The organism is Micromonospora sp. ATCC 39149 (genome assembly GCF_000158815.1).
Taxonomy (GTDB): domain Bacteria; phylum Actinomycetota; class Actinomycetes; order Mycobacteriales; family Micromonosporaceae; genus Micromonospora.
On sequence record NZ_GG657738.1, the window covers coordinates 3,124,928 to 3,180,834 of the forward strand.

54 protein-coding genes, 2 pseudogenes and 1 riboswitch (1 of these 57 cut by a window edge) are annotated in these 55,907 nt (G+C 69.1%); of the genes and pseudogenes, 26 read left to right on the plus strand and 30 right to left on the minus strand.

The window, feature by feature from the left end:
• Positions 1-613: SAM-dependent methyltransferase (locus MCAG_RS13175; RefSeq protein ID WP_007073467.1), on the minus strand; the 613-nt coding region annotated here is incomplete at its 3' end.
• A gap of 360 nt (positions 614-973) precedes the next feature.
• A complete protein-coding gene (locus MCAG_RS13180) occupies positions 974-3,004 on the minus strand; it encodes a family 43 glycosylhydrolase (protein ID WP_232290383.1) in 2,031 nt (676 codons plus the stop codon).
• Between the two features lie 669 nt (positions 3,005-3,673).
• Between MCAG_RS13180 and MCAG_RS13185 the strand changes: the two genes are divergently transcribed.
• The 3 genes from MCAG_RS13185 to MCAG_RS13195 all read left to right on the plus strand — a co-directional run bounded on the left by MCAG_RS13185 (position 3,674) and on the right by MCAG_RS13195 (position 6,899).
• Complete coding sequence (locus MCAG_RS13185; RefSeq protein ID WP_007073470.1) at positions 3,674-4,756, plus strand: SMP-30/gluconolactonase/LRE family protein; 1,083 nt, start codon at positions 3,674-3,676, stop codon at positions 4,754-4,756.
• Between the two features lie 161 nt (positions 4,757-4,917).
• Positions 4,918-6,288, plus strand: coding sequence for a PHB depolymerase family esterase (locus MCAG_RS13190; RefSeq protein WP_050777949.1), 1,371 nt, complete (start codon positions 4,918-4,920; stop codon positions 6,286-6,288).
• 161 nt (positions 6,289-6,449) lie between these two features.
• Positions 6,450-6,899, plus strand: a complete 450-nt coding sequence (locus MCAG_RS13195) for a helix-turn-helix transcriptional regulator (RefSeq protein WP_198141550.1) — start codon at positions 6,450-6,452, stop codon at positions 6,897-6,899.
• A 35-nt stretch (positions 6,900-6,934) separates the two neighbouring features.
• On the opposite strand, the gene MCAG_RS13200 is transcribed toward MCAG_RS13195, so the two are convergent.
• On the minus strand, positions 6,935-7,429 hold the full coding sequence (locus tag MCAG_RS13200) for an SRPBCC domain-containing protein (protein ID WP_007073473.1): 495 nt from the start codon (positions 7,427-7,429) through the stop codon (positions 6,935-6,937).
• Between the two features lie 19 nt (positions 7,430-7,448).
• Positions 7,449-7,766 carry a helix-turn-helix domain-containing protein gene (locus MCAG_RS13205; RefSeq protein WP_036377042.1) on the minus strand — a complete coding sequence of 106 codons (318 nt, stop codon included), beginning with the start codon at positions 7,764-7,766 and terminating at the stop codon, positions 7,449-7,451.
• 106 nt (positions 7,767-7,872) lie between these two features.
• Here MCAG_RS13205 and nshR point away from each other — a divergent pair, with 106 nt between their 5' ends.
• Entirely contained in the window at positions 7,873-8,772 is a 900-nt protein-coding gene (gene nshR / locus MCAG_RS13210) for an NshR/TsnR family 23S rRNA methyltransferase (protein ID WP_007073475.1), read from the plus strand.
• 30 nt (positions 8,773-8,802) lie between these two features.
• On the opposite strand, the gene MCAG_RS13215 is transcribed toward nshR, so the two are convergent.
• Together MCAG_RS13215 and MCAG_RS13220 are read right to left on the minus strand one after the other, a co-directional pair.
• The gene (locus MCAG_RS13215; RefSeq protein WP_007073476.1) at positions 8,803-9,417 is read right to left on the minus strand and encodes a dihydrofolate reductase family protein; all 615 of its coding nucleotides are present in this window, start codon (positions 9,415-9,417) and stop codon (positions 8,803-8,805) included.
• Positions 9,418-9,580: 163 nt separating this feature from the next.
• On the minus strand, positions 9,581-11,005 hold the full coding sequence (locus MCAG_RS13220) for a short-chain fatty acyl-CoA regulator family protein (protein ID WP_232290148.1): 1,425 nt from the start codon (positions 11,003-11,005) through the stop codon (positions 9,581-9,583).
• 197 nt (positions 11,006-11,202) lie between these two features.
• On the opposite strand from MCAG_RS13220, the gene aceA reads away from it, so the two are divergent.
• Both aceA and aceB read left to right on the plus strand, forming a co-directional pair.
• The gene (gene aceA, locus MCAG_RS13225; protein WP_036373322.1) at positions 11,203-12,474 is read left to right on the plus strand and encodes an isocitrate lyase; all 1,272 of its coding nucleotides are present in this window, start codon (positions 11,203-11,205) and stop codon (positions 12,472-12,474) included.
• Entirely contained in the window at positions 12,471-14,087 is a 1,617-nt protein-coding gene (gene aceB / locus MCAG_RS13230) for a malate synthase A (protein ID WP_036373324.1), read from the plus strand. Before aceA ends, aceB begins: the two co-directional genes overlap by 4 nt.
• 61 nt (positions 14,088-14,148) lie before the next feature.
• On the opposite strand, the gene MCAG_RS13235 is transcribed toward aceB, so the two are convergent.
• Positions 14,149-15,543 (minus strand): non-reducing end alpha-L-arabinofuranosidase family hydrolase, encoded by a 1,395-nt coding sequence (locus MCAG_RS13235; RefSeq protein ID WP_036373325.1) that lies wholly within the window; start codon positions 15,541-15,543, stop codon positions 14,149-14,151.
• 245 nt (positions 15,544-15,788) lie between these two features.
• Here MCAG_RS13235 and MCAG_RS13240 point away from each other — a divergent pair, with 245 nt between their 5' ends.
• Genes MCAG_RS13240 through MCAG_RS13255 form a run of 4 tightly spaced genes read left to right on the plus strand, consistent with a single transcriptional unit; the run spans position 15,789 to position 18,081 of the window.
• Positions 15,789-16,118 (plus strand): PadR family transcriptional regulator, encoded by a 330-nt coding sequence (locus MCAG_RS13240; RefSeq protein ID WP_007073480.1) that lies wholly within the window; start codon positions 15,789-15,791, stop codon positions 16,116-16,118.
• Between the two features lie 2 nt (positions 16,119-16,120).
• Positions 16,121-16,507 carry a DUF1048 domain-containing protein gene (locus MCAG_RS13245; RefSeq protein ID WP_132399350.1) on the plus strand — a complete coding sequence of 129 codons (387 nt, stop codon included), beginning with the start codon at positions 16,121-16,123 and terminating at the stop codon, positions 16,505-16,507.
• Positions 16,504-17,310: an ABC transporter ATP-binding protein gene (locus MCAG_RS13250; RefSeq protein ID WP_007073482.1), complete on the plus strand. Its 807-nt coding sequence runs from the start codon at positions 16,504-16,506 to the stop codon at positions 17,308-17,310. The genes MCAG_RS13245 and MCAG_RS13250 overlap by 4 nt, the downstream gene beginning before the upstream one ends.
• A gap of 9 nt (positions 17,311-17,319) precedes the next feature.
• On the plus strand, positions 17,320-18,081 hold the full coding sequence (locus MCAG_RS13255) for an ABC transporter permease (protein WP_007073483.1): 762 nt from the start codon (positions 17,320-17,322) through the stop codon (positions 18,079-18,081).
• Positions 18,082-18,209: 128 nt separating this feature from the next.
• On the opposite strand, the gene MCAG_RS13260 is transcribed toward MCAG_RS13255, so the two are convergent.
• The 4 genes from MCAG_RS13260 to MCAG_RS13275 all read right to left on the minus strand — a co-directional run bounded on the left by MCAG_RS13260 (position 18,210) and on the right by MCAG_RS13275 (position 22,772).
• Positions 18,210-19,322, minus strand: a complete 1,113-nt coding sequence (locus MCAG_RS13260) for a ricin-type beta-trefoil lectin domain protein (RefSeq protein ID WP_036373327.1) — start codon at positions 19,320-19,322, stop codon at positions 18,210-18,212.
• Positions 19,323-19,483: 161 nt separating this feature from the next.
• A complete protein-coding gene (locus MCAG_RS13265; protein WP_232290149.1) occupies positions 19,484-20,788 on the minus strand; it encodes a cellulose binding domain-containing protein in 1,305 nt (434 codons plus the stop codon).
• A 290-nt stretch (positions 20,789-21,078) separates the two neighbouring features.
• Positions 21,079-21,870, minus strand: coding sequence for a PrsW family intramembrane metalloprotease (locus MCAG_RS13270; protein ID WP_007073486.1), 792 nt, complete (start codon positions 21,868-21,870; stop codon positions 21,079-21,081).
• A 128-nt stretch (positions 21,871-21,998) separates the two neighbouring features.
• The gene (locus MCAG_RS13275) at positions 21,999-22,772 is read right to left on the minus strand and encodes a hypothetical protein (protein ID WP_157548026.1); all 774 of its coding nucleotides are present in this window, start codon (positions 22,770-22,772) and stop codon (positions 21,999-22,001) included.
• Between the two features lie 398 nt (positions 22,773-23,170).
• A riboswitch (cobalamin riboswitch) is annotated at positions 23,171-23,389 on the plus strand.
• 132 nt (positions 23,390-23,521) lie between these two features.
• On the opposite strand from MCAG_RS13275, the gene MCAG_RS13280 reads away from it, so the two are divergent.
• From MCAG_RS13280 to MCAG_RS13300, 5 genes are all read left to right on the plus strand, one after another.
• A complete protein-coding gene (locus MCAG_RS13280; RefSeq protein ID WP_036373328.1) occupies positions 23,522-25,894 on the plus strand; it encodes a ribonucleoside-diphosphate reductase subunit alpha in 2,373 nt (790 codons plus the stop codon).
• A 53-nt stretch (positions 25,895-25,947) separates the two neighbouring features.
• Positions 25,948-26,925, plus strand: a complete 978-nt coding sequence (locus MCAG_RS13285; RefSeq protein WP_232290384.1) for a ribonucleotide-diphosphate reductase subunit beta — start codon at positions 25,948-25,950, stop codon at positions 26,923-26,925.
• Positions 26,926-27,342: 417 nt separating this feature from the next.
• Complete coding sequence (locus MCAG_RS13290; RefSeq protein WP_007073490.1) at positions 27,343-28,356, plus strand: LacI family DNA-binding transcriptional regulator; 1,014 nt, start codon at positions 27,343-27,345, stop codon at positions 28,354-28,356.
• A gap of 122 nt (positions 28,357-28,478) precedes the next feature.
• Complete coding sequence (locus MCAG_RS29670; RefSeq protein WP_083802260.1) at positions 28,479-29,774, plus strand: cellulose binding domain-containing protein; 1,296 nt, start codon at positions 28,479-28,481, stop codon at positions 29,772-29,774.
• 107 nt (positions 29,775-29,881) lie between these two features.
• Positions 29,882-30,856: a phosphotransferase family protein gene (locus MCAG_RS13300; protein WP_036373329.1), complete on the plus strand. Its 975-nt coding sequence runs from the start codon at positions 29,882-29,884 to the stop codon at positions 30,854-30,856.
• A 39-nt stretch (positions 30,857-30,895) separates the two neighbouring features.
• Here the strand turns inward: MCAG_RS13300 and MCAG_RS30670 are convergent, their stop codons facing one another.
• The 3 genes from MCAG_RS30670 to MCAG_RS13310 form a co-directional block, all read right to left on the minus strand.
• The gene (locus tag MCAG_RS30670) at positions 30,896-31,843 is read right to left on the minus strand and encodes a C1 family peptidase (protein ID WP_007073493.1); all 948 of its coding nucleotides are present in this window, start codon (positions 31,841-31,843) and stop codon (positions 30,896-30,898) included.
• Between the two features lie 30 nt (positions 31,844-31,873).
• Positions 31,874-32,188 carry a protease inhibitor I42 family protein gene (locus MCAG_RS13305; protein WP_007073494.1) on the minus strand — a complete coding sequence of 105 codons (315 nt, stop codon included), beginning with the start codon at positions 32,186-32,188 and terminating at the stop codon, positions 31,874-31,876.
• A 102-nt stretch (positions 32,189-32,290) separates the two neighbouring features.
• Positions 32,291-33,316, minus strand: a complete 1,026-nt coding sequence (locus tag MCAG_RS13310; RefSeq protein WP_007073495.1) for a S41 family peptidase — start codon at positions 33,314-33,316, stop codon at positions 32,291-32,293.
• Between the two features lie 183 nt (positions 33,317-33,499).
• Between MCAG_RS13310 and MCAG_RS13315 the strand changes: the two genes are divergently transcribed.
• Both MCAG_RS13315 and MCAG_RS33670 read left to right on the plus strand, forming a co-directional pair.
• Complete coding sequence (locus tag MCAG_RS13315) at positions 33,500-34,123, plus strand: TetR/AcrR family transcriptional regulator (protein WP_036377054.1); 624 nt, start codon at positions 33,500-33,502, stop codon at positions 34,121-34,123.
• Positions 34,120-35,592, plus strand: coding sequence for a hypothetical protein (locus MCAG_RS33670; RefSeq protein ID WP_198141553.1), 1,473 nt, complete (start codon positions 34,120-34,122; stop codon positions 35,590-35,592). Before MCAG_RS13315 ends, MCAG_RS33670 begins: the two co-directional genes overlap by 4 nt.
• 57 nt (positions 35,593-35,649) lie before the next feature.
• Here MCAG_RS33670 and MCAG_RS13325 read toward each other — a convergent pair whose 3' ends face one another.
• Both MCAG_RS13325 and MCAG_RS13330 read right to left on the minus strand, forming a co-directional pair.
• Entirely contained in the window at positions 35,650-35,961 is a 312-nt protein-coding gene (locus MCAG_RS13325; RefSeq protein WP_007073498.1) for a hypothetical protein, read from the minus strand.
• A gap of 6 nt (positions 35,962-35,967) precedes the next feature.
• Positions 35,968-36,921, minus strand: a complete 954-nt coding sequence (locus tag MCAG_RS13330; protein ID WP_369751320.1) for a cyclase family protein — start codon at positions 36,919-36,921, stop codon at positions 35,968-35,970.
• A gap of 29 nt (positions 36,922-36,950) precedes the next feature.
• On the opposite strand from MCAG_RS13330, the gene MCAG_RS13335 reads away from it, so the two are divergent.
• Together MCAG_RS13335 and MCAG_RS32495 are read left to right on the plus strand one after the other, a co-directional pair.
• Complete coding sequence (locus MCAG_RS13335; RefSeq protein ID WP_007073500.1) at positions 36,951-37,856, plus strand: LysR family transcriptional regulator; 906 nt, start codon at positions 36,951-36,953, stop codon at positions 37,854-37,856.
• On the plus strand, positions 37,853-37,999 hold the full coding sequence (locus MCAG_RS32495) for a hypothetical protein (RefSeq protein ID WP_157548028.1): 147 nt from the start codon (positions 37,853-37,855) through the stop codon (positions 37,997-37,999). Before MCAG_RS13335 ends, MCAG_RS32495 begins: the two co-directional genes overlap by 4 nt.
• Positions 38,000-38,111: 112 nt before the next feature.
• Here MCAG_RS32495 and MCAG_RS13340 read toward each other — a convergent pair whose 3' ends face one another.
• Positions 38,112-40,661 carry an HAD-IC family P-type ATPase gene (locus tag MCAG_RS13340; protein ID WP_036373330.1) on the minus strand — a complete coding sequence of 850 codons (2,550 nt, stop codon included), beginning with the start codon at positions 40,659-40,661 and terminating at the stop codon, positions 38,112-38,114.
• Between the two features lie 552 nt (positions 40,662-41,213).
• Here MCAG_RS13340 and MCAG_RS35670 point away from each other — a divergent pair.
• Complete coding sequence (locus MCAG_RS35670) at positions 41,214-41,339, plus strand: hypothetical protein (RefSeq protein ID WP_255348985.1); 126 nt, start codon at positions 41,214-41,216, stop codon at positions 41,337-41,339.
• 6 nt (positions 41,340-41,345) lie between these two features.
• Here MCAG_RS35670 and MCAG_RS13345 read toward each other — a convergent pair whose 3' ends face one another.
• From MCAG_RS13345 to MCAG_RS32500, 8 genes are all read right to left on the minus strand, one after another.
• Positions 41,346-42,065, minus strand: a complete 720-nt coding sequence (locus MCAG_RS13345; protein WP_007073502.1) for an ABC transporter ATP-binding protein — start codon at positions 42,063-42,065, stop codon at positions 41,346-41,348.
• Positions 42,062-43,072, minus strand: a complete 1,011-nt coding sequence (locus MCAG_RS13350) for an ABC transporter ATP-binding protein (RefSeq protein ID WP_007073503.1) — start codon at positions 43,070-43,072, stop codon at positions 42,062-42,064. Before MCAG_RS13350 ends, MCAG_RS13345 begins: the two co-directional genes overlap by 4 nt.
• Positions 43,069-43,857, minus strand: coding sequence for an ABC transporter permease (locus tag MCAG_RS13355; protein ID WP_232290150.1), 789 nt, complete (start codon positions 43,855-43,857; stop codon positions 43,069-43,071). Before MCAG_RS13355 ends, MCAG_RS13350 begins: the two co-directional genes overlap by 4 nt.
• Before the next feature lie 103 nt (positions 43,858-43,960).
• The gene (locus MCAG_RS13360) at positions 43,961-44,995 is read right to left on the minus strand and encodes an ABC transporter permease (protein WP_232290151.1); all 1,035 of its coding nucleotides are present in this window, start codon (positions 44,993-44,995) and stop codon (positions 43,961-43,963) included.
• A complete protein-coding gene (locus tag MCAG_RS35675) occupies positions 44,992-45,999 on the minus strand; it encodes an ABC transporter substrate-binding protein (RefSeq protein ID WP_007073506.1) in 1,008 nt (335 codons plus the stop codon). The genes MCAG_RS13360 and MCAG_RS35675 overlap by 4 nt, the downstream gene beginning before the upstream one ends.
• The gene (locus MCAG_RS35680) at positions 45,996-46,589 is read right to left on the minus strand and encodes an ABC transporter substrate-binding protein (protein ID WP_083802261.1); all 594 of its coding nucleotides are present in this window, start codon (positions 46,587-46,589) and stop codon (positions 45,996-45,998) included. The genes MCAG_RS35675 and MCAG_RS35680 overlap by 4 nt, the downstream gene beginning before the upstream one ends.
• Positions 46,590-46,716: 127 nt before the next feature.
• A complete protein-coding gene (locus MCAG_RS13370; RefSeq protein WP_083802262.1) occupies positions 46,717-47,016 on the minus strand; it encodes a hypothetical protein in 300 nt (99 codons plus the stop codon).
• Positions 47,017-47,119: 103 nt separating this feature from the next.
• On the minus strand, positions 47,120-47,461 hold the full coding sequence (locus tag MCAG_RS32500) for a hypothetical protein (RefSeq protein ID WP_036373331.1): 342 nt from the start codon (positions 47,459-47,461) through the stop codon (positions 47,120-47,122).
• Between the two features lie 93 nt (positions 47,462-47,554).
• Here MCAG_RS32500 and MCAG_RS13380 point away from each other — a divergent pair, with 93 nt between their 5' ends.
• The 4 genes and pseudogenes from MCAG_RS13380 to MCAG_RS34710 all read left to right on the plus strand — a co-directional run.
• Positions 47,555-48,190 carry a DUF998 domain-containing protein gene (locus tag MCAG_RS13380; protein WP_036373332.1) on the plus strand — a complete coding sequence of 212 codons (636 nt, stop codon included), beginning with the start codon at positions 47,555-47,557 and terminating at the stop codon, positions 48,188-48,190.
• Positions 48,191-48,239: 49 nt separating this feature from the next.
• A complete protein-coding gene (locus MCAG_RS13385) occupies positions 48,240-48,611 on the plus strand; it encodes a YciI family protein (RefSeq protein WP_036373333.1) in 372 nt (123 codons plus the stop codon).
• Positions 48,608-49,849 carry an RNA polymerase sigma factor gene (locus tag MCAG_RS13390; protein ID WP_007073511.1) on the plus strand — a complete coding sequence of 414 codons (1,242 nt, stop codon included), beginning with the start codon at positions 48,608-48,610 and terminating at the stop codon, positions 49,847-49,849. The genes MCAG_RS13385 and MCAG_RS13390 overlap by 4 nt, the downstream gene beginning before the upstream one ends.
• 89 nt (positions 49,850-49,938) lie before the next feature.
• Positions 49,939-50,089, plus strand: a pseudogene (locus tag MCAG_RS34710) (IS5/IS1182 family transposase); the annotation flags it as partial.
• A gap of 219 nt (positions 50,090-50,308) precedes the next feature.
• Here the strand turns inward: MCAG_RS34710 and MCAG_RS13395 are convergent.
• From MCAG_RS13395 to MCAG_RS13405, 3 genes are all read right to left on the minus strand, one after another.
• On the minus strand, positions 50,309-51,253 hold the full coding sequence (locus MCAG_RS13395) for a hypothetical protein (protein ID WP_157548030.1): 945 nt from the start codon (positions 51,251-51,253) through the stop codon (positions 50,309-50,311).
• 109 nt (positions 51,254-51,362) lie between these two features.
• Complete coding sequence (locus MCAG_RS13400; protein ID WP_036377074.1) at positions 51,363-51,908, minus strand: hypothetical protein; 546 nt, start codon at positions 51,906-51,908, stop codon at positions 51,363-51,365.
• A gap of 67 nt (positions 51,909-51,975) precedes the next feature.
• On the minus strand, positions 51,976-52,443 hold the full coding sequence (locus MCAG_RS13405; RefSeq protein WP_157548031.1) for a hypothetical protein: 468 nt from the start codon (positions 52,441-52,443) through the stop codon (positions 51,976-51,978).
• A gap of 411 nt (positions 52,444-52,854) precedes the next feature.
• Between MCAG_RS13405 and MCAG_RS13410 the strand changes: the two genes are divergently transcribed.
• Positions 52,855-54,495, plus strand: a complete 1,641-nt coding sequence (locus MCAG_RS13410; protein ID WP_007073515.1) for a triacylglycerol lipase — start codon at positions 52,855-52,857, stop codon at positions 54,493-54,495.
• Between the two features lie 57 nt (positions 54,496-54,552).
• On the opposite strand, the gene MCAG_RS36220 is transcribed toward MCAG_RS13410, so the two are convergent.
• Positions 54,553-54,768 carry a zinc-binding dehydrogenase gene (locus tag MCAG_RS36220; protein ID WP_083802263.1) on the minus strand — a complete coding sequence of 72 codons (216 nt, stop codon included), beginning with the start codon at positions 54,766-54,768 and terminating at the stop codon, positions 54,553-54,555.
• 82 nt (positions 54,769-54,850) lie between these two features.
• On the opposite strand from MCAG_RS36220, the pseudogene MCAG_RS13415 reads away from it, so the two are divergent.
• A pseudogene (locus MCAG_RS13415) lies at positions 54,851-55,411 on the plus strand (aminopeptidase P family N-terminal domain-containing protein); the annotation flags it as partial.
• Between the two features lie 157 nt (positions 55,412-55,568).
• Here the strand turns inward: MCAG_RS13415 and MCAG_RS13420 are convergent.
• Positions 55,569-55,907: the end of a helix-turn-helix domain-containing protein gene (locus MCAG_RS13420; protein ID WP_007073517.1), read on the minus strand. Its footprint extends 462 nt past the window's final position; only the last 339 of its 801 coding nucleotides appear in the window; its start codon lies beyond the right edge, outside the window; it ends in the stop codon at positions 55,569-55,571.

Genomic DNA, 55,907 nt, shown 5'->3' on the forward strand with positions numbered 1-55,907 from the left:
GTGGAAAGTGCGAGATGGCCAGGTAGCTGCCCGGAGGGCAGGGGCGGCGATGAGCCGCCGGGCGACGCCCCAGCGGGTCGTCGTCGTCGTTCAGGTGGTGCAGTATCGCCAGAAGCAGCAACCCGACCGGCTGGTCGAAGTCGATCAACTTCTGTTCGTTGAGCTGTTCCAGCAGTTCCTCGGGCTGCCGGACGTCGGCCCCGATTACGGTGGTGGTCCGGGCGTCCGCGAGCAGAGCCCGACCGTGCGCGAGGGCCATGGGGTCGTTGTCCACGTAGACCACCCGGGCATCCGGGTCCACCTCGTGGGCGATCTCGTGCACGTTGCCCTGGGTGGGCAACCCGGAGCCGAGGTCGAGGAACTGCCGGATGCCGGCTTCGGCGGCCAGATACCGGACCGAGCGACGGAGAAAGGCACGGCAGGCATGACCCGCCTCCTGGCCGTCCGGCGTCACCTGCAACGCCATTTGGGCGGCCTGCCGGTCGACCGCGAAGTTGTCCTTGCCGCCGAGGTAGTAGTCGTAGACCCGGGCGATGCTGGGCCGGGTGGTGTCGACGCCCGGCGGCGCCACCTTCTCGCTCGTCAACGCTTCGATCCCTTCGAACAAGGCCATGGTTGGTCACACTATGGCGGGGAGACCACGACACTCATGGCTGCCGAACCGACGCCGGCCCACGAATGAGGGCCGGGTGTGCACTGAGGGTAGATGAGCGAGCCCCAAACGTCGATTCCGTGAGCGCCTGGCCGACAGCCGCAGGGGTACGCGACAGTCCATTCCAGCCATTGACGCAATAGGCGGTGGCGCAGAGGAGCAGGTCTTCGTGTCTTCGTGATGTTCAAACGGGTGAAACGGGTTCGACTCCATGGCCAGTTGTGGGGCCCACGAAGCGATCAGGCTGTTTCAGGTGGAACGTCACGCGGCCCGGCGGTGCATCGCCACCGGGCCGCGTGACGGGCGGAGTCGCGGTCGGTGCTAGGGAGTGGCGATGTCGAAGCGTCGGACGGTGACGGCGCCGCCGAGCGCCTGGGTGGCGTAGTTGAAGATCCCGAACCGGTAGCCCATGAAGAACTGCCAGTCGCTGTTCAACGTGAACGCCGGCCCGAGGGCGGTGAAGTTCACCCCGTCGGTGCTGTACGAGAAGCGGGCCTGTCGCCCGGATCCGGGCCGGATGTCGGCGTTGATCCGTAGCCAGATCCGGCCGCCCGAGATGTTGGCACTCGCCTGCTCGACGCCGGTTCCGACGGTGTTCCAGCTCCCGGTGCTCATGGTGAGACCGTTGGTCATCACCACCCTGGTCGTGCCGTTGTCGCGTTTGACGCCGATCCACGCCGACGAGTCGCGCAGCATGGCGAGCCCGGCCCGGTCACCGTTGGCCATGGTCGAGTAGTCGAGTTCGATCGTCCCGGTGGAGCTGGGGCCCTGGATGCGGTGGGTGACGGTGTTCCGGGCCGAGTAGAGGTCGTTCGTCACCGTCGCGGTCTGCAACCGCAGCCCGTTGTTGACGCTGTACTTGCTGGTGTCCGGGTTGTGGTTCCACTCCCACCGGTGCCCGAGGGTGGGCCCGGTGAAGGTTTCCGGGCCAATCATCGGCTGCACCGTCCGGGACGTGGTGATGTTCGGCTTCGGGTAGTTGACCCCCCACCGTCCGTTGACGGTCTGCACGACCGGCCAACCGTCGGCGGTCCAGGTGATGGGTGCCAGGGTCGGCATCCGGCCACCCGGGTAGGCGTCGGTGAACGCCATGTAGTACCAGTCGCCGTTCTGGGTCTGCACCAGGCCGCCCTGGTGCGGGACCCCGCCACCGGAGATCGGCCCGGGCAGGTCCAACAGCACCTGACGCATTTCGTACGGCCCGAACGGCGAGCTGGACTTCAGCACGTACTGGCCGTTGGCCGGGCGGGTCAGCCAGATGTAGTAGCTGCCGTTGCGCTTGTAGAAACGCGCGCCCTCCAGCGTGCCGACGCTGGCCGGCGTGGAGAAGACCTGCTGCGTGCGGACCTGGGACAGCCCGTCCGCCGACAGCTGCGCCACGCTGATGTTCCCGTTGCCGTACGCCACGTACATCGTGTCGTTGTCGTCGATCAGCAGGCCCGCGTCGTAGTAGCAGTTGTTGATCTGTGAGCGCTTCTGCCAGTTGCCGTCCACGGCCGCCGACGTGTACACGTACGTGCGGTTGAACTCGACGCAGCCGACCCAGTAGTAGGTGCTGTTGCTCGGCCGGTAGTTGAACGCCGACGCCCAGATTCCCTTGACGTAGGCCCGCCCGCCGGTCAGGTTGTAGGCGTTGGAGCCGAAGTCCAGGTTCGGCACCGAGTGGCCGGCGTACTCCCAGTTCACCAGGTCGTAGGAGCGCAGGATAGGCGCACCCGGCGAGTAGTGCATCGTCGAGGCCGAGTAGTAGTAGGCGTCGCCCACGCGGATGATGTCGCCATCGGCGAAGTCCTGCCACACCACGGGGTTCGTGAACTGCCCTCCGCTGGGCGGCGGCGTGGTGGGGGTGGTGCCGCCGATGGGCACGAGCTGCCACTGCTGGTTGTTGCCACCCCAGTCGCTGTACTGCACGATGTTTCCACCATCAGCCGTCGACGCGTTCTGCACCTCCACGGCCTTGTTGCTGTTCCGGTTGATCAACCGCACGTAGCCACCGGCCGAATCAGCCAACCGGAACTGCTGATTCGTCCCGTTGCCGTCGCTCCACTGCACAATCGACGCACCATCGGCCGTCGAAAAGTTGTACACGTCCAGCACCTTGCCGGAATGCCTCGACCGCAACCGGTAGTACCCACCACCAGAATCCACGAACTGCCACTGCTGCCACGCCCCGTCGTTACGCGTCCACTGCGTGATTCGCGCCCCGTCGCCCGTAGCCTGGTTGTACACATCCAACGCCTTGCCGCTGTTGCGATTCACCAGCACATACCAGGCGCTGGTATCCACGGTCGCCGCCGACGCCACCGGCGGAGCAACCACGACGGCGACACCACCGGCCAACGCGGTCACCATCGCCACCAATGCCACCAACCACCTCCGGCGGCGGGGACGCGGCTGGGACGCCACCCCGACCGGCCGGGCAGACGCGAGCGAACCCATCGATCATCTCCTATCAGTATGGATTTGTTAGCGCTAACATCCCGACGCGAGAGGCACTGCGGCGCGTGGACTTCGATCACCTCCGATGGAATCCATCGAAGAGAAGCGATGTTACTGGACTGTTTCGCCGGGTTCAAGGGCGGCGAACCCCGCCGCCGGCGGCGATACCCCGAACGACCGGTCGCCGCAGGTGGATCGGGGTGACCGACCCTCGCCCCCGGCTCGAACCCCTGGGGCGGGCGTTGCGCTGCCGGCACGCAGAGCCATGGCCGATCCGGCGTGGCGGTCCACGCCACGCCGCGCGGCGTGAACCGTTCACGCCGGATTCAAAAGGCATGAGGATCGCTTCACATGACGGCAGACCGCCGGTTGGAGTCCACAGCCGGACCACCACCTGATCGTATCGACAAGCGTCTTAACAAGTAGTTTCTGGACCATCGCACAAATCGACGGTGCGGAACCCATGCGGTCCGGCGGTTCCTCACTTATGCTGCCCAATGTCTTCGTCAATCCGACCAGAGCCGTCACCGCACCACCCCGCAACCACCAACGACGGCTGGCCCGCTCGCCGATCGGAGCCCCATGCCCCTACGTGCCACCGCCACCGCACTGGCCAGCCTCTGCCTCGCCCTGCCCGCCGCCGTCCCGGTGGGCGCCGCCGCCTCGCCCCCACGGGTCGTTCCGGCCCACGGTGTTAACGATCACATCGGGGCCGATCGTGCCATCGACGCCCTGGCGGGGCCGCCCGGGGCCCCACCCGGCGTATGCCCGTCCGGCGCTGGCTACGGCCCGCCCCTGCCGGCGACGTCGGTCGCGGCCACGAAGATCCGCAGTGGATTCTCGTTCCTCGAAGGGCCCGTCTGGCTCGCCGACCGGGGCTACCTGCTGATGTCCGACATGGGCGCGGCCACCGGGCCGGAGAACGTCCAGCCGTCGACGATCCGGCGGTTCACGCCGCCGGCGACCTTCGACACGTTCATCGCCGACTCGGGCAGCAACGGGCTCGCGCTCAGCCCCGACGCGCAGCAGCTCGTCGCCGCCACGCACGACCGGCGCAGCGTCTCGTCGTACCGGATCAACGACCTGACCCGTGGTGTCATCGCCTCCGGCTACCAGGGCCGGGCGTTCAACTCGCCGAACGACGTGGCGGTCCGCTCGGACGGCGTCGTCTACTTCACCGACCCCAACTTCCAGCGCGGCGGTCGCCCGGACCAGATGAACGGGCGTACCAGCGTGTTCCGCGTCTCGGGCGGCCAGGTGTCGCTGCTGGACGACACGCTGCGACAGCCCAACGGCATCGCGCTCTCCCCGGACGGCACCACCCTCTACGTGGGCGCCTACGGCGAGAACAAGATCTACCGGTATGCCGTCCGGGCCGACGGCAGCACCGGCTCCCGCAGCGTGTTCGTCAACTACGTCGGTGGCCCGGACGGTGCCACGATCGACTGCGCCGGGAACGTGTACTGGGCGTCGGGCTTCGACGGCCTGGTCCACGTCTACTCCCCCACGGGCACCCAACTCGGCACGATCCGGGCCGCCTCCTCCGGCACGACCAACGTGGCGTTCGGCGGGACCGACCGGCGGACCCTCTACGTCACCTCGGGCCCGAGGAACGACTCCGGCCTGTACAGCGTGCGGCTCAACGTGCCCGGCTATCCGTACTGACCGCCAGGTTCCACAGGCAGGGACGTATCGCGTGCGAACCCGCCCTCTCGCCACCCTCGGCGAGTAGTCCCGGGCCGACACCGGCCCGGCGCACCGCCGGGCCGGGCCCACACCACCATCCTCGGCGACGTCGCCGACAACCCGTACCCAGATCGGAGACCATGCCCGTGAAGCGTCTACTCAGGGCGGTGGCGGCCGCCGCGGTCGTGCCGCTGCTCGCCATGACGGTGCTGATGACGGCACAGCCGGCCGCGGCGGCATCGCTGACCCAGGTCAGCAACTTCGGCAACAACCCGAGCAACCTCAACATGTACCTCTACGTGCCCGACAACGTCGCACCGAAGCCGGCGTTGCTGGTGCTGATCCACTACTGCGGCGGATCCGGGCCGGCGATCTTCAACGGCAACGGTCGCGACTACGTCACCGCCGCCGACCGGTACGGCTACGTCATCGTGCTGCCGGAGGTCACCCGGAGCAGCAAGTGCTTCGACGTGTACTCGCCACAAGGGCTGCGGCGCGGCGGCGGAAGCGACTCGGACGGCATCATCTCCATGGTCAACTATGCCAAGCAGCGGCACAACGTCGACCCGGCCCGGGTGTACGTCAGCGGGTTCTCCTCCGGGGCGATGATGACCAACGTGATGGCGGCGCAGTACCCGGACGTGTTCGCCGCGGGATCGGCGTTCAGCGGGGTGCCCGCCACCTGTTTCGCGACCGGTAGCAGCACCAACACCTGGAACAGCCAGTGCGCCGGTGGCCAGCTCACCAAGACCGCCCAGCAGTGGGGCGACGCCGCCCGCGCGATGTACCCCGGCTACACCGGCCGGTATCCCCGGATGCAGTTCTGGCACGGGACCACCGACACCACGCTGTCGTACGTGAACTTCGGCGAAGAGATCAAGCAGTGGACCAACCTGCACGGGCTGAGCCAGACCCCGGTGTTCACCGACCGCCCGCAGTCGAACTGGACCCGTGCCCGGTACGGCGACAGCGGCACCCGGGCGACGATCGAGGGCGTCAGCATCAGCGGGGTGGGACACGAGCTGCCGCAGGCCGGTCAGATCGCGTACGCCATCTCCTTCCTCGGCCTCGACGGCACCCCCACCACGCCGACCCCGTCGCCGACGACACCGCCGCCGACGGCCGGGGTCGCGGTGGTGGGGGGCCAGTCGGGCCGCTGCCTGGAGGTGCCGAACGCCAGCACCACCAACGGCGTCCAGACGCAGCTGTGGGACTGCACCGGCGGCACCGCCCAACGCTGGACCCGCACCGCGAGCAGGCAACTCCAGGTGTACGGCAGCAAGTGCCTCGACGCCAGCGGCGCGGGCACCAGCAACGGCACCCAGGTGATCATCTGGGACTGCCACGGCGGCGCCAACCAGCAGTGGAACGTCAACGCCAACGGCACCATCACCAACGCCCAGTCCGGGCTCTGCCTGGACGCCAACGCCGCAGGCACCGCCAACGGCACCAAGGTCATTCTCTGGTCCTGCAACGGCCAGGCCAACCAACAGTGGACGCTACGGAGCTGAGGAAACCCCGCGCTACGGGTGTGGCACGGCGACGACGCGAGGGCGACGACGCCAGCGCGCAGAGTCGCGCTCTGGCCGGCGGTCCTCGGTTCCCACGCGCCCCAGCCGCCTCCGCCCGGGCGTCTCCTTCCGTCGTGGGGAGGCGCCCGACGCGGGATGGCATGATCCCTGGGGTGACCAGCAGTTCCGCCGAATCCCAGCGGCTACGCGACCTCGCGCGGCTGCGGCGGGTCCGCGACCGGATCGACCGCGAGTACGCGCAGCCGCTGGACGTCGAGGCGCTCGCCCGGGGCGCAAACATGTCGGCCGGGCACCTCAGCCGCCAGTTCCGGCTCGCCTACGGCGAGTCGCCGTACTCCTATCTGATGACACGACGCATCGAGCGCGCGATGGCGCTGCTACGTCGCGGCGACCTCAGCGTCACCGAGGTCTGTTTCGCGGTCGGCTGTGCGTCGCTGGGCACCTTCAGCACCCGCTTCACCGAGCTGGTCGGCATGCCGCCCAGCACCTACCGGCAGCGCGCCGCGCGCAGCACGGTGGGGCTGCCGGCCTGCGTGTCGAAGCAGGCGACCAGGCCGGTCAGGATGCGGCCCGGCCAGCCGCCGGGCTGATCCACCCGGCGGCGCGGTGCGCGTCGCCGGGCGGGTCAGCGTGACGTCTCGGCGAGCAGGCCGTCGATCTGGCCCACGGCCTCGCGCAGGCCCTCTTCCATGCCCATGTTCACCATCTGCTCAAGCTGCTCGGCGTCCACGAACCGGCTGACCAGCTTCATCCGCGTACGGCCACCGTCCGCCTCCAGCGTGACGACGGCACGCGTCGGCCGGTCGGCGTCGGTCGGGTTGCCGTTCTCGTCCGAGAAGCCGTCGTCGAACTCCAGCCGGTGCGGCGCGTCGAGCGCCGTGATACGCCACCAACCACGCGCCTTCTCGCCTTCCGGGCCGGTCATGTAGTAGTGGGACCAGCCCCCCACCACGAATTCGTGCTGCTCGAACGTGGCCGGCCAGGTCGGCGGCCCCCACCACCGCTCCAGCTGGCGCGCGTCCTCCCACACCTGCCAGACACGCTCGATTCCGGCGTCGAACTCGGCGACGTAGGTCAGCGTCAACGCCTTGACGTCCTTCTGGGTACTCGTCACGGGCATGGTTCGGTTCCCCTTCTTCTCAGTCTTCCGCGAGTAGCCGATCGATGCGGGCCACACGTTCCCGCCAGATCTCCTCGTACGCGCCCAGGAGCCGGGCTGTCCGGCGGAGCACGGCCATGTCCGCGTGCACGATCTGCTCCCTCCCCCGCCGCTCCTTGGTGACGAGCGAGGCCCTTTCGAGCACCGCGACGTGCTTCTGCACCGCCGCGAAGCTCATCGGATAGTGCCGGGCGAGCGCCGAAACGGACTCCGCGTGGCGAATCACCCGGGCGATGATGTCGCGCCGGGTGCCGTCCGCGAGGGCGTGGAAGATGCGGTCGGCATCCTCCTCGGCCATCACTCCTACAACCATGTGGTTGCACGTTAGCGGTGACCCGGGCCCGCCGCAAGCAGCCCCGCCCGTCGGGACGGGAGCCCACCACGCCTCTGTTAGGGTCGATTTCGTGCCAAGCCTCGATGTCATCACCGAACGGTCGGATCCGGCCGTGCAGCGAATCATCGACGTCACCAAGCACTCGCGGTCCGTTGTCCGCACCGTGCTCATCGAGGATGCCGAGCCGCTCGTGGAGGGCATCCGCGCAGGGCTGGAGTTCATCGAGGTCTACGGGGTGGAGACCAGCCCCCTCCCGGGCGAGGTGCTCGCCGCCTGCCAGCAGCGGGACATCCCGGTCCGCCTGGTCGGGTCCCCGATCATGAATGACCTGTTCAAGACGGACAAGAAGCCCAAGGCATTCGGGATAGCCCGGGTCCCGAGGCCGTGGAGCTTCGACGAGCTGGCCCGCACGACCGGCGACATCATCGTCCTGGACGGCGTGAAGATCGTCGGCAACATCGGTGCCATCGTGCGTACGTCCTTCGCGCTCGGTGCCGCCGGCATCGTGCTCGTGGACAGTGACCTCGCCACCATCGCGGACCGACGCCTGGTCCGGGCCAGCCGGGGCTACGTCTTCTCGCTGCCGATCGTGCTCGCGTCCCGGGCCGACGCCATCGCCCACTTCCGGCGCACCGGCATCCCGCTGGTCGCCTTCGACACCGAGGGCGACCTCGCGGTCAGCGAGCTGCGCGACGCCGACGAGCAGCTCGCCCTCCTGCTCGGCAGCGAGAAGACCGGCACGTCACGTTCCTTCGAGAGCATCGCCAGCCACTCGGTGTCGATCCCCATCAACCCGGCGGCGGAGTCGCTCAACGTCTCCGTCTGCGCCGGGATCGCACTGTACGAGCGCCGGCACTGGAACCTCGCCGACCGGCGTTCTCCGCACGCGCCACGAGCCGACCGGCCGGCCGCCGGGCGCGGCACCGGAAGGCCCACCCGGTCGGCGTACCCGGGCCGCCGGAGCCGCTGACCCGGCGGAAGCCGGTTGCGGCAAGGGCGGCTACTCCCCTCGGGGCACCTGGCCCTTGACCTCGTCGTAGCCGACCTTCTCGGGTGCCGCGACCGGCGCGTAGATCACCCGGATCACGCCCGTCGGGAACACCTCCGTCGCCGTCACTCGCAGGTGGTACGGCGCGTCGCCGTCGTCGAACAGCTTGCGGCCCTTGCGCGCCGCCACCGGATGCACCAGCAGACGCAGCTCGTCGACCAGCCCCGCGGCGAGCAACTGCTGCACCACCGAGATCGATCCCGGAATGAGGATGCCCCTGCTGCCGGCATCGGCCTTGAGCGAGGCGACGGCATCGAGGAGGTCGCCCTTGATCAGCTCGGAGTTGCGCCAGGAGAACTCCAGCGACTGGCGGGAGACGACGACCTTCCGCACGTCACCGAGTTGCTTGGCGAACGGCGCGTCGTCCCCGCCCTGGGCCTCGCGGTCGGGCCAGGCTCCGGCGAAGCTGTCATAGGTCGGGCGTCCGATGAGCAACACGTCGGCGCTGTCGTAGTCCTCGCTGACGGCGCGACCCATGTTCTCGTCGAAGTACGGAAGGTGCCAGTCGGGGTCGATCTCGGCGACCCCGTCGGCCGAGATGAACAGCGTGGAGATGACCTTTGCCATCGGAGTGCCCCCTTCGGGTCAGGTAGTGCCGACGGATAGACCGGGGCAGCATCGCAAACTCATCGGCCGAACAGGCCAAGCCCGGCCACTCGGCCAGGCACGACGGTCGGGGCGTGGGTCCGCCGGGGTGCGGTTCACGCACGGGCCCAGGCCGCCGGCGCGTTCAGTCCTTCAACGGGTACGGGATGAACGTGCTGCGGTTCTCGTCCAGGTCGAGCTGGCCGCTGATCGGCGCGGCGGCGCGCTGCGGGCAGGTCATCCGCTCGCAGGTCTTGCAGCCGGGGCCGATCGACGTGGTGGCGTCGGCCGCGTACAGGTCGATCCCGGCGGAGTAGACCAGCCGGTCGGCGTGCCGGGTCTCGCAGCCGAGCCCGATCGCGTAGACCTTGCCGGGTTGGTTGTAGCCGCCGTGGTGGCGGGTGATGGTCCGGGCGATCCACAGGTAGCGCTGCCCGTCGGGCATCTCGGCGACCTGCACGACGACCCGGCCCGGCGAGCTGAACGCCTCGTATACGTTCCATAGTGGACAGGTGCCGCCGGTCAGCGAGAACGGGAAGCCGGAGGCGGACTGCCGCTTGGACATGTTGCCCGCGCGGTCGACCCGGACGAACGAGAACGGCACCCCACGCGCCCGGGGCCGTTGCAGCGTGCTGAGCCGGTGGCACACCGTCTCCCAGCCCATCGCGAAGTGCTGGGTGAGCAGGTCGATGTCGTACCGGTGCTGCTCCGCCGCCGCGAGAAAGCGCTCGTAGGGCAGGATCAGCGCGGCGGCGAAGTAGTTCGCGAGGCCGACCCGGGTGAGGATCTGGGTCTGGACGTCGTCGAAGCGCTCCTCCTCCACGATCTCGTCGATCACGTCGGCGAACTCCAGCAGCGCGATCTGCGCCGCCATCCGCATGGCCTCCTGCCCGGCCCGCAGCGACGTCGACAGGTGCAGGGTGCGGGTCTGCGGACGGTAGCGGTGCAGCTCGTCGCCGAGCAGGGCGGCGTCGTCGCGGCGGACGTGGACGGCATGCCGCTGGGCGAGTCGGTCCTGTAGGGCGGACCGGACCTCGCCACGGCGCAGCCCGATGGTCGCGGCCAGCCGCTCTGCCGCCTCGTCCAGGTCCGGCAGGTAGTTCTGCCGCCGGTAGAAGAACTCGGTCACCCGGTCGTGCGGGCTGCGGCCGACCGTCTCCCGATCGCCCAGCAGCTCGGCGAGCTGCTCGTCCGCCTGCCGGTACCGACGGTGCAGATCGAGGACGGCCTCCGCGACCTCGGGCAGCCGGGTGGCCAGCTCGGTGAGATCGGCGACGCTCGGTCGGCCCGGGAGCGCCTCACGCAACCCGGCGACCAGTCGGGGTGTGTCCCTCGGGGCGAAGACGGTCGGATCGACGCCGAACACCTCGGTGATGCGCATCAGCACCGGAACGGTCAGCGGGCGCGAATCGTGTTCGATCTGGTTGAGGTAGCTGGGCGAGATGTTCAGCAGACGGGCCAGGCGCGACTGGCTCAGCGCCCGGTCCTCGCGCATCCGGCGCAGCCGCGCACCCGCGAAGGTCTTGGTGATCGCCCCCACCTCCTCGCTGGTCTTTGGGCAGCCCAGCACCGTTGGCAGGATGCAAATATACCTCTTCACAACTTCGCAAAAGGGGGGTGTGAACTTCTCAGAACTTGGCTTCTTCCGTCCCTCGACCCCGCCGCCACCGCCGTGTGACCGTTGGCGACACGCCGCTCCGGCGTCGCGTTCACGCCGCCACGGCACGACGCAGCGCCGGCGTCACCGAAAGTCGAGGGGACGACATCATGCAGAACGCCGTCGAGCAGTTGCGTACCGAGTGGGAGACCGACCCCCGTTGGCGGGGAGTGCGGCGCAGTTACCGCGCGCAGGACGTGATCCGCCTGCGCGGGGTGATCCAGGAGGAACACACCCTGGCACGGCACGGCGCCGAGCGGCTGTGGCGGCTGATGCACAGCGAGGACTACCTGCACGCCCTGGGCGCGCTCACCGGCAACCAGGCCGTGCAGATGGTCCGGGGCGGGCTCAAAGCCATCTACCTCTCCGGCTGGCAGGTGGCCGCGGACGCCAACCTCGCCGGGCACACCTACCCCGACCAGAGTCTCTACCCGGCCAACTCGGTGCCCGCGGTGGTCCGCCGGATCAACAACGCCCTGCTGCGCGCCGCCCAGATCACCACCGCCGAGGGCGGCGAGGGCGGAACAGACTGGCTGGCACCGATCGTCGCCGACGCCGAGGCCGGCTTCGGCGGGCCGCTCAACGCCTACGAGCTGATGACCGCGATGATCGTGGCCGGCGCGGCCGGCGTGCACTGGGAAGACCAGCTCGCGGCCGAGAAGAAGTGCGGCCACCTCGGCGGGAAGGTGCTCGTCCCCACCGGCCAGCACATCCGTACGCTGGAGGCGGCGCGGCTCGCCGCCGATGTCGCCGGGGTGCCGTCGGTGGTCATCGCCCGCACCGACGCGCAGGCCGCCACGCTGCTCACCACTGACGTCGACGAGCGGGACCGGCCCTTCGTCACCGGTGAGCGGACCGCCGAGGGCTTCTACCGGGTGCGCAACGGGATCGAGCCGTGCGTCGCCCGCGGCCTGGCCTACGCGCCGCACGCCGACCTGCTCTGGATGGAGACCAGCACCCCGGACCTGGAGATCGCCCGCCGGTTCGCCGAGGCGATCAAGGACCAGTACCCGGATCAGCTCCTCGCCTACAACTGCTCGCCGTCGTTCAACTGGCGCAAACACCTCGACGACGCCACCATCGCCAAGTTCCAGCGGGAACTCGGCCACATGGGCTACAAGTTCCAGTTCATCACCCTGGCCGGCTTCCACGCCCTCAACTACTCGATGTTTGACCTGGCCCGTGGCTACGCCGCCGACGGCATGTCCGCCTACGTGGCGTTGCAGGAGCGGGAGTTCGCCGCCGAGCCGGCCGGCTACACCGCCGTCAGGCACCAGCGCGAGGTGGGCACCGGCTACTTCGACCTGATCAGCACGGTGCTCAACCCGGCCGCCGAGACCACCGCGCTGCGCGGATCCACCGAGGAGGAGCAGTTCGCATGAGGTACGAGATCATCGGCCCGATGGCGGACCGGTTCGACGAGGTCCTCACCCCCGAGGCGCTGGAGTTCCTGGTCGAGCTGGACAGCGAGTTCGCGGCTCGCCGGGTGGCCCTGCTGGACACCCGCCGGGCCCGCCGGGACCGGTACGCCACCGGTCAGCTACCCGACTTCCTCCCGGAGACGGGCGCGATCCGCTCCGACCCGACCTGGCGGGTGGCCCCGCCCGCGCCCGGCCTGGTCGACCGGCGGGTCGAGATCACCGGACCGACCGACCGCAGGATGACCGTCAACGCGCTCAACTCCGGTGCCCGGGTGTGGCTCGCCGACTTCGAGGACGCCACCGCCCCGACCTGGCACAACGTCGTCGCCGGGCAGCTCAACCTGATCGACGCGCTGGACCGGCGGATCGACTTCACCGACCGGCGCGGCAAGCGGTACGCCCTCGGCGACGAGCTGGCCACGATCGTCGTCCGGCCGCGCGGCTGGCACCTGGTGGAGAAGGGCATCGCGGTGGACGGGCGGCCGATCTCGGCCAGCCTGGTCGACTTCGGGCTCTACCTGTTCCACTGCGCCCGGCGGCAGCTCGACGCGGGCGCCGGGCCGTACTTCTATCTGCCAAAGCTGGAGGGCCATCGCGAGGCGCGGCTGTGGAACGACGTCTTCGTCTTCGCCCAGCAGCGACTCGGCCTGCCGCGTGGCACCATTCGGGCCACCACGCTCATCGAGACGATCACCGCCGCCTTCGAGATGGAGGAGATCCTGTACGAGCTGCGTGAGCACTCGGCGGGCCTGAACGCCGGACGGTGGGACTACATCTTCAGCGTGATCAAGAACTTCGGTCAGTGGTCCGATTTCGTCCTGCCGGACCGCTCCGACATCACCATGACGGTGCCGTTCATGCGCGCCTACACCGAGCTGCTGGTGGCGACCTGCCACCGGCGGGGCGCGCACGCCATCGGCGGGATGGCCGCGTTCATCCCCAGCCGGGATCCGGAGGTCAACGAGGTGGCCCTCGGCCGGGTGCGGGCGGACAAGCGGCGGGAGGCCGGCGACGGGTTCGACGGCTCGTGGGTCGCCCACCCCGGCCTGGTCGACACCTGCCGCGAGGAGTTCGACGCGGTGCTGGGCGACCGCCCCCACCAGCTCGACCGGCTACGGGACGACGTCAGCGTCGCCGCCGCCGACCTGCTCGCGGTCGACAAGACCCCGGGTCAGGTCACCGCCGAAGGGCTGCGCTCCAACATCGCGGTCGCGCTGCGCTACATCGACGCGTGGCTCGGCGGTGTCGGCGCGGTGGCCCTGTGGAACCTGATGGAGGACGCGGCGACCGCCGAGATCGCCCGCTGCCAGGTCTGGCAGTGGTTGCGCCACAGCACGCCGCTGGCCGGCGGCGGCTGCGTGACCGACGATTCGGTCCGGTCGATCCTCGCGGAGGAACTGGCCGCGCTGCTGGCCGAACGTGAGGGAAACGACCGGGACCGCGCCGAGCGGGCCGCGCGGATCGTCGAGGACACCGCGTTCGGCGAGGAGCTGCCGGCATTCTTCACCACCGGCGCGTACGCCCGGCACTTCGATCCGCGCCGCCCGGTCACGGCTCCGGCAGCCGGTCGGTGACGCGGCGGGCCCGGCCTTGCGCCGAGCCCGCCGCGTCAGTGCCGTCCGATCCTGATCGTGACTAGCGTTGCAGGGTCAGCAGGCCCGGTCGGTACGGCAGGAGGCCGTAGTCCGTGCCGTCGGAGCGGGGGTCGCGCCCCTGGTAGAGCAGTTGGAGGTTGCAGGGGTCGACGGTCATGGTCTGGTCGGCGCTGGTGCGCAGCAGTTCACCGTGGCTGATGTCGTTGGTCCAGGTGGCGCCGCTGTTGGCCTTGCCGGCGAAGGGGTTGCTCTCCGTCGCGGCCTGCGGGGTCCACGAGCCGTCCAGGCTGGTGGCCGTGAACGAGCGGAAGTAGCGGCCCTGCGCGCCGATGGCCTCGACGATCATGAGGTAGCGGTTCTGGCCCTGGAGCTTGTAGACCTGGACCGCCTCGAACAGGTTGTTCGTGGTGTCGCTCATGATGGTGGTGTACGACGTGCCGAAGCTGCCCGGGAAGTTCCCGATGGGCATGCTGGCCCGGTAGATCTTGCCGTTGTCCCCGGCGAAGAACAGGTACATGTTCCGGTCGTCACCGATGACGGCCTGGTCGATGGGGCCCGTGTTGGAGCCGGTGATGCTGCCGGAGAACAGCGTCTGCGGCGCGGACCACCCGTTGGGGTTGGTGGGGTCGTTCGACGTGCGGTAGGAGAACGCCGGCCCGCCCCACTGGTAGGCGAGCACCCAGATGTTCTTCGGGGCGAAGTAGAACAGCGACGGCGCGACCGTGGAGGAGGACATCGCGTTCTGGCTGGCCGTGGCCATCTCCGACCAGTTCGTGAACAGGCTGAAGTTCATCGAACCCCACCTTGTGCCGTAGTCGTGCGTCGTCGCGTAGACGAGCTGCTTGCCGTTGTACGGGGCGACGGTGAAGTCCTTCAGCGACACCCAGCCCGACCTCGGCTGCGCCAGCACGCCCGTGGACGACCACCGGTACGTCGACGGAAGGTTGCACGTACTCGGCGGCGGAGTGGTCGGCGGCGGGGTCGTCGGTGAAGTGGTCGGCGGGGTCGTCGGCACCGGGGCGCCGGTGCAGGCGACCCCGTTCAGCGCGAAGCTCGTCGGCACCGGGTTGCTGCTCGTCCACGAGCCGTTGAAGCCGAACGAGGTCGTACCGTTGGTCGCGATGGACCCGTTGTAGGCGACGTTCTTGGCGGTCACCGCCGAACCGCTCTGCGTCACCGTCGCGTTCCACACCTGGTCGACCCGCTGCCCGGCGCCGAACGACCATGTCAAGGTCCAACTTGTCAACGCGTCGCCCAGGTTCGTGATCGACACGTTGGCGCCGAAGCCGCCCTGCCACTGCGACGACACGGTGTAGTTGACCGAACAGCCCGCAGCCGCTGCGCCGGCCGGCACCGCCACGGCGACTGTCGCCGAGGCCAGCAACACGACGCCGGCCGACACCACGCCGACATTTGCCGCTTTGGATCTAGCCATAATGCACCCTCCTGTTGGGATGGCGGCCAACGCATTTGTCGGGATCTTGTTATGTGAGCGTTAACAGCCGCGTCAGACATGTTACGGGAGCGCTCCCATCACCTCAACCTCCAGCCGTCGATGGATTTCGATCTCGTCCACGAGTTTCGGCTGATCCGCGTCGATCCATGCCGTACCCTTGCGCCGCCGCTAGTCAGTGCTACTATCTACCGGTAGTCAGCAGCACTGAGTAGTCCGGAGGTTCCGTGGGCAGGCAGATGACGGAGATGCTCAAGGGCACGCTGGAGGGCATCGTCCTCGCGATCCTCTCCAGGCGTCCCGCGTACGGCTACGAGATCACGGCGTGGCTGCGTGATCAGGGCTTCTCCGACATCGCCGAGGGCACCGTCTACGCCCTGCTGGTCAGGGTCGAACAGAAGCGCCTTGTCGACGTGGAAAAGGTCCCGTCCGAGAAGGGGCCCCCGCGCAAGGTGTACTCCCTCAACGCACAGGGCCAGGAGTACCTCGCAGAGTTCTGGAGGACCTGGGGCTTCCTCACCGAACGACTCGAACAGCTCCACAAGAGAGGCGAATGACCATGTTCGACACGGAAAGCGGCGGCCTCATCTCGAAGGTGATCGGCCCCAAGCGGCGTTGGCGGGCGTACAAGGCGCGCGTGAAACAGCTTCCCCCGGCGTACCGCACGGCGGTCGACGCGATCGAGCGGTACCTGATGCACTTTGGGCCGTTGGACGGTGACAGCGCGGCTTCGCTGTTCGAGGACGTCGCCGACCTCTTCGAGCGGGCCGCGGCGGACGGAACACCGATCCGCGAGATCGTCGGAGAGAACCCGGCCGAGTTCGTGGAGGCGTTGATCGACAACTACGAGAGGGGCGGGTACGTGGCCCGGGAGCAGAACCGGCTGTCCCGCGCCATCGAACTCGCCGCCGGGGAAGACACCGGAAAGCTGGGGAGGTCCCGATGACGGCACAACCGGTCCCGGCGATCCGCGTGCAAGGGTTGAAGAAGTCGTACCAGCAGCTACCCGTGCTGCGTGGCGTGGACTTCGACGTGGCGCGGGGCAGCATCTTCGCCCTGCTCGGCTCGAACGGGGCGGGCAAGACGACGGTCGTGAAGATCCTGTCCACGCTGCTCGCGCCGGACGCGGGGACGGCTAACGTCGCCGGCTTCGACGTCGCCACGCAGGCGACGGGCGTACGGCGCTCCGTCAGTCTCACCGGACAGTTCGCGGCCGTCGACGAGATCCTCACCGGGCGGGAGAACCTGGTGCTGGTCGCCCGGTTGCGACACCTCAAGAATCCGGGCAGGACGGCGGATGACCTGCTCGATCGCTTCTCGCTGACCGACGCGGGCGCGAGGAGGGTCTCGACGTATTCGGGTGGCATGCGCCGCCGCCTCGACATCGCGATGAGCCTGATCGGGAATCCGCCGGTGATCTTCCTCGACGAGCCGACCACCGGGCTCGATCCCCAGGCGCGCATCGACGTGTGGCAGGCCGTCAAGAAACTCGCCGAGCAGGGCACGACGGTGCTGCTCACCACGCAGTATCTGGACGAGGCCGAGCAGCTCGCCGACCGGATCGCGATCCTTCACGAGGGTCGGATCATCGTGAACGGCACCCTGGCCGAACTCCGGCAGATGCTCCCGCCCGCCAAGGTCGAATACGTCGAGAAGCAGCCGACCCTCGAAGAGGTCTTCCTCGCCATCGTCGGTGCCGACGGTAGGGCCGGCGACGAGGCAAGGCCCACCGTCGACACGGACCAGTGAGGAACAACGATGACCAAGCACCACTTCGGCGACACCGCAGTCCTGCTGGGGCGGTCCCTGCGCCACATCACCCGCAGCCTGGACACCATCATCACGACCACGATCATGCCGATCGCGTTCCTGCTGCTGTTCGTCTACGTGTTCGGCGGCGCGATCGACACCGAGTCTGATTCGTACGTGAACTACCTGCTGCCCGGCATTCTGCTCATCACGATCGCGTCCGGCATCTCCTACACCGCGTTCCGGCTCTTCCTCGACATGCAGAGCGGCATCTTCGAACGGTTCCAGTCCATGCCGATCGCGCGGTCGTCCGTGCTGTGGGCGCACGTGCTGACCTCGCTGGTCGCCAATCTGATCTCGCTCGTGGTCGTCGTCGCCGTCGCCCTGCTCATGGGCTTCCGCTCGGGGGCGGGCGTGCTGGCCTGGCTCGCGGTCGCCGGCATCCTGATCCTGCTCACCCTCGCGCTGACGTGGATCGCTGTCATCCCCGGCCTCACCGCGAAGTCGGCGGACGGTGCGAGCGCGTTCTCCTACCCGCTCATCTTCCTGCCCTTCATCAGCTCGGCCTTCGTGCCCACCGACACCATGCCCGGCCCGGTGCGCGCCTTCGCCGAGAACCAACCCGTGACGTCGATCGTCAACGCGATGCGTGACCTGTTCACACAGCAGCCGGTCGGCACCGACATCTGGGCCGCCGTCGCCTGGTGCCTCGGCATCCTCCTCGTGGCGTACGTCCTCGCCATGAGGACCTACCGCCGCAGGATCTCCTAGTCACTCCGTCCGACCGAAGCCCGGCGACGAGGTGACGACCGGGCTTTCGGCGTACCACTCGAACGCCGCCGGAGTGGGCTGCCGGCGGCGCTGCCGCGGTGCCGGACCGGCCGGCGCGACCGTGCGAGCTACCGGCGGCTCCATTGCTGGTTCGTCTGGCCGGTGCAGGTCCAGAGGACGAGTTTCGTGCCGTTGCTCGTGCCGAGGTTGTACGGGTCCAGGCAGAGGCCGGACTGCACTCCGGTGATGGTGCCGTTGGCGTTGACGTTCCACTGCTGGTTCGTCCCGCCGTGGCAGTCGTAGATGGTGACCTGGGTGCCCGGCGAGGTGCCGTAGCCCGCGGCGTCGAGGCACTTGTTGCCGTAGACGGTCAGCGTCTTGCTGGACGTGTACGTCCACTGCTGGTTAGTGCCACCGTGGCAGTCCCACAGCTGCACCTGGACACCGTTGGTGGTGGAGTAACCGGGGACGTCGACGCACCGGCCGGACGAGGCCCCCACGATCGCGGTGGTCTGTCCGTTACCGCTGCCCGGGTTGCCGATGCTGCCGGGTACCGACTGCAACGCGCTGTACCAGCGGGCGGCCATCTTGTCGTAGCCGCCGGACGTGGGGTGGATGCCGTCGATCAGGTCGGCGGTGGTGAGGGCGCTGTGCATGTCGACCAGGTGCACCCGCTTGCCGGCGTTCACCTTGCTCTGCACGATGCCGGGGATCGCCGCGTTGAAGGTGCGCACGGCCGCTGCCTGGTTGCTGTTGGAGAGCGGGATGATCTGCGCGACGAACACCTGCGCGGTGGGAACGGTGTTGGTGATTCGGTCGATCAGGGTGGAGAGCCGATTCGGCGCGGTGCTCACGTTGTAGTTCTGAAGGATGTCGTTGGTACCGATGTGCAGCAGGACGGTCTGCGGCCGTTGGGTGTTCAGCCAGCCGACGATGTTCGCGTCGATCTGGTCGATGCGCCAGCCGGGATGTCCCTGGTGGTCGTGGTCACCCAGGCTGGCCGGCCCGTTGAACTGCGACCCGACGAAGTCCACGGTGTACCGGCCGTTGGCGAGGCGCTGCCAGAGCCCGATGCGGTACCCGCCCGGCACCTGGGTGCCCTCGGTGATGGAGTCGCCGAGCGGCATCACCCGTACCCCGCCGTTGGACTCCGCGTTGGCCGGACCGGGCGATGTTGCCACCCCGGCGACCACGACACCGAGCGCGGCGATCGCCGCGAGCCATCGTGCCCTCATTCGCATGGATTCCTCCCATTGGATTGATGAAGTTGGCCGCGCCGGCTCGACGGAGAACGCTCACTCGAAGCCGCCGCCACCGTCGCAGGACGGTGGGTAATTTGTCACCCTTCCGTGCCGGCGGCCGGCGCAGGTCGGGTTTCCCGCCACTCAAAATCTGTGGCTGGTCACGGGCTGGTGCAGGTCGGCCGCGGGATGGTTGGCGCTCCGGTGCCGAGGAAGCCGAAACTCGTCGAGGTGGCCGGGGCGAGCGAGCCGTTGTAGGAGACGTTGCGTACGGTCGCGGTCGAGCCGCTGGTGCTCAGGGTGCCGTTCCAGACTTGGCTGATGCTCTGGCCGTTGCTCAGGTCCCAGCGGACGGTCCACCCGTTGATGGCGGCCCTGCCGGCGGTCACCGTGACCTCCCCCTGGAAGCCGCCGGACCACGAGTTGACGGTGCGGTAGGTCGCGGTGCAGGCGGCGCCGCTGGTCGGTGATGGCGTCGGGGGCGTCGGCGGGGGCGGGGTGATGGTGGGCGGCGCGGTCGGCCCACCCGGTGGCACCAAGGGGCAGGTGGCGCTGTACCGCGAAACGCCCGTGCTGTCCGCCAGCGGGCAGAGGAACTGGGTGTAGCGCGTGTCGTTGTCCAGGAAGATCTTGAGCCAGGGGATCAGGATCCGCATCTCGGTGGGGTTCGGCCTGGTGAAGGAGAGGTGGTCGTTGCCGGCCAACTCCGCCCAGGCATGTTCCACGGTGGCGGGCAGCGTGTTGTAGATGCCCTGCACGTAGGAGGGCGTGACCGTGCCATCGTTCTGCCCCGAAATGAGCATGGTGGGGACCTGGGTGGTGGACATGTTCAAGCTGTTCCCGGGGGCGCCGGGCGCGAGGCCGACCGCAGACTTCAGCGACGGCCGCCGGAGGGCCGCCATGAGGGTCCCGGCCCCGCCTGCGGAGTGGCCCATGACGCCCAGCCGGTTGGCATCGACCCGGTGACGCACCGGGCTGGACTGGGTTAGGTAGTCCAGCGCCGCGAGTAGCTGGGTGGCGCGGGCGTCGGCACCATCGGTACGGCTGTTGGTCTCGATCCCGAGCACCACGAATCCGAAGGACGCCAGCCAGGGACCCATCCAGGCTTCCTCGTCGGCGAACAGGGCGGAATAGCCGGGGACGATTGCCACCGCACCCCAGGTGCCCAGGCTGGTGTCGGTCGGGTAGTAGACGTACCCGCCGTTGAAGCCGTTGCCCGCCGGCACGGTCGCCTGCGCCGTGGCGAACGGTCCCCGGGTGGCGGCCACGCTGGCCAGGGTCGGATCCGGACCCCGCTGGTACGGGTTGTCCGCAGCCGCCGCCTCGTACTGCGTCGTGATCGACATCGCCAGGCCGAGGATCACCGCGAGCCCGGCCGCCAACCACTTGACGATGCCCGGCCGGGGCACGGGCGGCGTACGGTCCCCGGTTCCCGATGTCGGAAGCGCGTCTGCTGGCAGCGTCACTTCTGGCTCCCCCTTCGATCAGGCAAGGCCCGTACGCGGTGGTGGGAGGTGCCTGTCCAGGCCCGTCCATGACTGTTTCCTGGGACGGGTCCGGACCGGAGCCCGGCCGACGTGTCGAGCGACATGATGAATGTTATCGATCACATTACGCCCGTGTATCAACCTCGGTCAATTGGTTGCGATCGTCCCGCCCAGCCCGCCCCCCGGCCTTCGCTTCGGACCCGTTCGACCCGAGCACGGCCCTTCGCCGTACCAGATCTCGGTGTCGAAGGGCGCGCAGGCCGGTCTGGTCAGGCGGGATCGGCCGAGAAGGGCCGCGCCCTGGAATCGGCCCGTCGATACAGGTGCATCTGCAGCAGAATCCAGCCCAGCGAGATGAGGCCGAGGACCACGTACGCGAGCTGGCTTGCGAAGGTGTCCCAGCAGGCGTGCAACGCCACCGCGGCGATGAACGTCAACGCGAACAGGATGACTCGACGCACGCTTGGAGCGGCGGCGAACGCGAATAGCGCGCCTGCGGTCAGCCCGGTCCAGGACAGGTGGGCGGCGGGGGCGGTCAGCCCCCGTACGAGCAGCGTCTGCTCGACATCGCCGAGGTTGCCCTGCGATTGGACAAGGGCGGTGAAGGCGTAGCCCATGGTTTCCAGGGCGGCGAACCCGGCGCCGCTGGCGACTCCGACGACCAGGCCGTTGCTGGCCGAGCGGTGCGGCCACCAGAGCAGCAGAATCAACACGGGGACGACCAACTTGGCGGTCTCCTCGATAAGCCCGACGAACAGCATCGGCAGGACGCCCAGGTTGCGCAGGGTGTCGTACTCGAGCCAGCCGGCGGCGACCACTCCGATGATGCCGCCGAAGAACGCCGCCGCTCCGATCACCGACCCGGGCACCTGCCAGTCGCCCGAGCGCCCCTGCGCGAACGTCAGGAACGCAGCAGGGGCGATCGAGGAGCCGAGCATGATGAGCGCCGGGATGAAGTTGATGTTCTGGGTGTCGATCAGCGTCGCCAGCACCAGCATGTACAGGGCAACGCCGAGTACGAGGACAGCTACCCACGCCCACCGGCGTCCGAACTTGGCCATGTCGAGATTATTCCAAGGTCAGGGCCGAGGTCCCTCCGTTCACCGCCGGTCGGGTGGTGGGCAACTGCTGGCAGGTCGGGCCGAGTACGTGCGTGGTGGGGGCACACGATGGAACGTGACGAACGACCTCAGCAGCCGAGCCGCTTGGTGGAAAGAGCGATGTCGTCGATCCAGAGGTCGAACTCGCCCGGCGTGGTGCCGCCCTGGTAGAGCTGCCAGCCGACCTTCACCGTGTTGACTGCCGGCAGGATGAAGGGAACGTCGTTACCGCCGTGTTCGGTCGTGGAGGCGGTCAGTTCCGGGTTCGCCACGCCGTCGATCCACACCGCGACGCGGTTGTCCGCCGGGTCGAGTTTCCACTCGAAGCACTGCCAGGTGTCCTCGGTGACCGGGGCGGACTCCCGCCAGTTGGTCCAGTCGCCAGTCGGGCCACCGTCGGCACCCACACCCCAGAAGATCCCGGGGACCGTGGGCGCGTACTGGCCGCCGACCGGACGGACGACCTCCGAACTGCCCGTGCCGGTCGCCTCGACCAGCGTGAAGTGCGCCCAGTCGGGGGCGGTGGGGAAGGCGTCGACGCGCAGACGCATCCGGCCGTAGAAGAGGTTGCCCGGCGCGGCGAAGTCGTCGACCCGCAGGAAGGCGCGTCCGTTGTCGACCGTGTGGATGTGCAGCACCTGGTTGCCGTGGCGAGCGCGCTCGACGGTCAGCGTGCCGTTTCGCGTGTCGACGCCCCAGTCCAACGTGCTGGGACCCCCAAGAGGCAGCCGCTCGAAGTCTTCGCAGAAGAGCAGGCCATTGGTGCACGAGCGCTGCGGGGCACCCGACGCACCGGCCGGGACGCTGGCGGCCGTGGTGCCGAGGATCAGGGCGGCGGTGAACACCGCGAGAAAACTGCGCATGGTCATCCTCCATGACGTTGGTCGAACGTCTCGGTTGTAGCGGGAATTCGTGGCGAGGGACACGTACGGCGGGACACCTGCCCGTCGTCGTGGAGACGGCCCCGGCGATGCGGCGCGCGCGTTCGCCCGAACGGCGCGTTGCCGGCACTGCGATGCTCCCGTGCTCCCCGTTTCCAGCGCGGTTGCCCCCGTGCTGCGGCGATGTGGGCCATTCCAACACGCCCGCACCCGTCCCGGCAACATCAACGATCATCAGCGTGGTTCCGGCCCGGCCGACCTCCCGGCGCTCCGGCGCCCCGAAAGGCGGTCGGCTCCTCCACAAAGGACCTTCATCAGTGAGACGAAGCCGACACCCTGACGCGACATCTAGTGTTGCCAACCCTCGGGTCGCGCCATATATGGTCTCTCCCGCAGCTGGTTCGGCCGCTCCAGCAGGGAGTGGCCGAGGCAAGAGGGAACCCGGTGTGAGTCCGGGACTGCCCCGCAGCGGTCAGTGGGAACGACCGCCGTCATCAAGCACTGGGCCGATCGGGCCCGGGAAGCGACGGCCAGTAGGCGACCGGCGACCCCGGTCAGGCCCGCGAGTCCGAAGACCTGCCAGCGCGCCGCATGCACCGCGTGCGGCGGTCGGAGGCCGCGCGGGACGGCCGACGCCATCAGCCAGCCGGTGACGGCTGGCACGCCGTTCGGCGACCAGTGGCGTCCTCCTGCGCGTTCGTCGACCTCGTCGACAGGCGTGAGGAGTGGACATGACGGCGAGGCAGGAGCAGACGGCGGCCCATCAGCCGGAGCAGCGTCGGCAGGTGATGCAGGTCCGCAGACGCAACGGCGACGCCGAGCCGGTGGACGTCAACAAGATTGTCAAAGCGGTCGAGCGGTGGGTCGCCGACCTGGACGAGGTGGACCCGCTGCGGGTGGCCACCAAGACGATCAGTGGTCTCTACGACGGGGCAACCACCGCCGAGTTGGACAAGCTGTCGATCCAGACGGCTGCGGAGCTGATCAGCGAGGAGCCGCAGTACTCGAAGCTGGCGGCGCGGTTGCTGGCCGCGTACGTGGACAAGGAGGTCCGCGGGCAGCAGGTGGCGAGCTTCAGCCAGTCCGTCCGGTACGCCCACGGACTGGGCCTGATCGGCGACGACACCGCCGCGTTCGTGGCCCGCAACGCCCGCAAGCTCGACGACGCCGTGGACCCGGCCGGTGACCTGCGGTTCGAGTACTTCGGGCTGCGCACCGTCGCGGACCGGTACCTGCTGCGCCAACCTGAGTCGCGGCTTGTGGTGGAGACGCCGCAGTACTGGCTGCTGCGGGTGGCCTGCGGGTTGTCCGAGACGCCGGCTGAGGCGATCGGTTTCTACCGGCTGATGTCGTCGCTGGCGTACCTGCCCAGCTCGCCGACGTTGTTCAACTCGGGCACCCGGCACACGCAGATGTCGTCGTGCTTTCTGGTCGACTCGCCACGGGACGAGCTCGACTCGATCTACGAGCGGTACCACCAGGTCGCGAAGTTGTCGAAGTTCTCCGGTGGCATCGGCATCGCCTGGTCGCGGGTACGCGGCCGGGGCGCGCTGATCCGTGGCACGAACGGCAGGTCGAACGGCATCGTGCCGTTCCTCAAGACCCTCGACGCCGGCGTGGCGGCGGTCAACCAGGGCGGCCGGCGCAAGGGGGCGGCGTGCGTCTATCTGGAGCCGTGGCACCCGGACATCGAGGAGTTCCTGGAGCTGCGGGACAACACCGGCGAAGAATCCCGGCGTACGCACAACCTGAACCTGGCCAACTGGATCCCGGACGAGTTCATGCGCCGGGTGGAGGCGGACGGCGACTGGTCGCTGATCGATCCGTCTGACGCGCCGGAGCTGCCCGACCTGTACGGCGAGGAGTTCGACGCCGCCTACCGGATCGCCGAGAAGAAGGCGATCCGGACGGTCAAGGCCCGGGACCTGTACGGGCGGATGATGCGCACCCTCGCGCAGACCGGCAACGGGTGGATGACGTTCAAGGACCCGTCGAACCGGCTGTCCAACCAGACCGGCGTGCCGGGCAACACGATCCACCTGTCGAACCTGTGTACCGAGATCCTCGAGGTGAACAGCGACACCGAGACTGCCGTGTGCAACCTCGGGTCGATCAACCTCGGCGCCCACGTCACCGTCGACGGGGTCGACTGGGTCAAGCTGCGGTCCACCGTACGCACCGCGGTGGTGTTCCTGGACCGGGTGATCGACATCAACTACTACCCGGCTACGCAGGCGGCGGCGTCGAACCCGCGCTGGCGGCCGGTCGGGCTCGGCCTGATGGGCCTGCAGGACGCCTTCTTCACCCTGCGCCTGCCCTTCGACTCGGCTGCTGCCCGGGAGCTGTCCACCCGGGTGCAGGAGGAGATCTTCCTGACCGCCCTGGAGACGTCGGCCGGCCTGTCCGAGCGGTTCGGCCCGCATCCGGCGTACGCCGAGACCCGCGCTGCCCGCGGCGAGCTGCACCCCGACCTGTGGGGTGTCGAACCCACCCAGACCGAGCGGTGGGCCGCGCTGCGCGCGACGATCGCCGCGCACGGCCTGCGCAACTCGCTGCTGGTCGCGATCGCCCCGACCGCCACGATCGCCTCGATCGCCGGCTGCTACGAGTGCATCGAGCCGCAGGTGTCCAACCTGTTCAAACGCGAGACCATGTCCGGCGAGTTCCTCCAGATCAACACGTACCTGGTCCGCGAGCTGAAGGCGCACGGGCTGTGGACGCCGCAGATTCGGGACCAGATCAAGCGCGCCGAGGGATCGGTGCAGGGCATCGACGACCTGCCCGCGGACGTACGCGAGCTGTTCCGCACCGCCTGGGAACTCCCCCAGCGGACGTTGATCGACCTCGCCGCCGCCCGCGCACCCTACATCGACCAGTCGCAGTCGCTGAACCTGTTCCTGAGCGCGCCCACCATCGGCAAGCTGTCGTCGATGTACCTGTACGCCTGGAAGTCAGGGCTGAAGACCACCTACTACCTGCGCTCGCGTCCCGCGACGCGTATCCAGCAGGCCACCGTCGCCGTCAAGCCGGTCGTCGCCGTCAGCGACACCGAGGCGCTGGCCTGCTCCCTGGAGAACCCCGAGAGCTGCGAGGCCTGCCAGTGACCACGACATCCGAACCCCGTCTCGACACCCGGCACACGCTGCTCGACCCCGGCATGGACCTGACCCTGCGGCCGATGCGCTACCCGCACTTCTTCGACCGGTTCAAGGACGCGATCAAGAACACCTGGACGGTGGAGGAGGTCGACCTGCACTCCGACCTCGCCGACCTGGCACGGCTCTCCCCCGCTGAGCGGCACCTGGTGTCCCGGCTGGTGGCGTTCTTCGCCACCGGCGACACCATCGTCGCCAACAACCTGGTGCTCAACCTCTACCAGCACGTCAACTCCCCCGAGGGTCGGCTGTACCTCTCCCGGCAACTCTTCGAGGAAGCCGTGCACGTGCAGTTCTACCTGAACCTGCTCGACACCTACGTGCCCGACGAGCGGGAACGTTTCGCAGCGTTCGCCGCTATCGAGAACATCCCGTCCATCCGGCGCAAGGCCGAGTTCTGCTTCCGTTGGATCGACTCCATCTTCGAGCTGCGCGAGCTGAAGACCCGCGAGGACCGCCGAGCGTTCCTGCTCAACCTGATCTGCTTCGCCGCGTGCATCGAGGGCCTGTTCTTCTACGGCGCCTTCGCCTACGTCTACTTCCTGCGCTCCCGGGGCCTGCTCAACGGCCTCGCCTCCGGCACCAACTGGGTGTTCCGCGACGAGTCCATGCACATGGCGTTCGCCTTCGACGTCGTGGACACCGTACGGCACGAGGAACCGGACCTGTTCGACGACGAGTTGGCCCGGCAGGTACGCGAGATGCTCGCCGAGGCGGTCGAGTGCGAGGCCCAGTTCGCCGAGGACCTTCTCGAACAGGGCGTCTCCGGGCTCTCCCTGGACGACATGCGCCAGTACCTGCAACACGTCGCCGACCGCCGGCTCGCCCAACTCGGCATCGCACCGCTCTACGGCTCGGCGAACCCCTTCGCGTTCATGGAACTCCAGGACGTGCAGGAGCTGTCGAACTTCTTCGAGCGGCGCGTGTCGGCGTACCAGGTCGGGGTCACCGGAAGCGTCACCTTCGACGACGACTTCTGACGGTGTGGATGGCCGGACCATCACCGGGGGCGGGGCTCTCATGAGAACCCCGCCCTCTGGCCCGGCCGAAGGTCCATGGCCTTGGACCCCTGTTCCCGGGCCCGCAGCCACCACCAGAAAGGTCGGCGTCGCCGGGGTTTGTCCGGTATGACCGGGGCGTCCGGCAGTGCGGACCAGACGTCAGCCCGGGCCTGCCAGTCATCGAACAGCGAACGGAACAACAGGTGGGTCTCGGCTGACCCCGTACGTCGCACGGATGCCACGACATCTCCTCCAGACAGGTTGAGGCGGGCCGGGGCGGTGGCACTAGCTGCCCCGTGAACGGTAACGTGACCGGTAACGGAAGCTTCCCGCATCGGCCTGCTCGTCGTCAACCGGAAAAGCCGGACCGGGAGCGGTCATGGTTGAGTAGGGGGCGTGGTGGAGAAGAACGGCACGGCAGGGGCGCAGGCCGGCAGACGGGTCACGCTCAGGGACGTCGCCCGGGTGGCCGGCGTTTCGCACCAGACCGTCTCGCGGGCGATCAACGGCAAGGGGGAGATCGACCCGGAGACCCAGCGCCGGGTGCTCGACGTCGCGCGGGAGCTGCGCTACCGCCCCAGCCGGTTCGGCCGCGGGCTCGTCCGGCCCGACGTGGTGACCATCGGCCTGATCGTCTCGGACGTGGTCAACCCGTTCTTCCCGGAGTTCATCGCCGGAGTGATCGAAGCGGCGGGTGGCCGGAACTGGCAGGTCGTCGTCGCCAGCACGGAGAACGACCGCCTTCGCGAGTTGACGCTGCTGAAGTCACTCGGCCAGCAGGTCGACGCGCTCGTCGGCTACCTCAGCCACACCGACGAGGAACTGGAGCCGTACGTCGCGGGCGTGCCGCTGGTCATCGTCGACCGGGGGGTGGGCTCGGCGGCGCACGCACTGGTGCAGGTGGATACCAAGGCGGGTGTCCGGGCGGGTCTGGAGCACCTGATCGAGCGGGGGCACCGGCGCATCGGCATGATCGACTGCGTCTCCACCTGCGATCCGATGGTACGGCGCCAGACGTTCCTCGACGTCGCCCACGCCCATCGACTGCCGGTCGACGAGGGACGGATCGTCCTCGGTGAGCAGTCGATAGCCGGCGGCGGCGACGCATTCGAAATGCTACGCACCGCACACCCCGATGTGACCGCCGTGCTCGCCTTCAACGACCTGGTCGCGATCGGCGCGTTCCAGGCGGCCCGCCGGCTCGGCGTCACCGTGCCGGCGGAGTGCGCGCTGGTCGGTTTCGACGGTTTGAGCATCGGAGAACTGATCGATCCGCCACTTACCACGATTCACCTCGACAAGCGGCGGCTCGGCGAACTCGCCGTACACCAGGTAGACCAGCTCCTGGCCGGCGAACTGCCACCACCGGCGCTGCTCAGCCCTCACCTGGTGGTACGTGGCACGACCTGACCTGGCCGCCCGAGCTGTCTGCCGGCCGCCTGGTTGCGGCGTGTCTTGACAATTCGGTCCGGCGGGCGCAACGTGGGAGCGCTTCCATCGAAGTTCCTGGACTCGTTCGCGGGAGGCCGTCGATGTTCCTTCTCAGATCCATCACGTTCGCTGTGGTTGCCACGCTCGCGGCGCTGAGTGTCGCGGTCGTGGCGCCAAGCGCTCAGGCCGCCACGTCTGACACCACCCCGCCAACGGCACCCACCGACCTGACCTGGTCGGCGACGTGTGCCGGGGTGGTGACCTTCAACTGGAGCGCCGCCACCGACAACGTCGGCGTCACCGGCTACGAGGTGTTCCGGGAAGTGAGCAGCGGCGAGTTCGCGTTAGCCGGCACCACCACCACGACCACGTTCATCGAACCCCGTATAGCCGGTCTGCGTTATCAGGTGCGGGCCCGGGACGCCGCCGGCAACACCTCGCCGTTCACCGCGCCGGTCATCCCGGTGCCGCCACCGTGCCCAGCGCCGGACACCGATGCGCCATCCACCCCCGGCAACCCGACCGCGATCGTCACCTGCGGTGCGGCCCTGCTGGGCTGGACCGCGTCCACGGACAACGTCGGTGTCACCGGATACGAGGTCTGGAGCGCGCCTGGCACCAGCGGCGGAGCGTTCGCGCACGTCGCCACCGTGACGACGACATCGTTCATCGCGAACGGCCCGGGCATCTTCCGCTTCCAGGTGCGGGCCCGCGACGCGGCCGGCAACAGGTCACCGTTCACCCCGCCGATCAACGTAGTCGTCCCGGCCTGCCCGAACGAGACCCAGCCGCCCACCATGCCAGGCGCCCCCACCGCGTCCGGCACGACCACGACACAGACCACCCTGACCTGGGCTCCGTCCACCGACAACTTCGCCGTCACCAGGTACGAAATCTACCGGGCGCCCGGCCCAGCCGGCGGGACCTTCACCCAGGTCGGCACGTCAACCACCACGACGTTCACCGACACCGGCCTGGCTCCAGCCACCACCTACCGCTACCAGGTCCAGGCCCGCGATCACGCCGGCAACACCTCCCCGTTCTCCGCCGCGGTCACCGTCACCACCCCCGGCGGTGCGGGCGGTTGCCAGGCCACGTCGACCCTGCAAACCGGCTGGAACACCGGCTACATCCTGCAGCCCAACACCGTCACCAACACCGACAGGACCACCCTCAACAGCTGGACCGTCACCATTACCCTGCCACCCGGACACACCGTGACCGGCTACTGGAACGCCGCAGTCACGGTATCGGGCCAGACCGTGACCGCCCGCGGGATCACCGGCCAGAACGCCGCGATCGCGCCCGGAGCCTTCACCTCATGGGGAATGCAGGTCAGCCGGCCCAACGGCGACACCGCGATCCCGACCACCGCGACCTGCACAAGCAGCCGGTGAGATTCGTGTGCTAGACAAACCCGACGATCCCCGGCTCCCGTGGGCCATGAGCACCGGCCTCAACGGATGATCCATGAGCCCACGACCGGCCCGTTACGCTGCCCCCCGTGCAGAGTACGACCAAGCGGCGGCTGAGCCCCGATGCGCTCGACACGATGCTGCGCGCGGCGATGGGCGTGGGATGCCACGTCGAGGCCGAACTGTGTGACGGCTGGTTCAACACGGCGTACCGGATCCGCCTCGACGACGGACGCGGCGCCGTCGTCAAGCTCGCACCACCTCGGCAGGCGCCGGTGCTGCGGTACGAACGGGGGATCCTGGCCACCGAGGCCCTCGTGTATCGGCTGGCGTCCGCGGTCCCCGACATCCCGCTGCCCGAGCTGCTCCACGCCGATGAGGAGTTCCTCGTGCTGTCGGCGCTCAGCGGCGCGCCGTGGGACAAGGCACGCGACCACCTGCCGGCCGAGGCCACGCCGGTGTTGCTACGCGAACTCGGCCACATCACCGCTCGCCTCCACACCATAGTCTCGCCGGACGAGCAGTTCGGATACCCGGCGCCCGAATCCGCGCTTACCGGGGGCACGTGGCGCGAAGCGTTCACCGCGATGGTGACCGCCGTTCTCGTCGACGCGCAGCACTGGCGCTCCCCGCTCGGCATGACCCCAGACGAGGTGCTGGCGCTGGTCGACACGCACGCTCATGTGCTGGACGACGTGGACACACCCACACTTGTCCACTTTGATCTGTGGCCCGGCAACATCTTCGTCACCGGCGACGGCGAGCCCCGCATCACCGGCCTGATCGACCACGAGCGTGCGTTCTGGGGAGACGCGGCAGCCGAACTCGTATCCCTGGAATTCTGCGGCCCGATCGACGCCCACAGCGAGCTCGTCGCCGGATACCGCGAGGCGGGCGGGCGGCTCGACTTCGACGAGTCACTGATCCGCCGACTCGCGCTGTACCGCCTGTACCTCGGCTTGATCCTGGTCATCGAATGCGGACCACGCGGCTACGGCCCCGAGCACCTCGCCTTCTGCCAGGACATGCTCGCCAACTGGGCCACCGCACTGCGCGACCTGTAGTGGGGCAGGGATCTCGACGGCCCGGTCCAGGAACATGCTCTAATACTGAGTATAGATGCGGCTGAACCCATCGACCTTCCACATCGTCGCGTCAATGCCGCATTCTCCATAACCGATTTTGAAATAACCTCTTTCGAGCCCCGGCTGATATTGTTCATTTTCGAACCTGGGCACCTGACCCCACCCGGTGTTCCATTGGTTCTTGCATAGCCAGGCTTGTTCGTAATCGTTGTAGCCGACGACGCAGACACAGTGACCACCTTCCTGACCGCCCCACCTGTGCTTGTAGACACCACCACTGTAGTGACGAAAGTCTTCGTAGATGGTGAAGCATGTGGTGAGAGGGGCGGTTGTCAGCCAAGCCTTCATCATTGAAGGATCGCTAGTCCAGGAGTAGCCGCTGATAACGGTGAGCTCATTCTGCCAGTCATTACAGAGATTGCAGGGCTGATCACCTGGAGTGTAGGGGAAGCACGACTCGGGCACGATACCAACGCGCTCCGCATATTGGAACGCCGCAGAGGGGTACCAACCATTGCGGCACCCATAGGATCCTCCGCAGTAGAACAGTTGCGCCGGAGACAGTTCGGGAAGGACGTTCCCATTAGGATCGGTGTAAGCGATGTTCTCCGCGATTCGAGCTGCCGCTTCTATCGTCGCCGTGACCCCGAATGCGACGCAGGAGCCGCAGCTCCCCTGATCCCTGATCGGGTTGACGAATGAACGAGCGATACCGTTCATGTTGGTCCAGTTCCATTCGGGCGGAGCCTCGGCGGCAGCTGCTCGGACTACGTCCCGATGCTCCTCCGAGCGTTGCACCCTCTCTTCGAGGGACAATTCATCGGGCCCGGGGACATACCCCAGACGGGCCCTGAATTCCTCTTTGGACAGCCGCGACACTGATGTCTCTTCGGCAGTCCAGTTCGCTGTCGGATCGGCGGCGAGACGGGCTTGTAGTTGTTCAAGGAACTCGTTGTCGGCGGGCATTGTTCCTCACTCTCCATAGGCGCTGGCGCGTCAACTGACCCGCAGAGTGATCTGCATGGTGTCGACGATTTCACCGCTCCAACTGCGTGCGAGTTCGAGCCGAACATGAGCGGCTCCGGAGCGTGTTGTGCGCAGGCAAATCTCGCGGCTCCCTCCGGCGCCCGGTCTGCCCGGCGCGCTCGGAGAGTACTCCGAGCTGACAGTCTCCACCGGACCCTCGGCTACCGCGACAGCCCACCTGAAACCCGTGGTGGCATTCTCTTCCAAAACGACGAGCACGGTTTCGCCGGGCTTGGTTTCAAGCTCGACCTCTGCGGCGGCGTGCTCGATGACATAGTCAGCCATTGGTGCGCGGCTTCGTCGACATAATTCTTTCCCCGTGTTGCACGTTGCACCACTTCCCGGACTGGAAGTTACCAGGTTCTCACCCTCGTCGTGCCGAGACAGTCAGACTGGGGCGCGGCTCTCCTGGAGTGAGTGCTGATCACCCGGTGAGGGTGTAGCGCCCGCGGTTGTGCTGTTATCGCTTTTGATGGATGCCTTGGTGTTCTTGTTGCGGGCGGAGGGTCCAGTAGGCGTCGAAGTCACCTGTGCGGCCTTGAGTGCCGTGTCGAGTGCCTGGTCGGCCGGAACGGGTACATCGGGGACCACTCCGACGCCTTCCCAGTTGGTGCCGGTGACGCTGTTGATGGTCCGGGCGGTCGGCACAGTCACGAGGATGTGTTCGGTGACCGCGTGGCGGGCCGTCGGATGCGCACCGCCACGTGTCGTCTCACCGACGACGATCGCCCGACCGTGCGCCTGAAGGGTGTACGCCACGTCCTCGCCCCCGGAGAACGTGATCGCGCTGGTGAGCACATAGACCGGGCGGCCCGTGTAGCGCGGCGCGGGAAGGTGCGCGGTCGTCCAGAACTGGCGTGTGGCGCCGGTGGACCGCTCGTAGATGTCGTTGAGGTGCACCTGGTCGTCGCGGAAGAAGTAGCTGCACCACATCGCGGCCCCCTCCGGTGCCCCGCCGAGGCATGCACGCAGGTCCAGAATCAGCGCGGAACTGTGGGCGACCAACTGCATGGCCGCGCCGATCGCGCTGGCGCCTTCGTCGGCATACGCGATGCGCCGGACGTCGACGAGCCCGACGTTCCCGCCCAAGTGCTCGACGCGGCGGACCCCCTGGTTCTCCGCCCGGAGCAGCGCGAGGAACGCGGCACGCCCCCCGTCCTCGTCCGCCGGATCCAGCGACTGCGGCTGGTCCACCCACAGCAGCCGCAGATGCTTGTCCGGGCACACCTTCTGCAGGTGAGCGGTCACCGTCTCGCAGAGCACCGGCCCGTCCAGGTCGTCGTACTCGCCTGCCGCGAGACGGCGCCGGATCGCGGCGTCGATGTCCACGGCCTTCTCGGGAAAGACGTACCCTGCCTCGATCCGATCCAGGGCCTGTCCGATTATCTGTTCGTTTGTGAGCACGGCGGGCATGCTAGGCCGCAGACAGCCTCATGACCGCCGAATTTCCGCGCAGGCCCAGGTGCCACGAGGTGTGGCCGTAGCCGCCCAGCCCGCTGGGAACCTCCCATGAAAGCCAGGGCGCACAAGGCTTCCCGAAGGAATGGACTGTAGCTACGCTAGCGTAGCTACAGAACCGTAGCTATCATGGTCGTCATGGTTGCTGGTGCTGCGCACGGGAGAAGCCGGCGCTCCCTGGCCGACGTAGTGGACGCCTGCCGGGCGGCAGTGCTCGCCGAGGTGGCGGAGACCGGCTTTGGCCGGCTGGCCGTCGAGGGCGTGGCCCGACGCGCCGGGGTCGCGAAGACCTCGATCTACCGGCACTGGCCGTCGGTGGAGGAGCTGCTGCTCGATGCGCTCAGCCATGCCCATCCCGTCGAGGTGGCCACACCCGGTGGCGGCAACCTGCGCTCGGACCTGCTGCGCTCGCTGGAGCAGTTGGTCGGCTGGCTCGGCGCGCCCACCGCGCCGGCCGTCGCGGCGATCCTCAACGAGCGGCAGCGCCGGCCGGATCTCGTCGAGGCCCTCTACACCCGGGTCTTCGACACCCACGGCGGCCGGTTCACCCGCACCGTCATCGAGCACTACGCCGAACGCGGCGAGATCGACGCCCGGCTGGTTACGCCGATCGTCGTCGACATCGGCGAGGCCCTGGTGATCAAACACCAGATCGACACCGGGCAACTGCCCAGCGCCGAGGTCCGTGCGGCGATCGTCGACCAGGCGATCCTGCCCGCCCTCTGTTTCCCACCCGTACCCGATGAAGGTAACTCGACATGACCACGACGCGGCCCGACATGCCCGCGATCCCGCCCGCCGTCGTACAGGTGGACTGGAATACGGCGATCGGCACCTCCCGCACCACCCTGACCACCCACCTGTGGACGGCACCCCCGCTACGGCGAGGTTCCCCGATTCACGACAAGGCCTTCGACGCCCTACGCGAGCTGCGCGTCGACCTCGCCCGCTTCCTGCCCTGGTTCTCCCACCCTCGGATCGCGGTGCCCGCGCTGACCCCACCGACCGCCGCAGAGACGTCGTGGAACTTCGAACTGCTCGACCCTTTCGTCGACGACTTCGTCAACGCCGCCGACGGCCGACCCATCGTGGCCAACTTCGCAACGATCCCGACCTGGATGTTCGTCACCCCGGAGCCGGTGACGGTGCCGGACGACCCGGAAGAGATCCAGTGGGACTACGAGCAGGGCACCGAGCTGCGCGATCCCACCTGCGCCGAGGTCGCCGACTACTTCCACAGGGTGGCCAGCTGGTACATCGCCGGTGGGTTCACCGACGAGCTAGGCCGCTGGCACGAGTCCGGCCACCACTACCGCTTCGCCTACTGGGAGGTGCTCTGCGAACCCGACATCGGTCACCGCCTCGCCCCGGAGACCTACACCCGGCTCTACGACGCGATCGTGACGCGGCTGGCACCGCTGGACCCGGACATGAGGTTCATCGGCCTGTCGCTCAGCCATGTCCACCACCAGCCGGAGTACTTCTGGAACTTCCTCGACCCGGCCAACCACGCCGACGGTGTCCGGCTCGATGCGTTCTCGTACCACTTCTACGCCTCACCCGAGATCGCCAACCCGTTCAGCGAGTTGGGCAACGCCCCGTACGCGCACTGGCGGGACATCTTCTTCGCCCAGGCCGACGCGTTCGTCGACCAGGTGCGTTTCATCGACTCCATCCGTCGCCGTCTCGCGCCCGACACCGCGACGTTCGTCAACGAGCTGGGCACCTACCCGCCCGACGTGATGAACCCGAAGCCAAACATCCCGGACGAATACTGGGCACTGAGCGCCTCCGTCCAGTCATATCTGTGGTCGAGGCTTGTGGAACTCGGCATCGACCTGGTCGGCATCGCCGAGTTCATGGACTACCCCGGCATGATTCCCGGCACCAGCCTCATCGACTGGGACACCGGCACGCCCAACGCCCGCTACCACGCCCTCGCCCTGCTGCTGCGACACTTCAGACCCGGCGACGCGCTGATGGCCACGACCACGGGCGCACCCGGCTTCCCAGACCCGCGCATCCACGCTCAAGCCTTCCTGACCGCCGACGGTCAGCGAAAGCTCCTCCTCGTCAACAAGACGGCCGCCCCGGTCACCGTCGTCCTTCCGCAAGACCTCAGCCGGGCGATGCTGGAGCAGACCGGCGTCAGCACGGTCGCCGGATCCCCAGCAACCGTCAGCGAGGAAATCACGCTCGACGCCCACGCCACCGCCGTCGTCTCCTACTGACCCGACTGTGCGGTACGACCGGAGCCTGCCCGCGCTCCGGTCGTACCGCATGCCGCATCACGGGCGGTCGGCGGTCCCGGATTGCGCGTGTTGATCGGTGACCGCCGCGGGAGGAAGCGGCGCTGAGGTCCGGACCTTGGCGCCCGTCACACCACGCAGTGCGGTGAGGCCGATGCCCAGCCAGATGATGTTGAGCACGGTCGATGGCCATGCCTGGTGAAACGCGCCGTTGACTGCGAGCCCGCCGGCACCCGCGAGATTGAGCAGGTGGTACCGCGTCCCCACAGCGAGCCGTCCGCTGGACAGCCGGGCGTAGGCAAGCAGAAGACCGGCCGCGCCGGCCCAGCCGATGGCGTCGGCGACAAGCATCGCCGCTTACCGCGGCACGATGGCGTAGGCCCGAACTGGGAACGTGCCGAAGCCGCGTACCCGCGGCGGTGCCGCGTGGAGGCGGGCCCCGGTGACGGGGAGGTCGGCCAGCCCGGTGAGGTGTTCGAGCACCGGGACACCGGCGTCGAGCAGGATCGAGTGGGCCGGTCGCTGCCCGCCGCTGTCCGTGTCGTCGATGTTGACGCTGTCGATGCCGACGAGCCGGGCACCAGCGTCGGCAAGCAGCTTGGCGGCCGGCTCGGTGAGATACGGGGCAGGGCCCCCGTACGCCCCGCTACCCCAGTGCCGGTCCCAGCCGGTGTGCAACAGCACCGCGGCACCGGCTAGGTCGAAGGCTGCCAGCGCCTGCGGCCCGATGCCGCGCTGGTCGCTGCCGACGAGGCGCACCACGACCGCGGGCAGGTCTGCGACCGCCTCCAGCGGCAGGGCGGCCAGGTCGGCTCCGTCTGAATAGCGGTGGTAGGGGCTGTCGAGATAGGTGCCCGTGTTGCCGACCATGCTGATGCGGTCGATGGCGAACTCGACGCCCGGCGCGTAGTGAGCACGGGAAGCCTCGCGGGTCAGGTGTGGGGCGATCTCTGGTCCCGGTAGGCCCGGATACGTCGTCATACCGGCCTCGATCACGTGGTTGAGCTCCACCAGGCGGCGGCCTGCTGCCGCCGGCACAGCGGTCGTGGGCACGCCGCGCGAGCCCTTGTGCGGCTCATGCACCACCCGCAGCCGGCTGATGCGCACCTGGTCGACCATCAACAGGCCGAGATGGCCAATGAGCAGGTTGGCGATTTCGTCCTCAGCGATGTCGGCGGCCGGCAGGTCGAGCCGGAACCCCTGCGTCTGCAAGCCACCACCGTTGAGGAAGGTCACCTCGGCGTCGAACACTGCGCGGTACTCGGTCATGTAGCCATGCTCCGCCAGCTCGGTGTTCAGCGGAAGCAGCAATTTCTACATGACGTATGTAGCATTTCTGAATGCAGATCGATCCGCGGCGACTGGCCATCCTCGGTGCCGTGGCCAACGCAGGCGGGGTTCTCGCGGCGGCCACCGTGCTGCACCTGACCCCGTCGGCAGTGTCCCAGCACATCGCCCGCCTGGAAGCCGAGACCGGCGTGACACTGCTCGACCGGTCGCGGCTCGGCGGGCGACGGGCTGCCGGCCTCACACCGGCCGGACGGCTCCTCGCCGCGCACGCCGGGCGCCTCGCCGAGACCCTCGCCGCCGCCGAGCGGGAACTCGCCGCGCTGACCGGGCAGGTGACCGGGCCCGTCAGCGTTGGGGCCTTCCCGACAGCGATCCGGCACCTGGTGGCGCCGGCCGCCACCGCGGTGGCCGCGACGAACCCGAACGTCGAGGTCCGTATCCGTCAACTTGAACGCGAGCCCGGCCTGGCCGCGCTGCAGGCCGGCGGTCTCGATCTACTGATCGTCGAGGCCGGCCCGATCGATCCGCCCACGAACCTGCCCGGTCTGCGCGCGATACGACTGCTTGACGATCCTTACCAGATCGTTTTCCCCGAGCAGTGGGCTCCAGTGGCCGGCATCGAAGCCCTGCTGACCCGGCCCTGGATCGACGGGCCACCAGGCTCCGCGTCGCACCGGGCGCTCGACCGGATCGCGACCCGCTACAACGCCGTGCTCAACCGCGTACACGAATGCCTGGAGTTCCCCGCCACGCTCGCCGTCGTCGCAGCTGGGCTCGCGGCGGCCGTGGTCCCCGCGCTCGCCCTACCCACCCACAAACAGACCACCATCGAGGCGCTCCACGAGCCCCACGTCGGAGCCCGCCGAATCGACATGGTCCACAGGCATGGCCGGCACGAGCCGAGCCCCGCTACCGAACTGGTCGCCCAGGCGATTATCACCCAGGCCGACCAGTGAACAATGGCGGCCGGCAGGGCCGGCTGGCCGGCTACGTCCGCGTCAAGGACATCCTCGGACTGCCGGCAAAGCAGCACGACGAGGCACTCGACCCGGGCCTGATCGCCCGCCCCTCGCTCGACAGCCCTGCGCGATCCGGCTGAACCGCCCCGCATCCAGTGGCAGGCCGGCGACGCGAAATGGCTGTCGTGTTCTCACGCCGCGCCATCGGCAGCCGACCAAGCGACCCCCGCTTGTCGAGCCGGGAAAGGCAGGCTAGCTGCGTTCCCGCGCTCGGACGGTGTCGGAGGCCGGCCAGGCGCGGACGATGCGCACTGTTTGGACGAGCACAACCGGGATCGCGGCGAGGGACAGCGCGACAGCCCAGTCGCCGGCACGGAGCGTGGTGAGGTCGAGCAGATCCCGCATGGCGGGTACGCCGAGGACCAGCGACTCGAGCGCGATGGTCAGCGCGAGGGCTGCCCACAGGTAGGGGTTCCTGGTGGCGCCGCGGAAGCCGGAGCCAATGTTGGTGCGGGCGTTGAATACCGCAAGCAGCTGCGCGGACGTGAGGGTGACGAACGTCATGGTCCGGGCGTGGTCGAGGTCGAGGTTCATGACCTTGCTGGCGAGCAGGTAGGCGGTGAGGGCGACGGCGGCGACGAGTGTGCCGTGGATGAGGATGCGGCGCACTGTGCCGGCGCCCAGTACGGGTTCACTCTTGGACCGCGGCGGTTCGCGCATGGCCTCGTCACTGCTGGGTTCGAGTGCCAGGGCGAACGAGGGGATGACGTCGATGATGAGGTTGTTCCAGAGAATCATGAGCCCGACGATCGGGGCGTCGAGGCCGAGGGCGAGGGCGACGGTGACGACGAGCGCCACCGACAGGTGCCAGGAGAACAGGAACTGGCCGAAGCGGCGGATGTTGGCGAAGATGCGCCGGCCTTCCTGGATGGCGTGTTCGATGGTGCTGAAGTCGTCGGTCGTCAAGACGATGTCGGCGGCTTCGCGGGCGACATCGGTGCCGGTGCGGCCCATGGCGATGCCGACATCGGCTTGTCGGAGGGCGGGTGCGTCGTTGACGCCGTCGCCGGTGACGGCGACGACCCCGCCGGTGGCCTGCAAGGCACGTACAAGGCGCAGCTTCTGCTCCGGCGCGACCCGGGCGAACACGTCGCTGTCGCGGATCTCGCGGGCGAGCGCGTCGTCGTCGAGCCGGTCGAGTTCCGGACCGGTGATGGCTCGGTCGGCGCGTAACCCGACCTCGCGGGCGACGGCGGCGGCGGTGCGGGGTTGGTCCCCCGTGATCATGACCACCCGGATGCCGGCCCGGTGGCAGGCCCTGACCGCGTCGACAGCTGCCGGGCGGGGAGGGTCGATCATGCCTACCACGCCGAGCGGGTCGACCGCGTCGAACACCTGGTTGTCGTCGCCGCTGGCAGCGGGCGCGCGGCCGGCGCCGATGGCGAGCGTACGCAGTGCCCGGCTGCTCATGTCGTGCACGCGAGCGAGGAGCTCGGCGTGCTGCTGAGGGTCGAGTAGCACCTCCGGGGCGCCTTTGGCGTGTACGGTGCCGTCGGTGACGACGGCCATGCGCTTGGTGGACGAGTCGAACGGGACCTCGGCGCGGCGGGTGTGCTCGACGCGGAGCGTGCGCCAGTCGAGTCCGTTAGCTTGCCCGCCGAGAAGGAGGGCGACCTCGGTGGGGTCACCGACCGGGGTGCCGTCGGGGGAGATGTCAGCGTCGTTGCAGATCACCGCGCTCTGCCACAGCGCCCGCTCGTCGACGCCGTCGGCGAGCGCAACCTCCACCACGTGCATCTCGTTGGCGGTGAGGGTGCCCGTCTTGTCCGCGGCGATGACATTGGTGCTGCCAAGGGTCTCCACGGTGGGTAGCCGGCGTACGAGGGCGTGCGCGCGGGCCATGCGGCGCATCCCGACGGTGAGGGTGAGCGTGGCCACGGCGGGCAGACCCTCGGGGACGATCGCGACGGCCAGAGCGATCGCAACCTCGATCACCTCCTCGACGTCGAGGCCGCGCACCAGCCCCAGACCGACGAGAGCGGCGGCCAGGCCGACGACAACCAGCGACAGAATTCGGCCCAGTTGCTCCAGACCGGCCTTCAGCGGCGCCTGCCCGGTGTCCGTCGACGCCGCCAGGTCGGCGATGTGGCCGACCTCCGTTGCCGGCCCGGTGGCGACCACGACCCCCCGGCCGCGACCGGCGCGGACCGTGGTGCCGCTGTACAGCATGTTCGTGCGATCGGCGATCGGCGTGTCCCGTGGCACCGGCTCGACCGTCTTGACGACGGCCTCGCTCTCGCCGGTGAGGGCAGACTCCTCGACGGTGAGGTCTTCGGCCTCCAGGACGCGAATGTCGGCAGGCACCTGGTCACCTGCCTCGACCGATACGAGATCGCCCGGCACCAGTTCCACCGCGTCGATCTCCTCACGGCGGTCCTGGCGCTTCACGTCGGCTCGGGTCGCGGTGAGGTGGCGAAGTGCCTCCATCGATCGCAGGGCCCGCAACTCGGTGACAAAACCGACGATGGTGTTGGCGATGATGACCACCGCGACGGCTGCGGCCTCCAACGTCTCACCGATGACCAGCCCTGCCACGACCGCGGCGGCGAGAAGCACGATCACGACGCTGCGGACCTGATCGAGCAGAATTCGCCAGCTTGATCGCTGCGTGGGCATGGCCAGCGCGTTGCGCCCTGCTACAGCCCGCCGCCGGTTGACCTCATCCGAGGCGAGGCCACGTTCCGGGTCGACGTCGAGGCGGGCCAGCACATCGACGCCGGCAAGGCCGTGCGGGGCCTCCACGCGCCACTTCCGCGCTCGTGGCTCCTGATGCCGCACGTGGGACGCCGACGTGTTGCCCGGATCGCGCGCGGAGGCGCTCACCTGGTCAGTTCTCCGACTTTCACAACACCGGGCCACCGATCCGGTTGCCCGCTGTTGTCACGGGAATCGAGCACAGGTCGCGGTCAACTGCCGCAACGGTTTCCGCCGACTGTGGGCTTCGCCTGGCCCGCGAGACGCACACGAGAAGCTCGCGCGGCTGTCCCGGCCCATGCCCGGCAGGAGGCGCATCGCGCTGCTGCCCGTTACCTGGTGACCGCCGCGCCATGGGTTCATGCTGCCGTACCACCGACCACGAGGCGGGCGTTTCAGCCGCCGGGGCTCACCCCGGGTTGGTGATGGCGGACCTCTTTGTATGCCTGCCGCTGATCGCCCTCTCGGATCTGCCCGCAGGCGGGGCGGTTGTCGGGCGGTCCCTGCCACGGTTCAGAGGATCACCAGTGTCGGCGCGGCGAGCCCGCCCGCTGCCTCGCTGACGGTGGAGTCTGCCGGGTCCGGGGGACCGGATGTGGCATGGGGCTTGCCGAGATCCTGCACGAGGTTGCCGAGCGGGGTGGGGAACTGGCCGCCCGCACCAGCATCTCAACAACAGGTCAGCAGGTACGACCGAAGATCGTCAAGGCGGTCAACACGCCGTAGGGCTCGCTACGACCCCGCCGGAGGCGGGAGGTCGACGACGCGGGTGGCCCAGCGGGTCATCAGGGCCGGGTCGTGGGTGATGAGCAGGACGGCGGCGTGGTGCTGCCGTTGGTAGTCGGTGATGACGCCGGCGAGGTGCGCCTGGGTGGAGGCGTCGAGCATGGCAGTGGCCTCGTCGCAGAGCAGGTACGCGGGCCGGTGCACCAGCGCCCGGGCGAGGCAGGCGCGTTGCAGTTGGCCGTCGCTGACGGCGTGCGGGCGGCGGGTGAGCAGGTCCGGGGTGAGGCCGACCAGCTCGGCCAGCTCCGCTGCCTGGGCCCGCGCCTCGTCCTTGCCGGTGCCGGTGGCGCGTAGCGGTTCGGCGACGATGTCGGCGAGGCTGAGCCGCGGGTCGGTGGCGGCACGGGGACTCTGGAAGAGGATCGCGACCCGGGTACGGATCGCGGCGGGTAGCCGGTGGCGCGCTCCGACCACGGGTCTGCCGTCGAAGGTGACGTGCCCGGCGTCGGGCGTGTGCAGCAGGCCCAGGACGCGGGCGAGGGTCGACTTGCCGCTGCCCGACGGACCGCGCAGCCCGACCGTCTCGCCGGGGGCGAGGTGCAGGTCGACCCGGTCGAGGACGCTCTGTCGCCCGAAGGAAAGGCTGACCTGGTGGGCGGCGAGGCCGGCGGACGGGACGGCGCTGGAACCGGTACCGCCCATGGTCTGCGTCGTGGGGGCGGTCATGCGCGTGCTCCGGTGCTCGTCGGGTGGTGGCAGGCGACCCGGCCGGCGCCGTCGCGGCCGAGGGCAGGCGGGGTGTGGCAGGTGTCGGTGGCACGGTCGCAGCGGGGCGCGAAGGCGCAGCCCGCGGGCAGGTCGGTGAGCATCGGCGGGTGTCCCGCGACGGGTCGAAAGGCACGGTCGGGCAGCGCGTCGAGCAGCCCGGCGGTGTAGGGGTGGGCGGGTGCGTCGAACAGTGCGGCGGTGGGCCGGTGTTCGACGATGCGGCTGGCGTACATGACGGCGACAGTGTCGGCGACGCGGCGGGCGGCGGCGAGGTCGTGGGTGATGAGCAGGACGGCGGCGCCGCCGTCGCAGCGGCGGCGCAGCAGGTCGAGCGTGTGGTCGACCAGCGGTCGGTCGAGGCCGGTTGTCGGCTCGTCGGCAAGCAGGAGCGGTGGGTCGGGGGCGAGGGCGAGGGCGGTGGCGAGGCGCTGGGCCATGCCGCCGGACAGCTCGTGCGGATAGCGGTCGAGGTCGTTTGGGTCGAGGCCGACGTCGGCGGCGATCCGGTCGGCGACCACGGGGGCGTCACGGCGGGTGTGGCCGTGGGCTCGGAGGGTCTCCTCCAGCAGCCTCCGGCCGGTCCGGACCGGGGTCAGGGCGGTGGCCGGGCTCTGCGGCACCAACCCCACGGCCCGGCCGCGGACGGCACGGGCGAGGTGGCGCTCACCGCAGCCGACCAGGTCAACCGGATCCCCGGTGGGCGGTCGCAGGTGCGCGCGGCCGGTGACGACGGCGTTGCCGGGCAGCAGGCCGAGCAGGGCGTGGGCGAGCACGGACTTCCCGCAGCCGGACTCCCCCACAACGGCGAGGAGTTCCCCAGGGTGCAGGGTCAGGTGCAGGTCGGTGACGGCGTGCACCGTGGCGTCACCGAGGCGGAAGCGGACGCTCAGCCCCTCAACTTTCAGCAGGGCATGCTGGGGGCCGTCGACGGTGACGGTCGTGGCGGAGAGAACGGTGGTGGTCACAGGTTCAGCTCCGCTCGTACGCGGGGATCGAGGCGGTCACGCCACCGGTCGGTCAATACGGCGAGGGCGAGCGTGACCGCGACGAGGACGAGGCCGGGGACGATGCTGGACCACCAGGCCCCGGTGAGCAGGGACCGCTGCCCGTCGTTGATCATGTTGCCGATCGAGGCCAGATGCGGTGGCAGCCCGAGGCCGAGGAAGGACAGGGCGGTCTCGTGCCACACGGCGTGCGGCACCATCAGGGTGGTGGCCAGTGCCAGGCGGGGCAGCACGTGCGGCAGCAGGTGCCGGGTGAGCACGCGAATGCGGGAGGCGCCGCCGGAAACCGCCGCGTCGATGAACGGCCGGGTACGCAGGCTGAGCAGTTCGGAGCGGACGATGCGGGCGGTGGACAGCCAGTGCGTCAGCCCGATGGACAGGATCACCGCGCCGAGGCTGGGCCGCAGCATCGCGACGATGAAGATGCCCAGCAGCAGGTGCGGCAGGGCCGCGATGGTGTCCACGATCCGCATGAGCACCCGGTCGACCCGGCCGCCGACGGTGCCGGCAACCGCGCCGACCAGGCCGCCGATGACCGTGGCCACGAGCGCGGCGACCGCGCCGACGAGCAGGGAGACCCGCAGCCCGTAGAGGCTACGGTGGGCGACGTCGCGACCGAGCTCGTCGGTGCCGGCCAGGTGCGCCCAGGACGGCGCCAGGCGGGTACCGGCCAGGTCGACCGCGCTCTGGTCGAGTGGCCACAGCAGTGGGGCGAGCAGGCATGCGGCGATCGCGGTGGTGAGCACGGCGGCGGCCACACCCTGGCCGACTCGGCCCCTTCTCGGCCGTGCTGCCGGGCGGCTGGGCCGGGGCGTCCGCGTCGGTGTGTTGATCGGGGGTGGGGCGAGGTCAGTCATCGAGGCGTACCCGGGGGTCGGCGGCGGCGTAGGCAAGATCGGTGGCCAGGTTCGCGGTCAGGACGACGACGGTGGTGGCCAGGGTCGTCGCGGCCAGCAGCGGGAAGTCGCTGCCCAGGGCGGCCTGTACGGTGACCGCGCCGAGGCCGGGCAGGGAGAACACGGTTTCCACCAGCACCGCGCCGCCGACGAGTTCGGGCAGGTGGGTGCCGACCAGGGTGAGGAACGGCAGCAGCGCGGTCCGCAGGGCGTGGCCGAACAGGACGGTGCGGCCGGGCAGCCCGCGTGCCCGCGCGGCGAGGACGTGGTCGTCGCGGAGGCTGTCGGCGACGGCGTCGCGGATGAAGAGCACGAACCACGGCGCCTGGGCGATCGCCAGCACGGTGACCGGCAGGACCAGGTGCCGGGCCACGTCGGCAGGGTCGGTGGCGGTGGCGGTGACGTCGGTGAGCCCGCCGGCCGGCAGCCAGCCCAGGCTGAGGGCGAACACCGCGATCGCGGCCAGGCCGATCCAGAACACCGGCATCGACTGCACCGCGTACGCGACGGCGCGCAGGCCCCGGTCGAACCAGCCACCCCGCCGGTACGCGGCCAGGGTGCCCAGCAGCAGGCTCGCTACCAGCACCAGGGCGAGAGCCACGCCGACGAGCAGCAGCGTCCACCCGGCGCGGGCGGCGAGCACGTCGGCGACCGGTTCGTGGCGGCTGGTCGACCAGCCGAGGTCGCCGCAGAGCAGGTTGCCCAGCCAGCGGGCGTACTGCACCGGCAGCGGGTCGTCGACGCCCCAGTTGTCGCGGATCTGCGCGAGGTTCTCCTCGCTGGTGGTGAACGCCGCCGCGCCCGCGTACTGCTGCGCGGGGTCGACGGGCGAGGCGGCGCCGAGGGCGAACATGCTCATGCTGGTCGCGGCTAGGACCGGCACGGCCACCAGCGCCCGGCGCCGGATCACCCGGCCGGCGCCGGCGAGCCGCCGCCGGCGGATCGGTGTCCTCGGGGCCGGCCCGCTGACCGGGAGGGACGCGGTCACGGTTTCCTGGTCCAGGTTTGGACGTTCCACCAGAGGCTGTTGGCGACGTCGTGCTCGTGCGGCTCCACCCGCGGCGTCACTCCCGCGACCGTGTCCTTCACGACGTAGGTGTGCTGGAGGTAGGTGAGGAACACCCACGGCGCGTCGGCGGTGAGCTGCTTCTGGAACGCCGCGTACGCCGCCTTGCGCACGGCCGGGTCGGCGTTGTCCCGGCCCTGCTGCAGTGCCGTGTCGGTGGCCGGGGACCGGTAGGAGCCGGGGTTGAAGAAGCCCTGGCCGGCGAAGGCGGAGCCGAACAGCTTGTAGGAGACGAAGTCCGGGTCGTACGGGGTGCCGTACCCCATGATCAGCGCGTCGGTCTTCATCCGGGGGGTGATCGCGTCCCAGGTCAGGCCCTCCGGCGTCACCTTGATGCCGACCTTCTTCGCGTCCGCGGTGACCGCGAGGGCGAGTTCCTTGCGCAGGCTGTCGGTGGCCGGGTACATCAGCGTGAACGCGGCCTGCCGGCCGTCCTTGACACGGATGCCGTCCCGAGCGGTCCGCCAGCCCGCCGCGTCGAGGGCCGCCGTCGCGGCGGCGGGGTCGGCCGAAGGTTTCCCGACGACGGACGCCTCGGCGAACTCCGACGACGGCGGCACCGGCCCGAACGCCGGCTCCCCGGCGCCGCCGAGCACGCCAGTCACCATCGCCTGCCGGTTCACGGCGAGGTTGAGCGCCCGCCGCACCGCCAGGTCCCCCAGGACCGGGTTGTCCATCGGCAGCATCACGCCCCGGTAGTCGGCGGTCGGCACCCGCTGCACCCGATAGCCGCCCTGTTCGTCGAAGCCGGCGGCGAGCTTCGGCGCCAGCTCCGCCGCGTCGAACTCCCCGGCCCGCATCCGCTGGGCGCGGACGTTGTCGTCGGCGACGAACGCCACCACCACACCCGAATTCGCCGGCTTACCGCCCCAGTACGTTTCGTTGGCGGCGAGCACCAGCCGGTCACCCGGGGTCCACGAGATCACCCGGTACTGTGGCCGGTGCCCACCGGCTTACGGTTGAACTCGGCCTTGTTCACGTCCTGCCCCGTGAACGCCTTCGCCGGTACGATGCCCAGTGCCAACCGCTGCAGGAACGGCGCGTACGCGTACCGGAGGGTGAACACCACCGTCGACGCATCCGGCGCGGTGACCGAGGCGAGCATGTCCAGGTCCGAACGCAGCGTCGAGTCGACGGTCGGGTCCAGCACCGCCCGATAGGTGAAGACCACGTCCTGCGCGGTCAACGGGGAGCCGTCGTGGAACCGCACTCCGTCGCGGAGCTTCGCGGTGACCGTCTTCCCGTCCACGGAGACGGCGGGCAGTTCCCGGGCAAGAGCCGGCACAAGCTGGTTGCCGGCGTCGCGCGCAACCAGGCCGTCGAAGATCAACGAACCGCCGTCCACGCCGTAGTTCAGCACCGGATTCAGGGTGTCCGGCTCCCCCGCCGTCGCCACCACGATCGTTCCGGCGGCGTTCGAGCCACCCGACGGCGTCGCCGACGACGAGCAGCCGGAGACGGCGAGCGCAGCGGCGACGGCCACCGCCGTGACGCGGACGGTCAGGGGCTTGCTCATGACGTACTCCTGCGATCGATGTGGTGCGAGCCCGGCACACGCCGGATCGGACAAGCCGTTGCCGCGTGCCCGGTGCGTCGACGGGCCGGTGGTTCAGGTCGGCGGGGACTGCGCGGCCACAAGCAGGTCAGCTCCCGGACCAGGTCGTCCAGGGACCGACCGTTCCGCGTGGCGACGAGCCCGAGGGCCAGAAGATCGAGTACGGCACGTGCCCGGACAGGGTGAACGCGAACGTCTTCTCCAGCCCGACCAGGCCCGCGAAGTCGCCCTTGTCGCGGACCTCGGCCAGCTGCTCCAGCGCGTCGTTGCCGCCCTTGGCGTACGCGGTGTGGTGCTTGCTGCGGTGCAGCGTGAGGATCTCGCCGGGCATCGCCGGTTTCAACGCGCCGTAGGCGTACGGCATGTCGGGCAGTGAGTAGACGCCCACCAGCAACTCCTCGAAACTCTCTTCGGCCGAAAGCGGCCGGGCGCCCCGGCAAACGTAGTGATCATCGCGATGCCGGGCGCCCGCCCCCTGATGCAAGTCTTGCTTAATTGCAAAAGACTTGCAAGAACGCTTGTTCGGGTGAACTCGCCCACCCGCCAGCGCCGACGAGCCCCTGCGCCAGCCCGAGGACGCGACAGCCGCACCTCAACGACTGCAGCCCGCGCGACGCGCCCCGGTAGTACGCGGGGGTGCCTTTCGCGCCGCCCCAGATGGTGAGTGTGTCGTCGGCCAGTTCGTAGACGTAGTCGAGGGTGTTGCCGGCCGAGTCGTAGAACCGGGACATAACGTCCGCGCTGGTGGGTTCGCCGATCGGGCGCAGGTGCCCGATCACTTCCAGGCCGGTGATTCCGCCGCCACCTCGAAGCCAATCCGCGACCCTCGACACCGCCCGAATGTGACCCAGGCCATATGCAAGCGGTGTCGAGACCGCAGGTCCGGCGACGAGGTAGCGGCAGGAGATTCGCTGAAGGAGGAAGCCATGGCCACCATCGCTGTCCCCACCGTCCGCAGTGCGTCAGACCGCCTGCTGCTCGCCGGCGCGCTGGCCGGGCCGGTGTTCTTCACCACGACCACCGTCCAGGCGGCCACCCGGGACGGCTTCGACATCACCCGGCACCCGATCAGCCAACTCGCCACCGGTGGCCTCGGCTGGATCCAGATCACCACGTTCGTGCTCACCGGCCTCGGTGGCCTGGCGTTGGCGGCCGGCATCAAACGCACCCTCACCGAGGGGATCGGCCGGCGGGCGCTGCCAATCCTCGTCGGGATTTTCGGCGTCGGGTTGATCGCTGCCGGGCTGTTCACCATGGATCCGGAGAACGGTTTTCCGCCCGGTAGCCCCGACGGTCCGGTGGCCCGAATGTCCTGGCACAGCGTCGTACATTCGGTCGCAGCCGCCGTGGCGTTCACCGCGCTCGCGGTTGCCGCCATCGTGCTGACCGTCCGCTCCGCGCGTCGCCGGGCCGTGCCGGCGGCCGTGCTCAACGGCGCAGCCGCACTGGTGCTGCTGCTGCCGGTGTCGCCGGAGCACATGAGCGTCCAGATCGCGGTCAACGGACTGGTCGCCTTCACCTGGACCACCGTTGTCGCGTTACGGCTGCGGCGCCGCGGCTGAGCAGACGTAACCTGTGCCCGAGCACGCTCGAAAAGAAATGGATTCCGCCATGAAGTACCTGCTCCTCGGCTACACCCCGGCCGACCTTTGGAACGCCGCGACCGCAGCCACCCCGTCGGAGGAGGCGGTGGCAGCGTTCGCCGCCTACCAGACGTTCCAGCAGGAGCTCACCGCCAGCGGCGAGTTCGTCACCAGCGAAGGCCTCGGCCACCCGGCGGTGAGTACCACGGTGCGCAGGACGCCGGAGGGCGTGATGGCCACCGACGGACCGTTCGCCGAACTCAAGGAGGTCCTGGCCAGCTTCGCCGTGATCGACGTGGCCAGCCACGAACGCGCCGTCGAGATCGCCTCCCGGATCGTCGAGGTCCTCGGTGAGCCGATCGAAATCCGGCCAATCATGGGTGAGGACTTCACCGAATGACCATGCACGTCGAGCACCTGCTACGCGCGCACGCGCCGCAGGTGCTCGGCGCGTTGGTACGCCGTTTCGGTCACTTCGACGTCGCCGAGGACGCGGTACAGGAGGCGCTGCTGGCCGCCAGCCGCATGTGGCCGGTCGACGGTGTTCCGGACAACCCGCGCAGCTGGCTGATCCGCATCGGCTACCGCAAGATGGTCGACCTGCTCCGCTCCGACCAGGCCCGGCGGCGACGTGAGCAGCAAGCCGGCATGGCCGAGCTGGCCATGCAGGAACCGGCCCGCCGAGCGGACCCGGCGCGGCAGACCGACGACAGCCTCACCGTGCTCCTGCTCTGCTGCCACCCCGCACTGAGCGCCACCTCCCAGGTGGCACTTACCCTGCGCGCAGTGGGCGGCCTGAGCACCGGCGAAATCGCGCACGCCTACGGCACGACCGAAGCCACCATGGGTACCCGGATCAGCCGCGCCAAACAGCAACTGGCCCGCGCCGGCGCCCGCTTCACCCCGCCGACCGACGCCGACCGAGACAGCCGCATGACCGCCGTAATGCAGGTGCTCTACCTGATCTTCAACGAGGGCTACACGGCCTCGGCCGGCGACAACCTCCTTCGCTTCGACCTGACCGGCGAAGCGATCCGACTCACCCGCATGCTCCACCAGTCCTTGCCGGACGATGCCGAGGTGACCGGCCTGCTCGCCCTGATGCTGCTCACCGAGTCCCGGCGCAACGCCCGCACCGGCCCGGACGACGAACTCGTGCCGCTGGACGAGCAGGACCGAAGCCGATGGAACCAGGAGCTGATCCGCGAAGGCACCGACCTGCTCGACAGCGTCTGGAACCGCCACCGGGTCGGCCCCTACCAGCTGCAGGCGGCGATCGCGGCCGTGCACGCCACGGCCAGCACGCCGCAACAGACCGACTGGCCACAAATCGCGGCACTGTATCTGTGGCTCGAACGGCTCAACCCCACCGCACCGGTGCGACTGAGCCGGGTCGTGGCAGTGGCCAAAGCCTACGGACCCACCCGGGGACTCGCACTGCTCGACGACCTGAACCGACACCACCACCTCGACCAGGAACCACTAACCCAGCAGCGAGAACGTGCCGTACGCGCCCACCTGCTCCAGATGACCGGCGACACCACCACCGCTCAACTGATGTACCGCGAGGCAGCCACCCTGACCGACAACCATGTCGAACAGCAATACCTGCTCAACCAAGCCGAGCACCTCAGCTGAGCCCTTTTCATCGTGATCGGCCTGGTCAGGGCGGGTGTGTCGGGGATCCGGTGTCGACATAGGACGAGGCTTCCGCCGCCCGCACCGTCCGACTTTCCCGGAGGCAAAAGGCCGTCAACCCCCACCACGCCAGAATCCGGGACGTCGGCGCACGTGCCGTCGCCACCCTCAGAAGTCCTGACCAAACTCCGCGGCTGCCCCCGACGCGCCACCACAATCGTCCCGGCCGTCCTCGTCCTACAAGCTGCCTTAAGACGGCCGTCGCCCCGGACCAAACGGCCCCTATACCCAAGGACCGTCCGCGGCGCTCCCCGCGCTGAACGGCCGCGCGATTCCCCATCCAACCAGTGCCTTGCCGATGCGCCACACGGCGACATTCGCGGTGAGACTGGCCAGCGTGCCAACCGCGAGGGCCGCCCAGGGAATCCAGCCGGTTGGGCGACCGGACAGGCTGTTGGGTCAGCGGCTGTCGGATGCCCTGTTGAATGGCGGTGTCGGCAGCCACGCCCGCAGGATGACTGGTTGGTTGGTGAGTCGGCGCTGACGCCTGGCGTAGCCGACGAGAAGGGCCAGCACGAGTGCGGATGTGGCGAGGCCACCAACAAGGATGATGTGACTGTGGTCGCTGTCGGATGCGGGCTTGGTTACGCCGGGGGGTGCGAAGGTCACGCGGGCGGTGGCGCTGCGTTTGGTCCAGCCGCTGGCGAGTTCCAGGGTGGCTGTCCAGGGGCCGTCGGGTAGGTGTTGGCCGACCGGGACCTCGAGGTTGGTGGTGGCGCCGATCGCGAGGGTGGGGGCCTCCACCTTGAACGGGCCCTTGCCGAGGCCGTCTGGCCCGTCGGTCAGTGACAGGGTGCCGTCGAGGTCGAGGGCGCGTTTACCGGTGTTGACCACCCGGGCGGTGAGGATGGCGGTGCCGTCCGGGGCGCGGGTGCCGGCGATGTCGCCGATGGTGAAGTCGAAGGGAGGCTCGCCGCCGGGGCCGACGGACAGGTAGACGCGGATTCCCGCGCGATTGATGGCGCGGATGGGACCGTCATCGGGTCGCCCGGCGGTCTCGGCCCAGATCACCGCGTACCGTTCCCCAACCGAGGCGTCTTCGGGGACGCGGATGGTGGCCCAGACCGTCGCTTCTTGCTCGGGGTTCAGGTTGAGGTGATCGTGGTCGACGGTGATCCAGCTCGACAACTCGTTGGCGGTCCGTGCGGGGGCGACGGTCCACTCGTCCTTGTCGACGGTGGCAGCGGCCGGGTACACGGCGAATTCGCGCCTGAGCGGCGAGGGGTTGGCCACGATGATCCGGCGCCGGATCGTCGTGCCGGGGTTGACGTGGTCGACGATGTACTGGTGGGCGCGGGGATCGTCGCGGCGGCTGACCGGGGCGTCGAGGAGTCGAACGCCCACGCCGAGTTCCGCCGCTGAGGGTGCAGGTGTCGGTGGTGCTCCGACGGCGGGGGCCCCCGCCAGCACCAGCGCGGTGACGGCGAGGGCGAGTGCCGTTGCGTCCCGTCGCTTACGACACAGAATGGGTCACCGTCCCGGTGTAGAGGCCCCCGACCGCATCGGAGGGGATACTGATCTCGAGTGTCGGGTTCCAGGTGGCGGAGTTGTTGCCGGCCCCGGAGGTCTTGGAGAAGGCGACCCGCGGTTGGTTGAGGGTGACCCGCTGGGCTTCGGTGGGCTGGCCGGGGACGAACGTACCGGTGCCGGTGGTGGCTGTGGCGGGCCCGGACCAGTACTCCACCAGCTGCGCCTGGATGATCTCGGTCGGCTCGCCAGTGCCGGTTCGGAAGTCACTGGCGACGACCATGGCGGTCCAGGTGGCGGTCGCCGCCGCCCGCTGGTCGCGGACGGTGACGGGCCCCATCGGACCCCTTAGGCGCTGCCCCGGGAAAGCGGAGCCGAGGTTGACCGAACTCGGGGCCTCGATGGTGAGGTTGGCGGTGGCGACGGTGAAGGTGACTTGCGTGTCCACAGAGGGCTGCGCGGCCGCCGGTGTGGCGACGCCAAGGATCACCGCAGCGGGGAGGCACAGCACGGGTGCGAGCGTTCTCTTCATAGGCAGGTTGTAGCACTCCGAGTCCGACATAAGGGGCGAGAAAGGAAAAGACCCCTCATTCAGCTCATCAGGAAACCGAGTGTGTCACGGTGCCGCGGTAGAGGCCGGCCACCGCCGTCGACGGGAGCGTGATCATCAGAGTGGGGTTCCACGTGACCCGGTTCCTCCCGTTGCCGGAGCTCTTGCGGAAGGCGGTGCGGGGAACAGCCAGTGTCTCCGCCTGGGCGCGGGTCGGCTGCCCGGGAACCAAGGTGCCCCCACCGGTCGAACGGGTGGCGGGTCCGGACCAGTAGTACATCTGGCCCGCCGGGATCGTCGCCGCCGAGGCGCCGGCGCCAGTCGTGAAAGATGTGGACGTGACGGTAGCCGTCCAGGTGTTCGGATTGACCGGCCGGTTGTCGCGCACCGTCACGTCGCCCATCGACCGGCTGAGCGTGTCGCCCGGACGGCCGCCGCCGAGACTCACCGACGACGGAGCCGTCAGCTCCAGACCCGTCTGCAGCGCCCGCGCAACGACGAACGTGGCGGCGGCCACCGGAGCCAACGGCGCGACCACCCCACTGGTCCCCACTACGAGGGAAAACCCCGCCAACACCATCAAATGCCTCATATAGGCAGTATATGGGCACCGGTGGCCAACCATCGATGCGACCCGGCCCTGTCGAGGTGTCGGTGGCGCTGACCGCCGTGGTCGTAGCGGCAGGTGGTGCGGCATCGCCAACCACCGCCGCGCCCCTCCTGGTGCTACGGCACCCCGGTGTCGCCCGCCCCAACAACTGGCCGCCCTCGCCCTGCACGACACCATCCACCAACGCCGCGCCGTCAGGTCTGCCGCCCGTCCGGCGAATGTTCGGGTGCGGGGCGGGTACTCGACGGCGATCTTGGGGCCGGCGGAAGAAGGGGTGCGTGACGCCCCGGTCATCCGCGTGGCAGGAGAGGAGCAAGGGTGCGTCCGGAGCGAGTACGTCTGCTGTGGCTGCTCGTGCTGACGGTGGCACCGGTGGCGGCTGTGGCGGGCGTACTGGCGGCGTACGATTTCAGCTCGGTGTTCGGCATGGCGCCCCAGGTCAGCGCGATCTCGCCGTATGCGACGTTCTTCGACATGCGCTGGGTGCTGGTGTATCACAACTCCTGGGCGATGTACGCCGTCCTGCTGGCAGGTGTCATCGTGCTCCGCGGGCTGTTCTCCGCCGTGCTGATCGGTCTCGCCTGGCCGGCGGAGCGTCCACGGCCGTCGTTTCGCCAACTGTCCCGCCGTAACCTGCTCTACTCGATAGTCGCCCACCTGGTTCTCCTGCCGTGGGCGGCGATGGCCGTGATCGCCGCAGACGTGTCGCTGGCGTGGTTCCAGGTCATGGAGCTGGCGCCGCTGTTGATCCTGGCACCGTGGCTGCAGCGGGGCGGTATCGTGCCGCGCTGGTGGTGCGGCCTGCCGTCGGCCGATCTGATCGGCTGGTCACTGCTCAACTTCCTGACCCTCACGCTGGGCGCCGTGCTCGTCTGGTCCGTTCCGGACGTGTGGACCGTGCCGGCGGCCGCCGTGACCGGCGTGGCCAACGGCCTGCTGTGGCAGCGCAAGGTGCGGGCTGCGGTGCTGCCCGAACGGGTGCGCTGGAGCAGGGTGCCGGTAGTCCCGTTGGTCATCGCCATGGTCCTGGCCCCGCTGTTCTTCTTCGACGAGGTGGAGGCGGGGGGTGCCCGTGGTGCGGAACGAGCGACCGCGCCTATCGGCCGCCTGCCGGAGGTCGGGGACATCCAACAGACGGTGATCTTCCTCAGTGGTTACGACTCCGACTACCGCGGCGATCCGGAGAAGGCCGAACCACCCGTGATCCGCTTCTCGTACCGGGGCACCGACGGGCATGGCCGGCCGCTGCCCTACTCGCCGGCCGACACGCACCAGTCCATACCCACCAGTGCACATGTGCTCGCCAAGCAGGTGGAGCGGTTGCACAACCGTACCGGTCGGAAGGTGGCGCTGGTCGGAGAGAGCGAGGGAGCTCTGATCGCCCGCTACTACCTGGAGCGCCTGCGCCACCCGGCGGTCGACTCGGCGGTCATGCTCAGCCACGTCCTGCGCGCCGGCCGGGTCTACTACCCACCGCCGCAGGCCGACACGGGCTGGGGTGTCGCGACGGGCTGGCAGCTGCGGGCCATGTTCGCGCTGATCGGCGTCGGGGCGACGCTACGAGACGATCCCGAGGAGCCGTTCATCCGTTCGCTGCTCGACGAGGCGCCGTTCTACCGCAACGAAATGCTCTGCCCGGTGCGAGGCGTACGGCTGATCGCGATTCTGCCGTTGAGCGACGCCATCGCGGTCCCAGCGGAGCTCAACGCGCAGATTCCCGTGGTCGAGGTGGTCGGCTGGCACGGTCAGCTACTCAAACAGCCACGTGTGCTGGCCACCGTGGCCGACCACGTCACCGGCAAACCGGTTCCCGACCAGACCCGCTGGGACTACTCGATTGTCGAACGGGCCGCCGGGGCGTGGCAGGCACCACCCCTGCCGTTGGCGCTCAACCCGGCGTGGCACGCCGAGGACCAGCCCGACCGGGCGTTGCGCCAGCAAGCCTGCCCGCCAACCTGAGCGCGCCGCAACGACTGGCCGTCGACTTGCCAGCCCGTCGGCAGCGCAGCGGTTCTGCTAGCTGGGTCGGACCAACGCCTTGATCGCCTGCCGGTTGTCCATCGCCCGGTAGGCATGGGCAACGGTCAGCGCAAGGTCCAAGGCGGGCTGGCCACCGACGCATTCCACGACCGCGGCAGCGCCGCCACCGGTCCAGTCGACGACTGTTGCGGCGGTCTGCGCTTCAGCGGCGTAGAGAACGTCGGTAGCGCCGAAGGTCCTGGCCAGGCGCAGACGATCAGCTACGGCGCCCGCCTGGACATGTCCAAACTCGGCCTGCCGCTACAGGCTCGCGTCTCACTTCGCCCACGTCACCGTGCGGTACGCAGCAGCGCTCAACGGGCTCGACGCCCTGCTGCTCTCCCCCGGCGCCGACCTGCGCTACCTGACCGGCTACGACGCCAAACCGCTGGAGCGGCTGACCTGCCTGGTCCTCCCCGTCGAAGGCTCCCCGTTCCTCCTGGTGCCGGCGCTGGAGCAGCCCGCGGCCCAGGCATCCCCGGCCGGCCGCCTCGGCATAGGAATCACAGGCTGGAACGAGACCGACGACCCCTACGCCATCGTCGCGGCCCGGCTGCCGGCGTGGACGGCCCGCGTCGGCGTCGACAACCACATGTGGGCGGAGAAGACCGCCGCCTTCCACGCCGCTCTGCCGGGCGCCAGGCAGGAACTGGCCGGAAGCGTGCTGAACGAGCTACGGATGCGCAAGACCCCACAGGAGGCCGCCGCCCTGCGCCGGGCCGGTGCGGCCATCGACCGGGTGCACACCCGCATGGCGAGTGGCTACGGGCAGGACGCACCGAACGGGAGGTCGGCCGGGACATCGCCGGCCGCGATCACCGCCGAGGGGCATGCCCGGGTCGACGTCGTGATCGTCGGAGTCCGCCGCACCGACTGCGACCTGGTCGTACTCCCCTGACACCGGCGCTGATGCGGCGGTAGATCTCATGGTCACTGCTGGTCAGTGGACGAGCGCCATAGGCGGTCGGTTCCCAAGCCGCTGCGCGCCTGGGTCGGCTCGCTGGTACGGGTGGTCAAAGGCTCTGGGTCGAGGGCCAGACGCCTCGACGGTAGGCGCTCGGGGTGAAGCCCAATCGGTCGCGGAACTCGCGGGTCAGGTGGGCGTGGTCGGCGTACCCGAGTTCCGTGGCGATCTGCGCGAGGGAGGCGTCCGGCTCCAAGCGGACTCGCTGCGCGGCCTCTTGGAGGCGTCGACGCCGAATCATCTCGACCGGAGCGAGCCCGACGTACCGGTTGGCCAGCCGCTGCAGCGTGCGGGGGGAGATGTGCAGGCGGGTGGCTGCGTCGTGAAGGGTTCGCACGTCGGCCGCGCTGTCCATCAGCTCGGCCATGGCGTTGGCCAGCCGGCCTTC

What these genes read in the sequence shown, in the direction of transcription:
- MCAG_RS13390 (WP_007073511.1), top strand. Translation starts at nt 48,608, where the DNA reads ATGACCATGCACGTCGAGCACCTGCTACGCGCGCACGCGCCGCAGGTG.
- MCAG_RS13325 (WP_007073498.1), bottom strand. Translation starts at nt 35,961, where the DNA reads ATGCTTGTCGCCGACGCCATCGGCTGGGCCGGCGCGGCCGGTCTTCTG.
- MCAG_RS13200 (WP_007073473.1), bottom strand. Translation starts at nt 7,429, where the DNA reads ATGCCCGTGACGAGTACCCAGAAGGACGTCAAGGCGTTGACGCTGACC.
- MCAG_RS13310 (WP_007073495.1), bottom strand. Translation starts at nt 33,316, where the DNA reads ATGCCCGCCGTGCTCACAAACGAACAGATAATCGGACAGGCCCTGGAT.
- MCAG_RS35680 (WP_083802261.1), bottom strand. Translation starts at nt 46,589, where the DNA reads ATGAGCAAGCCCCTGACCGTCCGCGTCACGGCGGTGGCCGTCGCCGCT.
- MCAG_RS13255 (WP_007073483.1), top strand. Translation starts at nt 17,320, where the DNA reads ATGACCAAGCACCACTTCGGCGACACCGCAGTCCTGCTGGGGCGGTCC.
- MCAG_RS13190 (WP_050777949.1), top strand. Translation starts at nt 4,918, where the DNA reads ATGCCCGTGAAGCGTCTACTCAGGGCGGTGGCGGCCGCCGCGGTCGTG.
- MCAG_RS30670 (WP_007073493.1), bottom strand. Translation starts at nt 31,843, where the DNA reads ATGCCCGCCGACAACGAGTTCCTTGAACAACTACAAGCCCGTCTCGCC.
- MCAG_RS13315 (WP_036377054.1), top strand. Translation starts at nt 33,500, where the DNA reads ATGGTTGCTGGTGCTGCGCACGGGAGAAGCCGGCGCTCCCTGGCCGAC.
- MCAG_RS13260 (WP_036373327.1), bottom strand. Translation starts at nt 19,322, where the DNA reads ATGCGAATGAGGGCACGATGGCTCGCGGCGATCGCCGCGCTCGGTGTC.
- MCAG_RS13335 (WP_007073500.1), top strand. Translation starts at nt 36,951, where the DNA reads ATGCAGATCGATCCGCGGCGACTGGCCATCCTCGGTGCCGTGGCCAAC.
- MCAG_RS13245 (WP_132399350.1), top strand. Translation starts at nt 16,121, where the DNA reads ATGTTCGACACGGAAAGCGGCGGCCTCATCTCGAAGGTGATCGGCCCC.
- MCAG_RS13180 (WP_232290383.1), bottom strand. Translation starts at nt 3,004, where the DNA reads ATGGTGACCGCGTTGGCCGGTGGTGTCGCCGTCGTGGTTGCTCCGCCG.
- MCAG_RS13385 (WP_036373333.1), top strand. Translation starts at nt 48,240, where the DNA reads ATGAAGTACCTGCTCCTCGGCTACACCCCGGCCGACCTTTGGAACGCC.
- MCAG_RS13305 (WP_007073494.1), bottom strand. Translation starts at nt 32,188, where the DNA reads ATGGCTGACTATGTCATCGAGCACGCCGCCGCAGAGGTCGAGCTTGAA.
- MCAG_RS13250 (WP_007073482.1), top strand. Translation starts at nt 16,504, where the DNA reads ATGACGGCACAACCGGTCCCGGCGATCCGCGTGCAAGGGTTGAAGAAG.
- MCAG_RS13235 (WP_036373325.1), bottom strand. Translation starts at nt 15,543, where the DNA reads ATGGCTAGATCCAAAGCGGCAAATGTCGGCGTGGTGTCGGCCGGCGTC.
- MCAG_RS13285 (WP_232290384.1), top strand. Translation starts at nt 25,948, where the DNA reads ATGGACCTGACCCTGCGGCCGATGCGCTACCCGCACTTCTTCGACCGG.
- MCAG_RS35670 (WP_255348985.1), top strand. Translation starts at nt 41,214, where the DNA reads ATGGGGCTTGCCGAGATCCTGCACGAGGTTGCCGAGCGGGGTGGGGAA.
- MCAG_RS13400 (WP_036377074.1), bottom strand. Translation starts at nt 51,908, where the DNA reads ATGAAGAGAACGCTCGCACCCGTGCTGTGCCTCCCCGCTGCGGTGATC.
- MCAG_RS13280 (WP_036373328.1), top strand. Translation starts at nt 23,522, where the DNA reads ATGACGGCGAGGCAGGAGCAGACGGCGGCCCATCAGCCGGAGCAGCGT.
- MCAG_RS13205 (WP_036377042.1), bottom strand. Translation starts at nt 7,766, where the DNA reads ATGGCCGAGGAGGATGCCGACCGCATCTTCCACGCCCTCGCGGACGGC.
- MCAG_RS29670 (WP_083802260.1), top strand. Translation starts at nt 28,479, where the DNA reads ATGTTCCTTCTCAGATCCATCACGTTCGCTGTGGTTGCCACGCTCGCG.
- MCAG_RS13270 (WP_007073486.1), bottom strand. Translation starts at nt 21,870, where the DNA reads ATGGCCAAGTTCGGACGCCGGTGGGCGTGGGTAGCTGTCCTCGTACTC.
- MCAG_RS13185 (WP_007073470.1), top strand. Translation starts at nt 3,674, where the DNA reads ATGCCCCTACGTGCCACCGCCACCGCACTGGCCAGCCTCTGCCTCGCC.
- MCAG_RS13380 (WP_036373332.1), top strand. Translation starts at nt 47,555, where the DNA reads ATGGCCACCATCGCTGTCCCCACCGTCCGCAGTGCGTCAGACCGCCTG.
- aceA (WP_036373322.1), top strand. Translation starts at nt 11,203, where the DNA reads ATGCAGAACGCCGTCGAGCAGTTGCGTACCGAGTGGGAGACCGACCCC.
- MCAG_RS13275 (WP_157548026.1), bottom strand. Translation starts at nt 22,772, where the DNA reads ATGCGCAGTTTTCTCGCGGTGTTCACCGCCGCCCTGATCCTCGGCACC.
- aceB (WP_036373324.1), top strand. Translation starts at nt 12,471, where the DNA reads ATGAGGTACGAGATCATCGGCCCGATGGCGGACCGGTTCGACGAGGTC.
- MCAG_RS13215 (WP_007073476.1), bottom strand. Translation starts at nt 9,417, where the DNA reads ATGGCAAAGGTCATCTCCACGCTGTTCATCTCGGCCGACGGGGTCGCC.
- MCAG_RS13195 (WP_198141550.1), top strand. Translation starts at nt 6,450, where the DNA reads ATGATCCCTGGGGTGACCAGCAGTTCCGCCGAATCCCAGCGGCTACGC.
- MCAG_RS13345 (WP_007073502.1), bottom strand. Translation starts at nt 42,065, where the DNA reads ATGACCGCCCCCACGACGCAGACCATGGGCGGTACCGGTTCCAGCGCC.
- MCAG_RS33670 (WP_198141553.1), top strand. Translation starts at nt 34,120, where the DNA reads ATGACCACGACGCGGCCCGACATGCCCGCGATCCCGCCCGCCGTCGTA.